The sequence below is a fragment of the Colwellia sp. MB3u-45 genome, assembly GCF_014077005.1.
Lineage (GTDB): Bacteria > Pseudomonadota > Gammaproteobacteria > Enterobacterales > Alteromonadaceae > Cognaticolwellia.
Genome location: NZ_JACGVC010000044.1, coordinates 1 through 57,671, shown reverse-complemented (window position 1 = coordinate 57,671; position 57,671 = coordinate 1). Strand labels below are relative to the sequence as shown.

General features: G+C 39.3%; 54 protein-coding genes (1 of these 54 running past the window's edge). 26 read left to right on the top strand and 28 right to left on the bottom strand.

Going from position 1 to position 57,671, the window contains the following annotated elements; genetic code table 11:
- The 5 genes from H4J41_RS05565 to H4J41_RS05545 form a co-directional block, all read right to left on the bottom strand.
- Nucleotides 1-405 carry the 5' portion of a PRC-barrel domain containing protein gene (locus H4J41_RS05565; protein WP_182135914.1) on the bottom strand. 345 nt of this gene lie to the left of the window's left edge, so the window shows 405 of its 750 coding nt (coding positions 1-405); the start codon lies at nt 403-405; its stop codon lies beyond the left edge, outside the window.
- Between the two features lie 609 nt (nt 406-1,014).
- The gene (gene mscL, locus H4J41_RS05560; protein ID WP_182135915.1) at nt 1,015-1,470 is read right to left on the bottom strand and encodes a large conductance mechanosensitive channel protein MscL; all 456 of its coding nucleotides are present in this window, start codon (nt 1,468-1,470) and stop codon (nt 1,015-1,017) included.
- 68 nt (nt 1,471-1,538) lie between these two features.
- Complete coding sequence (locus tag H4J41_RS05555; RefSeq protein ID WP_182135916.1) at nt 1,539-1,805, bottom strand: hypothetical protein; 267 nt, start codon at nt 1,803-1,805, stop codon at nt 1,539-1,541.
- 705 nt (nt 1,806-2,510) lie between these two features.
- Nucleotides 2,511-2,984 carry a Dps family protein gene (locus H4J41_RS05550; RefSeq protein WP_182135917.1) on the bottom strand — a complete coding sequence of 158 codons (474 nt, stop codon included), beginning with the start codon at nt 2,982-2,984 and terminating at the stop codon, nt 2,511-2,513.
- 135 nt (nt 2,985-3,119) lie between these two features.
- Nucleotides 3,120-3,638 (bottom strand): flavodoxin family protein, encoded by a 519-nt coding sequence (locus H4J41_RS05545; RefSeq protein ID WP_182135918.1) that lies wholly within the window; start codon nt 3,636-3,638, stop codon nt 3,120-3,122.
- A gap of 533 nt (nt 3,639-4,171) precedes the next feature.
- Between H4J41_RS05545 and H4J41_RS05540 the strand changes: the two genes are divergently transcribed.
- Complete coding sequence (locus H4J41_RS05540) at nt 4,172-4,843, top strand: tRNA (adenine(22)-N(1))-methyltransferase TrmK (RefSeq protein WP_182135919.1); 672 nt, start codon at nt 4,172-4,174, stop codon at nt 4,841-4,843.
- A gap of 397 nt (nt 4,844-5,240) precedes the next feature.
- Entirely contained in the window at nt 5,241-7,241 is a 2,001-nt protein-coding gene (locus tag H4J41_RS05535) for a CHASE domain-containing protein (RefSeq protein ID WP_182135920.1), read from the top strand.
- Between the two features lie 4 nt (nt 7,242-7,245).
- On the opposite strand, the gene H4J41_RS05530 is transcribed toward H4J41_RS05535, so the two are convergent.
- Nucleotides 7,246-7,530: a hypothetical protein gene (locus H4J41_RS05530; protein WP_182135921.1), complete on the bottom strand. Its 285-nt coding sequence runs from the start codon at nt 7,528-7,530 to the stop codon at nt 7,246-7,248.
- 517 nt (nt 7,531-8,047) lie between these two features.
- Here H4J41_RS05530 and H4J41_RS05525 point away from each other — a divergent pair.
- On the top strand, nt 8,048-8,248 hold the full coding sequence (locus H4J41_RS05525) for a hypothetical protein (RefSeq protein ID WP_182135922.1): 201 nt from the start codon (nt 8,048-8,050) through the stop codon (nt 8,246-8,248).
- Nucleotides 8,249-8,999: 751 nt separating this feature from the next.
- Here the strand turns inward: H4J41_RS05525 and H4J41_RS05520 are convergent.
- The 5 genes from H4J41_RS05520 to tyrS form a co-directional block, all read right to left on the bottom strand.
- Nucleotides 9,000-9,281 (bottom strand): hypothetical protein, encoded by a 282-nt coding sequence (locus H4J41_RS05520; protein ID WP_182135923.1) that lies wholly within the window; start codon nt 9,279-9,281, stop codon nt 9,000-9,002.
- 316 nt (nt 9,282-9,597) lie between these two features.
- A complete protein-coding gene (locus H4J41_RS05515; RefSeq protein WP_182135924.1) occupies nt 9,598-9,921 on the bottom strand; it encodes a ribonuclease E inhibitor RraB in 324 nt (107 codons plus the stop codon).
- Between the two features lie 194 nt (nt 9,922-10,115).
- On the bottom strand, nt 10,116-10,568 hold the full coding sequence (locus H4J41_RS05510; RefSeq protein ID WP_182135925.1) for a hypothetical protein: 453 nt from the start codon (nt 10,566-10,568) through the stop codon (nt 10,116-10,118).
- Entirely contained in the window at nt 10,565-11,158 is a 594-nt protein-coding gene (locus H4J41_RS05505; RefSeq protein ID WP_182135926.1) for a DUF4136 domain-containing protein, read from the bottom strand. The genes H4J41_RS05510 and H4J41_RS05505 overlap by 4 nt, the downstream gene beginning before the upstream one ends.
- Before the next feature lie 320 nt (nt 11,159-11,478).
- Nucleotides 11,479-12,678, bottom strand: coding sequence for a tyrosine--tRNA ligase (tyrS, locus tag H4J41_RS05500; RefSeq protein WP_182135927.1), 1,200 nt, complete (start codon nt 12,676-12,678; stop codon nt 11,479-11,481).
- Nucleotides 12,679-12,871: 193 nt separating this feature from the next.
- On the opposite strand from tyrS, the gene H4J41_RS05495 reads away from it, so the two are divergent.
- From H4J41_RS05495 to H4J41_RS05480, 4 genes are all read left to right on the top strand, one after another.
- Nucleotides 12,872-14,269: an OapA family protein gene (locus H4J41_RS05495; protein WP_220460906.1), complete on the top strand. Its 1,398-nt coding sequence runs from the start codon at nt 12,872-12,874 to the stop codon at nt 14,267-14,269.
- Nucleotide 14,270: 1 nt separating this feature from the next.
- Nucleotides 14,271-15,410: an anhydro-N-acetylmuramic acid kinase gene (locus tag H4J41_RS05490; RefSeq protein WP_182135928.1), complete on the top strand. Its 1,140-nt coding sequence runs from the start codon at nt 14,271-14,273 to the stop codon at nt 15,408-15,410.
- Nucleotides 15,411-15,591: 181 nt separating this feature from the next.
- A complete protein-coding gene (locus H4J41_RS05485; RefSeq protein WP_182135929.1) occupies nt 15,592-15,783 on the top strand; it encodes a hypothetical protein in 192 nt (63 codons plus the stop codon).
- A 187-nt stretch (nt 15,784-15,970) separates the two neighbouring features.
- Nucleotides 15,971-16,912, top strand: a complete 942-nt coding sequence (locus H4J41_RS05480) for a TIGR01777 family oxidoreductase (RefSeq protein WP_310649789.1) — start codon at nt 15,971-15,973, stop codon at nt 16,910-16,912.
- Here H4J41_RS05480 and H4J41_RS05475 read toward each other — a convergent pair.
- A complete protein-coding gene (locus tag H4J41_RS05475; protein ID WP_182135930.1) occupies nt 16,902-17,051 on the bottom strand; it encodes a hypothetical protein in 150 nt (49 codons plus the stop codon). The two genes, H4J41_RS05480 and H4J41_RS05475, sit on opposite strands and share 11 nt — an antisense overlap.
- A gap of 286 nt (nt 17,052-17,337) precedes the next feature.
- On the opposite strand from H4J41_RS05475, the gene H4J41_RS05470 reads away from it, so the two are divergent.
- The gene (locus H4J41_RS05470; protein ID WP_182135931.1) at nt 17,338-17,775 is read left to right on the top strand and encodes a universal stress protein; all 438 of its coding nucleotides are present in this window, start codon (nt 17,338-17,340) and stop codon (nt 17,773-17,775) included.
- A 220-nt stretch (nt 17,776-17,995) separates the two neighbouring features.
- Here H4J41_RS05470 and ssb read toward each other — a convergent pair whose 3' ends face one another.
- Both ssb and H4J41_RS05460 read right to left on the bottom strand, forming a co-directional pair.
- Complete coding sequence (gene ssb / locus H4J41_RS05465; protein ID WP_310649790.1) at nt 17,996-18,673, bottom strand: single-stranded DNA-binding protein; 678 nt, start codon at nt 18,671-18,673, stop codon at nt 17,996-17,998.
- 387 nt (nt 18,674-19,060) lie between these two features.
- Nucleotides 19,061-19,453 (bottom strand): thioesterase family protein, encoded by a 393-nt coding sequence (locus H4J41_RS05460; RefSeq protein ID WP_182135933.1) that lies wholly within the window; start codon nt 19,451-19,453, stop codon nt 19,061-19,063.
- Nucleotides 19,454-19,720: 267 nt separating this feature from the next.
- Here H4J41_RS05460 and H4J41_RS05455 point away from each other — a divergent pair, with 267 nt between their 5' ends.
- On the top strand, nt 19,721-20,419 hold the full coding sequence (locus tag H4J41_RS05455; RefSeq protein ID WP_182135934.1) for a 2OG-Fe(II) oxygenase: 699 nt from the start codon (nt 19,721-19,723) through the stop codon (nt 20,417-20,419).
- 272 nt (nt 20,420-20,691) lie between these two features.
- Here H4J41_RS05455 and pssA read toward each other — a convergent pair whose 3' ends face one another.
- Nucleotides 20,692-22,023 carry a CDP-diacylglycerol--serine O-phosphatidyltransferase gene (gene pssA / locus H4J41_RS05450; protein ID WP_182135935.1) on the bottom strand — a complete coding sequence of 444 codons (1,332 nt, stop codon included), beginning with the start codon at nt 22,021-22,023 and terminating at the stop codon, nt 20,692-20,694.
- A gap of 334 nt (nt 22,024-22,357) precedes the next feature.
- A complete protein-coding gene (locus tag H4J41_RS05445; RefSeq protein ID WP_182135936.1) occupies nt 22,358-24,388 on the bottom strand; it encodes an NADPH-dependent 2,4-dienoyl-CoA reductase in 2,031 nt (676 codons plus the stop codon).
- A 486-nt stretch (nt 24,389-24,874) separates the two neighbouring features.
- Here H4J41_RS05445 and H4J41_RS05440 point away from each other — a divergent pair, with 486 nt between their 5' ends.
- A complete protein-coding gene (locus tag H4J41_RS05440) occupies nt 24,875-25,303 on the top strand; it encodes a hypothetical protein (protein ID WP_310649791.1) in 429 nt (142 codons plus the stop codon).
- A gap of 56 nt (nt 25,304-25,359) precedes the next feature.
- On the opposite strand, the gene H4J41_RS05435 is transcribed toward H4J41_RS05440, so the two are convergent.
- Entirely contained in the window at nt 25,360-26,724 is a 1,365-nt protein-coding gene (locus tag H4J41_RS05435) for an MFS transporter (protein WP_182135937.1), read from the bottom strand.
- Between the two features lie 372 nt (nt 26,725-27,096).
- Here H4J41_RS05435 and uvrA point away from each other — a divergent pair, with 372 nt between their 5' ends.
- The 3 genes from uvrA (at nt 27,097) to H4J41_RS05420 (ending at nt 31,715) form a co-directional block, all read left to right on the top strand.
- Nucleotides 27,097-29,970 (top strand): excinuclease ABC subunit UvrA, encoded by a 2,874-nt coding sequence (gene uvrA, locus H4J41_RS05430; protein ID WP_182135938.1) that lies wholly within the window; start codon nt 27,097-27,099, stop codon nt 29,968-29,970.
- 154 nt (nt 29,971-30,124) lie between these two features.
- Complete coding sequence (locus tag H4J41_RS05425; RefSeq protein ID WP_259364492.1) at nt 30,125-30,802, top strand: fused MFS/spermidine synthase; 678 nt, start codon at nt 30,125-30,127, stop codon at nt 30,800-30,802.
- A complete protein-coding gene (locus tag H4J41_RS05420; RefSeq protein WP_182135939.1) occupies nt 30,795-31,715 on the top strand; it encodes a fused MFS/spermidine synthase in 921 nt (306 codons plus the stop codon). The genes H4J41_RS05425 and H4J41_RS05420 overlap by 8 nt, the downstream gene beginning before the upstream one ends.
- A gap of 154 nt (nt 31,716-31,869) precedes the next feature.
- Here the strand turns inward: H4J41_RS05420 and rluF are convergent, their stop codons facing one another.
- Nucleotides 31,870-32,856, bottom strand: a complete 987-nt coding sequence (gene rluF / locus H4J41_RS05415; RefSeq protein WP_182135940.1) for a 23S rRNA pseudouridine(2604) synthase RluF — start codon at nt 32,854-32,856, stop codon at nt 31,870-31,872.
- Between the two features lie 134 nt (nt 32,857-32,990).
- Between rluF and H4J41_RS05410 the strand changes: the two genes are divergently transcribed.
- Nucleotides 32,991-33,530, top strand: a complete 540-nt coding sequence (locus tag H4J41_RS05410; protein ID WP_182135941.1) for an NADPH-dependent FMN reductase — start codon at nt 32,991-32,993, stop codon at nt 33,528-33,530.
- Nucleotides 33,531-33,565: 35 nt separating this feature from the next.
- Here the strand turns inward: H4J41_RS05410 and H4J41_RS05405 are convergent, their stop codons facing one another.
- The 8 genes from H4J41_RS05405 to H4J41_RS05370 all read right to left on the bottom strand — a co-directional run bounded on the left by H4J41_RS05405 (nt 33,566) and on the right by H4J41_RS05370 (nt 41,681).
- Nucleotides 33,566-33,733 carry a hypothetical protein gene (locus tag H4J41_RS05405; protein ID WP_182135942.1) on the bottom strand — a complete coding sequence of 56 codons (168 nt, stop codon included), beginning with the start codon at nt 33,731-33,733 and terminating at the stop codon, nt 33,566-33,568.
- Nucleotides 33,734-33,743: 10 nt separating this feature from the next.
- Nucleotides 33,744-34,352, bottom strand: a complete 609-nt coding sequence (locus H4J41_RS05400; protein ID WP_182135967.1) for a DUF2238 domain-containing protein — start codon at nt 34,350-34,352, stop codon at nt 33,744-33,746.
- 68 nt (nt 34,353-34,420) lie between these two features.
- Nucleotides 34,421-35,131 carry a DUF6445 family protein gene (locus tag H4J41_RS05395; RefSeq protein WP_182135968.1) on the bottom strand — a complete coding sequence of 237 codons (711 nt, stop codon included), beginning with the start codon at nt 35,129-35,131 and terminating at the stop codon, nt 34,421-34,423.
- A gap of 58 nt (nt 35,132-35,189) precedes the next feature.
- The gene (locus H4J41_RS05390; protein ID WP_182135943.1) at nt 35,190-35,471 is read right to left on the bottom strand and encodes a putative quinol monooxygenase; all 282 of its coding nucleotides are present in this window, start codon (nt 35,469-35,471) and stop codon (nt 35,190-35,192) included.
- A gap of 116 nt (nt 35,472-35,587) precedes the next feature.
- On the bottom strand, nt 35,588-36,388 hold the full coding sequence (locus H4J41_RS05385; protein WP_182135944.1) for a formyl transferase: 801 nt from the start codon (nt 36,386-36,388) through the stop codon (nt 35,588-35,590).
- Nucleotides 36,389-36,502: 114 nt separating this feature from the next.
- Nucleotides 36,503-36,922: a GNAT family N-acetyltransferase gene (locus tag H4J41_RS05380; RefSeq protein ID WP_182135945.1), complete on the bottom strand. Its 420-nt coding sequence runs from the start codon at nt 36,920-36,922 to the stop codon at nt 36,503-36,505.
- Between the two features lie 64 nt (nt 36,923-36,986).
- Nucleotides 36,987-37,931, bottom strand: coding sequence for a DUF523 and DUF1722 domain-containing protein (locus tag H4J41_RS05375; RefSeq protein ID WP_182135946.1), 945 nt, complete (start codon nt 37,929-37,931; stop codon nt 36,987-36,989).
- 459 nt (nt 37,932-38,390) lie between these two features.
- Nucleotides 38,391-41,681: an amidohydrolase family protein gene (locus tag H4J41_RS05370; protein ID WP_182135947.1), complete on the bottom strand. Its 3,291-nt coding sequence runs from the start codon at nt 41,679-41,681 to the stop codon at nt 38,391-38,393.
- Nucleotides 41,682-41,933: 252 nt separating this feature from the next.
- Between H4J41_RS05370 and H4J41_RS05365 the strand changes: the two genes are divergently transcribed.
- The gene (locus H4J41_RS05365) at nt 41,934-42,227 is read left to right on the top strand and encodes a hypothetical protein (protein ID WP_182135948.1); all 294 of its coding nucleotides are present in this window, start codon (nt 41,934-41,936) and stop codon (nt 42,225-42,227) included.
- 403 nt (nt 42,228-42,630) lie between these two features.
- On the opposite strand, the gene mpl is transcribed toward H4J41_RS05365, so the two are convergent.
- Entirely contained in the window at nt 42,631-43,998 is a 1,368-nt protein-coding gene (mpl, locus tag H4J41_RS05360; RefSeq protein ID WP_182135949.1) for a UDP-N-acetylmuramate:L-alanyl-gamma-D-glutamyl-meso-diaminopimelate ligase, read from the bottom strand.
- 216 nt (nt 43,999-44,214) lie between these two features.
- On the opposite strand from mpl, the gene H4J41_RS05355 reads away from it, so the two are divergent.
- The 11 genes from H4J41_RS05355 (at nt 44,215) to H4J41_RS17720 (ending at nt 57,069) form a co-directional block, all read left to right on the top strand.
- A complete protein-coding gene (locus H4J41_RS05355; RefSeq protein ID WP_182135950.1) occupies nt 44,215-45,444 on the top strand; it encodes a YcbX family protein in 1,230 nt (409 codons plus the stop codon).
- A 14-nt stretch (nt 45,445-45,458) separates the two neighbouring features.
- Entirely contained in the window at nt 45,459-46,202 is a 744-nt protein-coding gene (locus H4J41_RS05350) for a 5-oxoprolinase subunit PxpA (RefSeq protein WP_182135951.1), read from the top strand.
- 1 nt (nt 46,203) lies between these two features.
- The gene (gene pxpB, locus H4J41_RS05345; RefSeq protein WP_182135952.1) at nt 46,204-47,007 is read left to right on the top strand and encodes a 5-oxoprolinase subunit PxpB; all 804 of its coding nucleotides are present in this window, start codon (nt 46,204-46,206) and stop codon (nt 47,005-47,007) included.
- Nucleotides 47,004-48,074 (top strand): biotin-dependent carboxyltransferase family protein, encoded by a 1,071-nt coding sequence (locus tag H4J41_RS05340; protein ID WP_182135953.1) that lies wholly within the window; start codon nt 47,004-47,006, stop codon nt 48,072-48,074. Before pxpB ends, H4J41_RS05340 begins: the two co-directional genes overlap by 4 nt.
- 104 nt (nt 48,075-48,178) lie before the next feature.
- Nucleotides 48,179-48,787, top strand: coding sequence for an aminodeoxychorismate/anthranilate synthase component II (locus H4J41_RS05335; protein ID WP_182135954.1), 609 nt, complete (start codon nt 48,179-48,181; stop codon nt 48,785-48,787).
- Between the two features lie 125 nt (nt 48,788-48,912).
- Entirely contained in the window at nt 48,913-50,058 is a 1,146-nt protein-coding gene (locus H4J41_RS05330) for an HDOD domain-containing protein (protein ID WP_182135955.1), read from the top strand.
- 493 nt (nt 50,059-50,551) lie between these two features.
- Complete coding sequence (locus tag H4J41_RS05325) at nt 50,552-51,766, top strand: aspartate aminotransferase family protein (RefSeq protein WP_182135956.1); 1,215 nt, start codon at nt 50,552-50,554, stop codon at nt 51,764-51,766.
- 71 nt (nt 51,767-51,837) lie between these two features.
- Nucleotides 51,838-52,854 (top strand): arginine N-succinyltransferase, encoded by a 1,017-nt coding sequence (gene astA / locus H4J41_RS05320; RefSeq protein WP_182135957.1) that lies wholly within the window; start codon nt 51,838-51,840, stop codon nt 52,852-52,854.
- Nucleotides 52,855-52,903: 49 nt separating this feature from the next.
- Nucleotides 52,904-54,376, top strand: a complete 1,473-nt coding sequence (gene astD / locus H4J41_RS05315; RefSeq protein ID WP_182135958.1) for a succinylglutamate-semialdehyde dehydrogenase — start codon at nt 52,904-52,906, stop codon at nt 54,374-54,376.
- 291 nt (nt 54,377-54,667) lie between these two features.
- Nucleotides 54,668-55,462 (top strand): DUF1338 domain-containing protein, encoded by a 795-nt coding sequence (locus H4J41_RS05310; RefSeq protein WP_182135959.1) that lies wholly within the window; start codon nt 54,668-54,670, stop codon nt 55,460-55,462.
- A 44-nt stretch (nt 55,463-55,506) separates the two neighbouring features.
- Nucleotides 55,507-57,069 carry a sulfotransferase gene (locus H4J41_RS17720; protein ID WP_182135960.1) on the top strand — a complete coding sequence of 521 codons (1,563 nt, stop codon included), beginning with the start codon at nt 55,507-55,509 and terminating at the stop codon, nt 57,067-57,069.
- 46 nt (nt 57,070-57,115) lie between these two features.
- On the opposite strand, the gene H4J41_RS05300 is transcribed toward H4J41_RS17720, so the two are convergent.
- Nucleotides 57,116-57,466: a DUF3718 domain-containing protein gene (locus H4J41_RS05300; protein ID WP_182135961.1), complete on the bottom strand. Its 351-nt coding sequence runs from the start codon at nt 57,464-57,466 to the stop codon at nt 57,116-57,118.
- Nucleotides 57,467-57,671 lie beyond the last annotated feature (205 nt).

The following is a 57,671-nucleotide window of genomic DNA, read 5'->3' as shown; positions in this document are numbered from 1 at the left end:
TTCGCTGCTATCTTTTGACAATGTATTGGGATTAACCAAAGCCATTGGGTATGCGTATTCACCCCATGCTCCAGGCCCCACCCAATAGTAACCATAAGCATAATAATCAAAATAGCTCTTTTCAAACTCACGGGAAACTGTTTCGTGTTCATCGATTTGTGGACTGTTCTTAACCTTATCTTTTGTTATAGACACGTTAAGTTGCTGCGCTTCAATGTCGTATTCAAGCAATGATATAGGGCTTATTAAGGTTTTTTCACTTAAGGGTACCCAAGGTTGAATATCAACGACCATAAATCTTATGGTCCAGTGTCTATCATCAAAATACACATCGGTTATCTGCCCAACTTCACCATCTACTGCATGAATAGTACTGCCATTTAGCGCTTCCAAATTGACTAACATCACTTTCTCCATCTTTGTTCGTTATATTTAACAATTAATTTTCATCAAAACGTCAGAATTTTCGCTCTCATACGCCAATAATAATTTACGATGATTTGCGTACAAGTTCCTTACTTTATATGGAACGAAATTACTTGTTACTATAATTAGAGTACATACTATAATTATAGTTCAAATTTTATTTATTTGAATATAAAAACAAAATAACTTATAAAAACCTAGAGATAAATTTAAACACACCAAAATAAATAGTTAGTACACTAACTAAAAGTCAATGGTCAACACAAACATTTAACAGCTTCGGATTGAGTTTTATCTGACAAAGCTATGGGTTAAAAGTCATAGCGGCAGTGACTAATATGTTCAGTCGCAGTGTCATTTTATTAAACTTAACACGCCAGTGTGTTAGTGATGAATAATCAGGCTATAACGGGAATAGCTGTATTTACCTTGTTCAGTGACTCGCCTGATTATTGTTGATATATGGTGTGGCGTTTAGCCACTAGGCATTGACGCGAAACCGTATTCGATTTTCACATAATTCAACCAGAGCAAAACAATCATGGGCAAAAAATCGAGGGGATAGTAAGCTAGCTTTAAATTGTAAATTTACCCTAAGTTTGCTGTGCATTGTGGGCACTTAGACGCTTTAATATTGATAACTGAATAACAAAATTGGCAATTTTTAGTTGCCTTGTCTACTTGCTTTGACTCTGCGTCCTTTATACGATTAATGCCCTTAACTAAGATGAAGGCAAACCAAGACACGATAATAAAACTGAAGACACTATTAATAAACAAACCATAACTGAGCGTTACCGCACCGTCTTTATTGGCAAGTACTAAGGTGGGATATGGGCCACCCTGTACACCATTTTTTAGCACCAAGAACAAATCGGCCAGATCCACGCCGCTGGTAAATAAACCTATGGTTGGCGCAATAACATTAGCCACTAAACTACTGGTAATGGTAGCAAAAGCGCCGCCTACGACAATACCAATAGCTATATCTAGCACATTGCCTTTCAAAGCAAAGGCTTTATATTCCGCAAATATTTTCTTCATATTGTCTCAGTTTTAATGCTTAACTGTGGTTATATCAATAGTTATATCAATAGATAACCGTTAAACATTCACTTTGTCTGCTTTTTCTTCGGCATAGCAAAGTTCGCGTAAATTGTGGTTGCTGTGCCCGCAATAAGAGACAACATAGCGACACCAAACATGGCATTATTTTTAGCTTCAAAAGCCAAAAGATATAAGCCTAATGCAACAAAGCACAAACCTACGGAAATAAAAGCTTTTGGGTGTAGCGTTATCAACCGAGATGATAGTGCATATTTTGCTGCTTTAGGTTTAGCATGAGCAGCTGTTTTTCGTTTATGTTTATTTGTCGGCATTACCAACTCCTTAGGTTAACACCCGTAAATGCGAGGCTTTAATAGTATAAATCAATTAAGTTCACACGAAAGAATCATGAGCAGTGACCTTATTGATATCACCACACAATACTCATCTGATGCTTGCTAGCAAAATACTGCTATTAACGAGTGAAATATAGTGGCTTAAATATAAACCAAGCATGAGAGAAACTCGACTTTTTTTATCCTTTTAAAGCACTTATAGGCGTAAATTACACCCGTCGGCAATCGCTGGTAAATTGTTGGCTATAGGGTTAGTGATTTGAGGTTAGTGAAATGAGGTATTTATTGTACTCCTAACATTCATCAGGATTTAAGAGAGTCACTGACTATTTGAATCTAAGAGCGGACCTAAACAATGAATACACTAATACCATTAATTTCATTAATTAGGTGGTCTACTTTATACGCAGGAAAAATGGCCAAATATAAGGTATTTATTTTAATCACTAGTTGTTCTAATTATTAAATAAATAACGCAGTAGTGGGTTATTTTAACCAGTAAAAAGGATCAGATAATTAATGAGATTGGTATAATAGTGTTTAATTTGATGACTCATGCTAATGCTTTTAGCCTAGGGCTAACATGACATTATTAACATACAAAGAAGAGTATTGGGTTGGTAAGCCGTCGAATAGGTGTCGACTGTGCGACACCTATTATTATGGCTTATGTATTATGGGTTATGCTTTTGTAGTCGCTCTTAGCATCCAAGCTGTTTTTTCATGTATACGCATACGGTCAGAAACTAACGATGCCGTTGATTCATCATCAGCACTTTGGGCAATTTTTAAGACTTTACGACAAGTTTTAATCACTTGTTCGTGACCTTTAGTGAGCAATTCAACCATCTCAGCTGAGCTTGGCACTCCGTCTACTTCTTTAACCGAGCTAAGTTTTGCAAACTCTTTATAAGTACCAGGTGCTGGCACATCAAGTGTTCTAATACGTTCAGCAATATCGTCGACAGCAATTGCCAATTCTGTGTAATGCTCTTCAAACATTAAATGTAATTCACGAAATTGTAAGCCAGTTACATTCCAATGAAAGTTATGTGTTTGTAAATACAGCGTATAAGAGTCTGCTAAAAGCTGCTTTAAACCATCTGAAATTTCTGTTCTATTTTCTTTATTTATACCAATATTTATATCTGTCATTTTATTTCCTCATGTTGAACATAGTGAAAATCATACCTACGCCGACTAAACGGCGAAAGATAGCTGGCTATAATTGCGAAAAACGGCCACTAGCCAACTGTTTAGCGCCCGCTTGAGTAAATTACATTGTGCCATTCATACGGTTTGGTTTAGCTTATTAACAAAATGTTTAACAGCCTTTTCAGCCACTAATACATCAAAGCCATTTTTACAGTCCAAGTGGACAAAACCACCATAGTGTATACCTAAATATTCAAATGTATCTGTAAAAGAATTCATAAAAGAATGGTCTATCACTTCACTGCCTGAAGTCGACACGATATAACCTACTTTACTTTTTAATGCACACCTTTGATCTTTTAACGCTTGTACAGACAACAAATCAGACATTCTATCAATGAATATTTTCATTTGAGCGCTCATAGCAAACCAATATACCGGTGAGGCAAAAACTATATTTTCATATTTCAATAACCTATCCATAAGGGGTAAAAAATCATCCCCACAATTTTTATGATTATAATCAAAAGGTGAAATATTCTTTAATGCTAAATCTAAAACCTCAATACGTAATTGACCCGCAATTAGATCAATTAATTTCCCTGTATTGCCATCCCGTCTCGAACTACCTATTAGCGCAATAGTTTTATTCATGCTCAAACCTGCTGACAATATTGACAGAAAAACCCCTCATAAAGCTAACTTACAAGCTTGTGGGTTAGTTAATAACTAGCGCGGTAATTAGTCGATTAAACACCTAAAGAACTATGTTAGCGACAATAACGATAACATAGTTTTTATTGCTTTAGATACCGCATCAATCCTTTGTATTAAACGCAGACATCAATAAAGACAGGTTATTTCAAGGCTTAGCACTTATTTTTATTCCCATAATAACGCTGTTGAAAATTGTGCTACTGAGTTTATTTTCACTACAAATAAAGGTCTGGCAAGCACAGAATCAATACCGTAATAGTCAGCGCTAAAGATTAATCTACTACCTGTTTACTGGCGGTAGTTATCAAAAAAACGCCTAATTATACTGATTGATTCAAGCCAGTAGAGGGTTGGATATTGCTCAATTAATTATCGATGCCTGAGTTAAGTTTAGTTGTTTTTTCAACTTCGCAAAAAGCAATAAAACCATTACAATGCGATCATTTACAATCGTAATACAGGCTATTTAATTGAAACTCAGTAAAAGATTACAGCATATTGAGCAAATGGTAACCGCGGATTATAACCACATTTGGGATTGCTGCTGTGATCACGGCTTTTTAGGGGCAAGTTTATTGTCTCGACAAGCGGGCCAAAATATACATTTTGTTGATATAGTGCCTGAGCTAATAACAGCAATAGAAAGTAAGCTACAAGAGTTTTTCCCATATTCGATTTCAGCGTGGAAAACACATTGTCTTGATGTCGCCAAGTTACCCTTGCAACAATACCAAGGCAAACACTTAGTCATCATTGCGGGTATTGGCGGTGACTTAATGATCCAATTCATTGATGCTATTCAGCAAAAACATCCCGACATGAAGATTGATTTTTTGCTCTGTCCGGTCAACCAACAATTTGCACTACGTGAAAAATTAATCGCGCTAAAGTTCAGTTTGAAAAATGAAGTGTTAGTTAAAGATAATCGCCGCTACTATGAAGTGATATTGGTTTCATCAACAAGCGATACTCATAAAGAAATTAGCCCTGTAGGTCATGACATTTGGCAATCAGTTAGCGTTGAACAAGCAAGTGTCGTTAAACAGTATTTAGATAAAACACTCAAGCATTACAAGCGAGTTCAACAAGGAAGCACAGTAGATATTGCTCATATCATTAGTGCTTATAATAGCAAAACCTAACCCCCTATTTTAGTGCTTTAACAGCTTGAGCCCAGTAGAAAAAGTGAATGGTCATTTCTCCTGTGCATCATCGCTGGCATGGTCGTTGAAATAAGCTTGTTTATATAAAAACCATTCACTTTTACCCTAAAGCTAGACCCTATAGATATAGCGTCTATAAATACAGAATAAAACCCATACCTAACATTTTCAAAACCACCCTTTCTTGGTCAAAGACCTGTTCCAACAGTCAGGTATATAAGGTTAAATCCCGCAAAATCAAAGCTCTCGAATAGTTCAGATATGTGCTTTGGTCTTTTAATACTGTCGATTTCAATTTATAATGCACTGATTGTTCAGAGTGAATCGTACACATTTTTGAAAAAATTAGTGGGGGACTTTTTAGTGGGAGACTTTAATGGCAAGTAAATTTACCGACACAGAAAATAATGCCGACAGGGCGCCAAATAGAAAAAATTTTCTGGCCTTTTTTCGAGGTACTTACTCCCCTTGGCTGATATTTTTATTAAGTTTGTCTGTAACCTATATTGCTTGGTCGCTCACTAACAAATCTCATCAACGTCATACTCAAGATTTATTCACCTTTGAGGTCGCCCAAACCCTTCAAGCGATCGAACAACGTATGCGAGGATATGAGCAAGTCCTGCGCGGCGGTATAGGATTATTTAAAGCCAGTACTCATGTCAGTCGTCAAGAATTTCATGATTATGTCAGCAAGTTGGAAGTTGATAAACGTTGGCCTGGCATTCAAGGTATTGGTTATGCTGTTATGTTGAAGCCAAAAGAAAAAGACATATTTGTCAATGCACTGAGGCTAGAGGGCTTTAATGAATTTAATGTTTTTCCAGCAGGTCTGCGTGAACAATACAGTAGCATTCTCTATCTTGAGCCATTCACAGCTAGAAATCAGCGCGCCTTTGGATACGATATGTACTCAGAAAAGTCTCGTCATATCGCCATGGACATTGCTCGCGACAATGGTAATGTCGCACTTTCCGCTAAGGTTAAGCTGGTTCAGGAAAGTGACCATGATTTGCAGAATGGATTTCTCATGTATCTCCCTTTATATCAAAATGGAGCAGCCATTGAAAACATAGCCCAGCGCCAAAAAGAACTCATCGGCTATGTATACAGCCCATTTCGCATGGATGATCTGATTGAAGGCATTCTCTTAAGTGCTAAAAATTACCAAATAAATTTTTCAATATATGATGGAGATTCACAAGCGATAGAAGATCTCCTTTACAGCCCCAAAATTAAGCCAGACTCTGTCTCTAATCCTGATATAAAAGCATTTACACCGCGTTTTTCTGTTGTTAAAACCATTGAGTTTCCAGGCCGAAATTGGACTCTACACTTTCGCAGCACCTACGTTTTTGAAAGTATTCTTAAAAACAACTTAGCTACATTAATCGGTTTTACTGGCACAACTTTATCGGTACTTTTACTGTTTGTACTGCTAAATATTGCCCGTAGCAGTACAAAAGCCCGCGAGGCAAGCGCGGAATCAAAAGTATTGATCGACCGATTAAAAGCAGGCGCATCAGCTGGAATTGTCGGAATTTATGATTGGGATGTTAAAAATAACATTTTGAATTGGGACTCTGTTATGTACAGATTATATGATATAGACAAGTCAAACGTTGAAAATTTACAACAGGCATGGTTTTCCAGAATACATATAGACGACCAAGCGTATGTTGACGGTGAAATACAGGCGGCGCTTAGAAATGAGCGAGAATATAGCCTCGAATTTCGTGTTTTGTGGCCAGATAACTCAGTGCATTATATTAAAGCGGTCTCAAAAACCTCTTTTGACCATGCCGGAAGAGCGATTCGAATTGTTGGCGTAAATTATGACATTACTGAGCAAAAAAATCTGCAAATACGTCTTAATAAGCAAGCCTCGTATGATCAGTTAACCCAGCTTCCTAATCGTCGTTTGATCAATGACAGATTAAAACAAGCGATAGCTTTTACTGATCGCAATGAAAAAAATATGGCTATTCTTTTTATTGATTTAGACGACTTTAAACAAATAAATGATAGCTATGGCCATCATGTTGGTGATTGGTTATTAATCGAAGTATCTAACCGTATTCAAGCTTGTTTGCGCACTACCGACACCGTTGGACGTTTAGGTGGGGATGAGTTTGTAGTGATTCTCCCTACTATTTATCAGCACGCCGAGGACGTAGCCAATAAAATACGAATAACTTTGGAAAATGATTTTGTCATGGATAATGATGAACTGCTGAATATTTCCTCAAGTATTGGTGTGGCAATTTATCCTCAGCACGCAACAGAGCAAGCTCTGTTGATGGAGTGCGCCGATAAGGCAATGTATGAGGCAAAGAAAAGAGGACGGAATAAAGTAATGATTTTTGGAAATTTTTAAAGCTTTAAAAACCAAAAAATTGAAAACCAAACAACAAATTTTTCTTTGCTGCGCGACAAAATAATGAACACACCCCAGTATGCCTGCGTTCAAAGATTTTATCACTGAGTTCATCTTCACTGTATAAAAAGGTGCGGCGAACGCCGCCTGAAATACAGTATTTATTAAGCGTATCTATTAAACGGATGAGTTGTTTTCTGGCTATAAGCATCAAGAAATTATTTGCTGTCACCAGTACAATAATGCTAATAGAGCGGCTAATAACTTTCAATAAACTTGTGATATTCAAGTTTATTTTTTAGTCGTAAATAACTCAATATCCTCACCTGCTTACTCTATTATTACTGTTGATCTTTACCTTGGTTATTAACAACAAGGCCGATATCTAAGTCACTGTTTATACCGAGATGGACTCACAGTTCAGCAATATGGATGATACTCATCTGAACATCTACATGGATGAAGTAGGCGTCAAACACATCTAGTACTTTCGACTCGTTGCGCCGGCTTTTCAGGCGCTGTTTTCAGGAGTTGTGGGGAATAATTAGGGCATCTATCTGCTAGTTATTTTCTCTCATAAATTTTGGCAGGAAATGTTCGACAAACTGGCAGTATTCAATGCTCTGTTCTAAAGTATAAGTGAGAAAGGAGAATGATATTTTTACTCAGGTCGTGTGAGTCGGTGTTTATATCAAGGCAGTTCCTTTTGTAGGGTCTTGCATAAAACGTATCTCAAAACAGTTTTAACGTCTCACAAGATCGACTTTAGCTTATAGAAGATATTGGCCAAACAGGAGAAAACTGTCATGTACAAAACTATTACAGCAAAATATAAAGATAAAGATGCCCTTACAAATGTCGCTGATGAACTGGTGAATAAAGATATCCCCAGGGAGAATTTTTTTATCGATGAAAAAATTTCACAGATCAAGGTAATGATGCCAGAGAGTGCAAAACAGGAAATAATGGATATTCTAAATCGTCATGGACCTACTGAAGTTCACTAGGCGATTAACAGGTTAAAGCTGTCACGCAGTATAGCGATTACAGCAGATACAGAGCAAAGGAACTGGCATAATAATCTGCGATGGGATAACTGAATGAGAAATTTTAAAACAGGTGAATAGCCTGTTTTTTTGACTTAGGTAGAAAAAACTGATTAATAAGTAAGCTAGATGATAATAATTAGGAACTGTATAAAACAGCTAACTATTGAGCGACCTAGCTAATTTTCTTGTTAGCGCTTTTTAATACCCCTGATAAAACTAATATGGAAATAACTACAGTAATATCAATCGCTATATGAAAACCAAAATTGAGATCTTGCGTATCTTGTCTAGGAACCAATGATTGAATAAAGAGACTATCTGGATTACATTTGATCAGCTGCTACTATGAGCAAATTACGCCATATTCCAAGAATACTTTCTCTCTGTTGTGTTCATAGTTCAATTACTGATCATTCATCCATGACATTTCCAACATTAATTAAATGACTAACAACTGAATAAGAGGAGATGTCCCTTTTATTCTAAAAAAGAGCCCTCTTATTTATTCTATATATTTACACCCAACCTTTGCAGCGATGACCATTGCTAACTTACAGCTAAACTGCAGCTTTCGTTTTAAAAAAATAATGAAAACTCCCTCTTCCAAACTTAAAAAAACACTACAACATTTTGTAATAACAGCAATAGCTTGGTTGATTTTACGCCACCCAGTTAACACAGCACACACTTATCAGGCCTATTAATTTACTTATATACAGGTACGGCTAATGAGTGCATTTTGTTGCTTAATTTCACTAGCGTTGTTGTCGGTTACTGCGATCGCCAAATCTATTTTAGCTGTAGTGCATTGCTCAGATAGTGCTTTATTCATTAGATAAGTTTGATCTTTTTGTTGCTGGGTTAGCCCTTCAGCGCCGCTGTATTGATCTCTGTCTTCAGGGTTTCTATCTTTTTGGTACGGGGGTGGTTGAGTTGTGCCGCATGCTGTTAAGAAAACGAGCAGCGATAATGGTATTAATTTATTGAACATTGTTGAAACTCCCTGCGCAAATAGCGCTGTATCCTTGTGCCTATGGCACTATATTTCTTTGTGCTTAAAGCACTCTATTATGGATAAATTTTAGTAAACTCAGCACAATATTTCTTATTTAGCTAATGTTAATATCTCATAGTATCAGTTATTTAGAAAACGTTAATAGACACATTTTTAGCAACAATGATATATCAACGAAATCTTTGGGCGAACCGTTATTTTCAACTCAGACTAAGTTAACTCGAGCTAAGCTATATTCACTCAAGTAAGTTAACTCAAGCTAGATTAACTCAAGTCAAATCAAATCAAGTTATTAAGCCTCAATACCCCAGCCATCGTTGAAGCCTTCAAATTTTGTTGCTAGCAGCTCAAACTCAGCTTCTTGCGCGACAATAGCGTCATAACTTGGTGTCATGGTTACTGTGCAGTTTAAATCCCACACATTGGGTAACTCGTCGGGTTCTAGCGTTACCACCATGTCTGGCGCTTTTTCAGCTAAATGCTCGATCATAGCTTGCGCTTGTATTTCTTTTTCAAATAAATGGAAAAATACTACTGGATGCATTTCATTTAAGTTAATGCCCGCAGCTTGCATTTCAGTTAATACTTGGCCTGTTTCATCGTCGGGGAAGGTCATATCAGATACAATTTATTAAAAACAATGCCTTATTATATACCCAAAGCCATTCAAGATGCTCGTTTGGCTGATAATTAAAAGCTATTTAGGCAAGACAATTATTTTTAGCGCTGGTTGTATAAACGTTGCGCTAGCAAAAATAATTAACGCCGCTTAAACAGCCTTTTAAGCGACGGGTGAGATGATCATTAACACTAATTGAGCGTATTCACTAGCGTGCAAATATTTTGCTGACAAGCGAGTTGGCTTTGCGGATTTACCGTTGGGCAAGTGTTCATAGTAATACGCTGCGTGGCTATTTTTTTAAGCTGTGATGCTCCTATAAGATTACTGGCTAACTTACAGTCGATATTTTTGAATTTAACGGTAACGACTTGGCACTGTGCTAACGTGATGCAAGTTAAGTTGTTGATCAATGTGTTTTCAAAGTTATTCATAATGTTAGCGTCAGTTTCTGGTTTGGCCACATCGGTCATACTTTGACGTAAAAGCGGCTTTTTTTGCTGTAGCTGAGTCTGTTGCGCCAATGGGTACTTAGGTGGCATGGTGGCTTTTTCATTTTCCGACAGAAAATAGCCCAAACCGAGTAGAATGACCATAAAACAGGTCAAGGTAAATAATGTAATAACTAGCCACTTAATCGTCATGTAAGCTGCTCCTTTAAGTTAACAATTTGGCTTATATTTTTGCCACGAGGATAATCGCGCAACATGCTATCAACCGCTTTACTAATTTTTTCCTGCATTTCGCGGCTATTATCTTGAGGTTTAAAACCTAACGGATAGATACTGCGCCAGACTGAACGTTGATTTTCTGGGTCGATAATATCGATAATCAAACTACCGGGGTCTAGCTTTTTTTCTAACTCTAGGCGCGTGTTTTTGCCTGCTCTTAAACAATAACCACAATATTTTACCTGCTGATCATATTTTTTAAGTTCGGCAAAATTGTTATCAAGCACGTGATAAGCAATAAGTATATCGGCCTTGATAAAAGTTTTATAACGAAAGCCATTTTCGTTAAAGCTTTGCTCAATAGCCAGTTCAATGGTGTTTCGGATAGTGTCGTTGAGGTTTTGTAAATCACCAAAGGCGGAGTTACGACCATAAGTGCTATAGCTTTCAACGGCCGAAAAATCAAAGCCATCACGAAATGACGTGGTAGCGCTGTTCATAGATGAACAAGCAACAAGGTTGATTATTAACGCCAAGCAGCTAAGTAATCTAATATTTGTCATGTTAACTTCAAACAATAAATAATCCCCTAGATTACCAAGCTAGTTGTAAATTACAACTTTTCCTATGATATCGCTCACCTTTAACATCGACATATATCAAGGTGTTAATCTCGCAAGGCCTTGTTCTTAAAAAGATTAAAGTCATCAGGGCAATGCAAGAGCAATGATCGATATGGCTAGAAACAACCATGTGAACTTAACATTGCCTACATAGATGTCGGTACTTATTTTTTCTGGAAATAAAACTGACGGTACTTACTGTCGATAAAAAAACCAGTAACAACTACTGGCTTCTTAACAACAGGTTAATTTGATAGGGTTTACTTAACCGTAACCTTAGCAAATTTACGTTTACCGACTTGGTATATGGCCGTTGAGCCAACACTGATCATCAGCTTATTGTCGACAACTTTCTCGCCTTCAATTTTCGCCGCACCTTGCTTTATCATGCGCATAGCTTCAGAAGTACTGGCGACTAAACCGGCTTCTTTTAACAAGTTAGTAATGGCAATTTCACCATTTTGGGCAATCACGTCTATGTCTGATATGTCGTCAGGCACAGCACCTTTTTGAAAGCGATTAATAAATTCTTGATGAGCCGCTTCAGCTGCTGCCTTGTCATGAAAACGCTCAATTAGCTCTTTAGCTAAGTCAATTTTCACATCACGAGGATTAGAGCCTGCGGCAATATTTTCTTTATAACCATTAATCACATCAATCGGTTTAAAGCTAAGTAGCTCATAGTAGCGCCACATTAAATCATCAGAAATCGACATGATTTTACCAAACATATCATTCGGTGCGTCAGTAATACCAATATAATTATTTAACGACTTAGACATTTTTTGCACGCCGTCTAAGCCTTCAAGTAATGGCATCATAAGCACAGTTTGTGGACGTTGCCCTTCTGCCTTTTGCAGTTCACGGCCCATTAATAAATTAAATTTCTGGTCGGTACCACCTAATTCAACATCAGCCTCTAAAGCCACTGAGTCCCAACCTTGCACTAACGGATACATAAACTCATGAATGGCAATGGCTTGGCCGCCATTATAACGTTTTTTAAAATCGTCGCGTTCCATCATACGCGCAACGGTTTGGCGTGAAGCTAGCTTTAACATACCTGCGGCGCCAAGTTTTTCCATCCACGTTGAATTAAAGGCAACCGTGGTTTTCGCTGGGTCTAGAATTTTAAATACTTGTTCTTTATACGTTTCAGCGTTTGCTAAAACATCTTCTTTCGTTAAGGCCTTGCGCGTAACATTTTTACCGGTGGGATCACCAATCATGCCAGTAAAGTCACCAATTAAGAAAATAACCTCATGACCTAACTGTTGAAACTGCCGTAACTTATTTATCAATACGGTATGACCCAAATGTAAATCTGGTGCTGTTGGATCAAAACCAGCCTTAATTTTTAACGGTTTTCCTAGTTTTAACTTGGCCAACAATTCATCTTCTAGCAGAATTTCTTCTGCACCGCGTTTTATTTCTGCAAACGCTTGGCTTACATCTGACATGACTAGGCTCCACAGGGGTGTATATACACTTTCCACTTCAAGGTGCGGGTATATAACAAATAAATTAATTAATTGTCGAATTCTACTGTAATTTTAACTGTGGTGAAAACCCTATCATTGTTTAGCACGATATTATTTTGTTATAATAAAAAACAGTTGTCGCATTAAAACTCAATTTATAGGCCTTATCTTTTTGAAAAATATAAAAAATTTATATTTTGCCCTGCCAAAACAGCATCAAATAATTATTACTGCATGTGCTGTTGTAGTGTTATTTTTATTAATCATGCCGTTAAAGAGCAGTGATCAAGCAACGTTGAGTAACGATGTCGAATTTAAAGTGGGCCAGCGCTATCAAGTCGCTATACCCGAGCAGACAGGTTATGTTGATCCGCCCGTTAGTATTCAATTACCCGTTCAACCCATCGACGCGTTACAAATTACACAAGAGCCTATCAGGGATCTGCCGAGTAATATTGAAGAAGACGCGGCACAATTGCAGTGGCAATCGGTTAAGGTAAAAAATGGCGACTCGCTAGCAAAAATATTTAAACGCAATAGCTTAGATGCTACCACTACTTACAAAGTGATCACCGCCGAAGGTGAAGGTAGTAAATTGCTGAAAAAACTCAGTGTTGACGACATCATGCGCATAGGTAAAGACGGTGAAGGTAACTTAGTCTCACTTGAGTATCCGTTATCAAAAAATGAGACCTTATTCGTTAATTTACAAAATCAGCAATATCACGCTTATAAAGAGAGCAAAAGTGTTGAGATCCGTGAAGCTATTGCCCATGGCGTAATTAAAGCAAATTTTTGGCTTGCTGCTGCCTCTGCGGGTCTAAATGATGGGCAGATTATCAACTTAGCAAATGTTTTCGGCTGGGATATTGATTTTGCTTTGGATATTCGTGCAGGCGATAGCTTTAATGTGGTTTATGAAAACCAATATGTTGAAGGTGAGTTTATTGGCACTGGCAACATAGTCGCAGCAGAATTTATTAATCAAGGTGAGACTTTTCAAGCCATTCGCTACACTAACGGCGAGTATTACTCTGCAGAAGGCAGAAGTATGCGCCAAGCCTTTTTGCGGGCGCCGGTCAGCTTTAAATATATTAGCTCTAATTTTAAACTCAAACGTTTCCATCCAGTACAAAAACGTTGGAAAGCTCACCGTGGAACTGACTATGCGGCTAAAACAGGCACACCCGTTGTTGCCGCAGGTGATGGTAAAGTCGTACAAGCGGGTTACGACAAGTATAATGGCCACCACGTATTTCTACAGCATGGCAACGGCATTGAAACCAAATATATTCACTTTTCAAAACGGGCCGTTAAAAAAGGCGAACGCGTCAAACAAGGACAGGTCATTGGTTATGTCGGCTCTACCGGCTTAGCAGCAGGGCCACATTTACATTATGAATTTTTACTGAATGGTGTACATCGCAATCCTAGAACGGTGAAACTGCCAGACGCTGAACCTATTAGCAGTAAATATCGACAAGCATTTGACGTGATAGCAAAACAGCGACTAGCAGAGCTGATGGGTTCACGACGTATAATGCTCAGTATGCAGTCAAGCGCGGAATAATATGAGCAACAAAATGCGATATATTGGCCTAATGTCAGGCACTAGCGCCGATGGCATTGATCTCGCGCTAGTCGAATTTGATGGTGATCAACCAGAACAAGCCAATGGCGCAAGTTTAGTTGCAAGCTATTATCAGGCTTACGATAACAACACTCAACAAAAAATAATGAGTTTATATAACGCTAGCGCTAATGAAATTGATCGCGCTGGTAGCCTTAATATCGAGTTAGCTCAGCAATTTTCTCAAGCCATTATAAAATTTTTACAGCAAGAAAAACTCTCTTCAGCAGATATCACCGCCATCGGTTGTCATGGGCAAACCATTCGACACCGTCCGGTGAAAAACCCACAGATAACAACGCCTTTTACCCTGCAAATAGGCTGTTTACAAACCTTAGCATTATTGACCGGCATTCGTGTGGTTGGTGATTTTAGAACCAAAGATATTGCTCTAGGTGGTCAGGGAGCGCCATTAGTACCTGCTTTTCACCAAGCTATTTTTGGCTCAACTGAAAAAGACGTTTTTGTGGTCAATATTGGGGGTATTGCTAATATTACCTTTCTACCAAAAAATGCCCCCCATAAAACCACGGGTTTTGATACCGGTCCAGGCAATGCCCTAATGGATTATTGGTTTGAACTGCACCAGTCAGGGCGCTATGACGCTAAAGGCCAGTGGGCCAATTCAGGTCAAGTCTGCGATAAATTACTGCAAGCGATGTTAAGTGAACCCTACTTCTCACAAGCTGCCCCTAAAAGTACTGGACGAGAGTATTTTAACGCCCAATGGTTAGCAAAATTTACCGACCAAAGCCAATTAAAACCTGCCGATATTCAAGCAACATTAACCGCCTTAACCGCCGAAACAATCGCGCAAGAAATCAACCAACTAAGTACCAAGTCTGACGTATACCTTTGTGGTGGCGGCATTGAAAATAATTACTTAGTTTCATTATTAAATCAAAAGCTTAACAACCATTCAGTCGTAAATACTCAAACCAAAAATATTAACAGTGATTCATTAGAGGCCATGGCATTTGCTTGGCTAGCCTTAGCATTTGATAAAAATATTTTTGGTAACATTCCCGCGGTAACAGGGGCTAACAAGCCGGCTGTTTTAGGTATCAGTGTTAAGCCTTAAAAATTAACTAGATATGCATATTTTTCCCTTTATAATAACTCCCTACTGTCGAAAAAAAAGCACGTTAATCGCGTAATATTTGAACTATTCTAGCGGTGTATGCTCTAATTAAATTGTAGCGTTTGCTTAATCGAATGCACAGTTCGATTCGATGTTCGACAACAAACGAGGAGAAAAGACAGTGGAATTTACAGACATACATATTGGTATGAAATGCGGTAGTAAAAAAGGTAGTGGCACGGTGACTTGGATTGATGGTTCAACCCGTACTATTTATATGGCAAATACCGATCACAACGACAGTTTTGCCGTTGGCTTTGAAGAGATTATTGAAGATCCTCAAGCGCACAACAAAGAAGACCTCTACTACTAAATTTTTCTTTACTTGCCTGATGAAAAATTAGCTCCTGTGGGAGCTTTTTTTATTACCTGTGTTACATTGCTAACACACTGTGCTGCTATAGTTTATTGCTACCTTATATCCTTATACAGTGATCCATAAACTAAATTTTGCGGTATAACTATTATATAAAACTAATATATAAAACTAATATGTCTAAATGGAAAATAACTTATTTAGACAAGCGTTAACTCAAGGAACAATGATGAATATTCTTATTACCGGAGGTAGCGGCCTAATAGGTCGAGCACTGATCCAGCACCTGAATGCCGAACGCATTATTGTTTTAACCCGTAATCCTGCAAAAACCGCTAACATACTGCCTGATAATATTGAATTTATCAGTACACTTGGCGATATTGACTTTAATGAACTTGATGTGGTTATTAATTTAGCCGGTGAAGCCATTGTTGACAAAAGATGGTCAAAGGCACAAAAAAATACTATTTGCCAAAGTCGCTGGAAAATAACCCAAAAGCTAGTTGAAAAAATACAAGCAGCGACTAATCCGCCACATAGTTTAATTTCCGGCAGTGCTATCGGCTTTTATGGCCGCCAAGGCGCATTAGCGATAGATGAGAGCTACCAAGAGATACACGATGAGTTTAGTCACAAGGTTTGCCAAAAGTGGGAAGCAATAGCGCAAACTGCCGCGTCAGATAAAACCCGCGTTTGCATTATAAGAACCGGTATTGTCTTGGCTGAAAACGGTGGTGCGTTGCAAAAAATGTTACTGCCATTCAAATTTGGCCTTGGTGGACCTATTGCTAGCGGTGAGCAATTTATGTCATGGATACATATTGATGACATGGTTGCTGTTTTGTTAGCGGCAGTCTACCAAACTTCACTCACGGGTATTATCAATGCTACAGCGCCTATGCCAGTCAGTAATCAAGAATTTTCAGAAACCTTAAGTGCCGTACTCAAACGCCCGTGTCTGTTCAGAGTTCCAGCTTTTGTATTACGTGCATTAATGGGCGAGTCAGCAGATTTAGTCCTATATGGCCAAAACGTTTTACCGAGCAAGCTACTCAATAATAACTTTAAGTTTCAATACCCTTCATTAGAGGTAGCACTAAAACAACTCTTAGTTAAGCCATAAAGCGACCTAAACTGGGTTGTAGCTCAAAAGAAAATTTTTCCACACAGTAAGTGCCTTGATATTGTCGCCAGTGAAATTTTGCCGAAAGCACTTTCACTGGTGAGGTTTTTAATCGCGAAAGTGCTGACGGTAATGCCATGGCTGCAAGTACTTAGTCACTCTGAGTGTGGCGTTATTTATGCTGATGCCCACCACTTTGCCAACCTGATTTTAAACAACACTCACTAACACCAAACAGATTAATTAATTGATCAATATATTGATTTGTATCAAAAAGCTTGCGAGTTCAACTTGAACGAACAGCACATTTTTACTATCGTGATAACCAATAACTTAATGGAACCGGGCTTAACCCATAGCCTTTGGTATAAAACTGAAATATCAAAAGTGGTGGCATACGCGGGGATTACTTTCAGGAGAATAAAATGAAAAAACCTTTATACCTTGTTGCCGTCGATGGCAGTCAGTGGAGTTTACGAGCCGTTGAGCGAGCCATTGATTTAGCCAGTAAAACTGGTGCCAAGGTAATGTTATTAATGGTAAAAGATTGGTCATATTTACAACCTGTGCTACTTGAAGGTACCTCGCCAATCATAGTAGATCAAACAGCTGAAGAAAACGATACCAGAGCTAAAGTGTTAGCGCCATTAGTTGAAAAATACCACAATGTAAACGTAGAGATCACCACAGATCTTATTTGGGGTGATCCTGCCACCGTGATAAAAGAGCAAATTAAAGCATTACACGCGAATATGATCTTTGTCGGCCGCCAAGGACGATCTCAGATTGTTGACATATTACTTGGCAGTGTGGCTAATAAATTAGCTCATCATGTCGGCATTCCCATTGTGCTAGTGCCATAGTCAATGAGTGAGTTATACCAAGTTGATTAATTATCTGCTCATTTTTAATGCTTAAAATAAAAAAGCAGCACACTTAATTAGTCAAATGGGTGTTAAACAGTAATTTTTATATAACACTTTGGTTTTAAAACGGAAAAAGGTGAGCAGATGCTCACCTTTTTTATATTATTTACCCTATAACAACTGTTTTCTCAGAAGCTAGTTATTAATTAACTATGTGCTAGAACGGGATGTCATCATCAAAATCAATAGTTGGTTCTTGTGGATTCACTTTAGGTGCATTCTGTTGAGAGCCACCTTGTTGCTGCTGAAAACCACCAGAATGTTGCGGTGCAGACTGTTGTTGGAAGCCACCGGACTGTTGTGAAGATGATTGCTGAGCTGGTTGCTGTTGAAAGCCACCACTTTGCTGTGCAGGTTTATTATAAGCTTGCTGAGGTGCAGCTTGCTGGTTAAAACCACCACTTTGTTGTTGTGGTTGTTGCTGTTGAAAGCCACCTGATTGTTGAGGAGCTTGCTGGTTAAAACCGCCTGCACTGGCTCCGCTACCGCCACGAGAATCTAACATTTGCAGCGTACCGTTAAAGCCTTGAACAACAATTTCAGTCGTGTATTGGTCTTGGCCTTGTTGGTTTTGCCACTTACGTGTTTGCAAAGCGCCTTCAATATAAACTTTAGAACCTTTCTTTAAATATTCACCAGCAATTTCAGCTAGTTTGCCAAACATCACCACACGGTGCCATTCAGTTTTTTCTTTTTGTTCACCCGTTTGCTTGTCTTTCCAAGTTTCAGAAGTTGCAATAGTAAGGTTAGCAACCCCTCCACCATTAGGCATATGACGCACTTCAGGGTCTTTCCCTAAGTTACCTAAAATTATTACTTTATTGACACCAGCCATGAACAAAATCCTATATTTGCAGTAAAGTATTACTTTACTAATTTAGTACTTTCCAAACGTCAACTCGCTCAGAATATTTATTTTTAATAACAATACCTAGATTCTAACACTACGAGTAAAAAATTACGCTAGGTTTGCACTATTTTTGTGAAATACTTTATTGCTAATACCCTAATAACGACCCACCAGAATATAACGGTTTTTCGCTAGTAAACTGGTCTCAGATAAAGTTTTTCAAGCACTTTGATTTTCATCGTAAAAATTCACGTAACCGCACTAACTGAGCGCAATTTTACTTTGCTTGCTCTTAACTCAGGGTGTTTTTATGAAAATCTAACTGAGGTTAATTAAAATAAAGACCGATATAAAAGTAATTGATAACGCTAATTATTCAATGAAATGCTCATTCATAATACTAATTGTTGGTGCTAATATCTTTTGGGATTTTTTAGTTTTATGGTCAAAATGCACCATTACAGCAGTACCTGATGCACATTTTTTATCTTGCTGCCAAGCTTCTTGATAGACGTCAAACGAGCTATTGCCAATGCGGCTAATATAGGTTTTTAATTCGACATCAGTGCCATATTGCAGCTCAGCATGAAATTCAACCGTCGTTTTAGCTAAAATTAATTTCCAATCTGTTAGGTTTAAATCAGGTGAGAACCATTTAAAAACTGGATCGCGTGCGCCCTCAAACCATTGTGCAACCACGGTATTATTAATGTGACCTAGCCCATCCGTTTCACAAAATCTTGGTCTTATACATTCTTTAATCATAATGACTCTCTACATCGCTTTATTATATAAATAATTAACTATTTTAATTGCTGCTATCAACACTTGAGTAGATCGATAGCTCGGTATTGGGTGATTGTCATTTCATTAAGCCTAATACCAATTGAAAAACCAATTGAAAAACCAATTGAAAAACAAGGCTTAGTAAATGAACATTGCGACACATACTACAGAGATTTTTCAGCAAGGTAATTAAATTAGCGCTAGTTTGTTGTATGCTAAAGCCAGATGAGTAATAAGAAAATAGCCATGACAGACTTTATTGAAGTATACCCTAACGCACTCAGTCCCGAGTTTTGTAAAAAATTCATCCTCGATTTTGACAATAGCCCACACCAAGTGCCCGGCAGAACGGGTAACGGCGTTGATACCACTAAAAAGCTCAGCCACGATATTTATCTCGGTCAACATGCAGAGTTTCAACCGGCATTGCAAACAATTTTACAGGCCTGTAGCGAACAAATTACCGATTATATTGGCAAATATTTTTTTAGTTTAATTGGCGGTATATCGCTAACAGTACAGCATCCTAAAACCAAGCAGGCCGTAGTATTGACTGTTGATAACTTTGAAGAAGTGGGCAAACCTAACTTATTTAACTTGATAAAGTATTTGTTTCACTTAGCCCCGGTTAACGCCCAACGTTATGAACAAGGTAAGGGTAATTATGGCTATTGGCACTCAGAAATATTTCCACAACCCGGTGAGAACAAAGCGCTGCATAGGGTATTACTGTTTTTAATTTATTTAAATGATGTTGAGGAAGGTGGTGAAACTGACTTTTATTACCAAAATAAAAGCATTAAGCCTAAAGCCGGTAGTATGGTTATTGCGCCATGCGGTTTTACTCATACTCATCGAGGCAACATTCCTATTTCATCGAATAAATACGTCTTAACCTCTTGGGTGAGTTTTAATCCAGCCAAACAGATTTATACCCCAAGTTAGCAAAAAAACACCCGCCATTAGGCTTGTATCTTAACGGCTTTGTCAGAAAAAAGTCATTGCGGGACTTAGTGTAAGTCAGCAATTAAAGCTCTACGCCCTTAACGATAAATGATATCAGCTTGCTCAATTTCAGCCTTTATTAGCCTCTTAGTCACTTGCGCTAAAGTCAGCATTATCAATGCCACTTAGCTTCAAATAATAAAAAAGCATAATGTGGTCATTATGCTTTTTAGTTACTGAGTGAAATTGTTAACAAAACTCAACATTCACCACTAAAGAAAGCGTTTGAGTAAGCGATCTATTTGTGTCATACGTAATTTTTTCAGCAGCTTACGAGGTTTATCTGGATAACTTTGTACACTCTCGATGTCGCTTGGTTTATCTATTTTTTTTGTGTGTTGGCTAATACGTTGAAATTCTGCAGTAAATTTATCTAATAATTGACCTTTTTCATCATCAAGCAAAATAGCATTTTCTAAATCTAACGCCCAGGCTCTTGGGTTTAGGTTACTGCCGGTTAACAAGTGATAGCGTTCATCAACCACTAAGCCCTTCAAATGAAAACTGTTATTGTCATGCTGCCATAACCTTAGCGATAACGTGCCATTATCCAAATATTTTTGACGTCGTGACAAGAAAGTCGCTAATAAACGTTCATAAATATAAGGCACAACCTCAACCGTGGAGAAGGTGGCTTCATCGGCATTATAAAAATCATTGGCTTTTTTATCACCCACAATAAAGCTGATTTTAACACCACGCTTTAGTGCGGCATCTAAATCTCTTAATAAAGGTTTAGGTAAATTAAAATAAGGGGTGAAAATAACTAAAGTATCGCGACTGCTGCGTACTAAGTCTCTAATAACACGATTAAGTTGATTGCCTCTGCGACCGCAACCAACAAACATAGACGTTTGAATATCATCAGCTTTATAGTCGCGTTGATCGGCACTAAATGGACGATATGTTGATGACTTTAATAATCGAGTTAAACGAAGAATATTGCGTTTTACTATTTTGCTGTCTGGCAACTCGCCGTGGTTTAATCGTGGTGCCAAACTTGAGTCAATAAAGTAATCTTGCAGGTACTGGCAAAAATTATCCGCTAGCGCTTGGCTGTCTAAGCGATAATAGCGGTCGAGACGATAACGCCCCGCTTGTTGTAAGTACACATCATTAATACTCGCTCCGGTGTACAGCAGCACGTTATCGATCACCATGCCTTTTAAATGTAAAACGCCAAGTAATTCCTTACGTTTAACCGGCACACCGTAAATATTAATCGATACTTGATGTTGCTGTTCAAGTGCTAAATAGAGGTCACGATTACCACCAGACTCTTTTTCACCGATCAAACCACGTTGTGCGCGATGAAAATCAACAAACAAACAAATATCTAATGTTGGGGTCTGCTGTTTTGCTTGATATAAAGCGGCCAGCACTTCTCTGCCTGCTGCATCGTCTTGAATATAAAGCGCAGAAATATAAATACGTGACTTTGCTTGAACAATTTCAGCCAAGAGCATTTGCTTAAAATCAGCAGCGCAATGGGCAATATCTATATCGGTATTAGCGATCCCAACGTTAGAATTAACGATAACCATATTAGCGGTTGCCCGCTTGAGTAGTAGCTAAATTAAGTGTTTTATTATGATTCATTCAATCTAAGTATTATTTTCAAAGTAAACTAGCCTGATTGTACCGCAAGATCCTCTACGAGTTGAAACATATTAATGCCTGTATGTGCAACACGTTGACTTGATGGTGATAAATTGTCGATATTTACAGCAATATCGAGCAGGTTTAATGTTCACAACCACACTAACAAGAAGTAGGTTGTGAACATAGAGCCAGGCTATATTTTATTTTATAAACTGAGCGATAGCCTGTGTAGCAGAGTCATCAGCCGTTTTAAAAACCGTTTTAAAAACCGTTTGATTAGATTTTAGCGGCCAATTCTGCTGCTTGTCTAATGGCCTGTTTTGCATCAAGTTCAGCCGCAATCTTAGCACCACCAATTAAATGTGCCGTGACGCCTTGTGCTTGCAACTCTTGGTAAAGACCACGTTCAGATTCTTGCCCTGCACAAATAATGATATGGTCTACTGTTAGCGTTTGCTGTTCACCATCAACAGAAATAACTAAACCTTCATCATTGATCTCTTGATAAGTAACGCCCGCTAACATTTTCACGCCATTTTTTTTCAAAGTAGAGCGATGGATCCAACCGGAAGTTTTACCTAAACCGCCGCCCACTTTACTGGTTTTACGTTGAAGTAAATAAACTTCACGAGCAGGGGTTTCTTGAACAGGTTTGCCGGATAAGCCACCATTTTCTTGATACTCTTTATCGATACCCCAGCTTTTTAACCATTTGTCAGGGTTTGTCGTTAACGACTCTTCTTCGACTAAAAATTCAGCGACATCAAACCCAATACCCCCGGCGCCAATAATGGCAACACGCTTACCTATCGGTTCTTTATCGCGTAATACTTGAATATAAGATTTAACTTTCTCATGTTCAATGCCTTTAATGTCAAGCGCTCTGGGCACAATGCCTGTTGCTAGCACTATTTCGTCAAAGCCGGCCGCGATTAACTGTTCTGCACTTTGTTCTTGATTTAAATGTAAGCCAATGCCTAACAGCTCAATTTGCTTGTTAAAATAACGTAAGGTTTCAAAAAACTCTTCTTTACCTGGTATTTGCTTAGCGTAGTTAAACTGGCCACCAATTTCACTGCCCCGATCAAATATCTCTACACTGTGACCACGTTGAGCGGCATAAACACTAAATGCTAAACCTGCAGGCCCTGAGCCAACCACGGCAATCTTTTTCTTGGCGGTAGTTTTTTCAAAGGTCAATTCAGTTTCATAACAGGCTGTTGGGTTGACCAGACATGACGCACGTTGCTGATTAAACACGTGGTCTAAACACGCTTGGTTACAACCAATGCAGGTATTAATTTCATCACTTTTATTGGCCGCGGCTTTAGCAACAAAATTTTCGTCGGCTAAAAATGGTCGCGCCATTGACACCATATCGGCTTGGCCTGTCGACAATATTTTTTCTGCCACTTCAGGAGTATTAATACGATTTGTGGTAATTAAAGGCACCTTGATCTCTTTTTTCATTCGCTCGGTGATCCAAGTAAATGCGGCGCGTGGCACTGAGGTTGTAATAGTAGGAACACGTGCTTCGTGCCAACCAATACCCGTATTAATTAAAGTCGCGCCTGCTGCCTCAACCGCTTTAGCCATAGTAACAACATCTTGCCAACTATTGCCGCCATCAACTAAGTCGAGCATAGATAAACGAAATATAATAATGAAATCATCGCCAGCGCTTGCTCGCACCGCACGAATAGTTTCAATCGCTAAACGCATTCTGTTTTCAATGCTGCCACCCCATTCATCGGTGCGTTTATTGACTTTTACACAGCTAAATTGATTAATCAGGTAGCCTTCAGAACCCATAATTTCAACACCGTCATAGCCCGCTCTTTTTGCGAGTTTTGCCGAATAAGCGAAGTCTTTAATCGTGCCTTTGATTTGGCGTACTGACATAGCTTTTGGGGTGAAGGGGTTAATCGGCGACTTTACTTTACTGGCTGAAACACTAAACGGGTGATATGAATATCTGCCGGCATGTAATAACTGCAAACAAATTTTTGTTGGGTATTTATGCACAGCTGTGGTAATTTTTTTGTGTTTACCCACGTGCCAAAATCTACTTAACTCACAACCAAAAGGGGTTAAGCGACCTCGAGTGTTAGGACTAATGCCACCGGTAACAATCAAGCCAACACCGCCTTTTGCGCGTGCTTGATAAAATGCTGCGAGTTTATCAAAACCGCCCTTTTCTTCTTCAAGGCCAGTATGCATTGAGCCCATTAATGTTCGGTTAGCTAAGGAGGTAAAGCCTAAATCTAATGGCGCTAATAAGTGTGGAAAGGCAGCATTATTATTCATAGTAAGTCACTTTTGTGGTTGTCATGTTAATTTATAGCCATTGAAATAAAGTATCGATCATTCTGAGGTGGCCTGAATAATCCATACCTGCTTTGTCTACATGGATGCAGGTACTTATGTTTAGTCTGCAACAATAAACATCTGCTTTTAATCACACACGTTAGCTATTGTCACTGACTTATTTCGATGGGTATTATATTTAAAGCTAGTTCATGTTTTTTACTCGAACCAGCCAGTGTCTAAAATATCTGCTACTAAGGCAAAACTCAAGCTTTATTTTGACACCTGTCAGATAGGGATGGTTACTGGCTGAATTCACGGTCGTAAAAAGTGCCCGTTTACTTTCGATATAAACTGAGTATGCTGTGCCGTAAAAATTGCTATGCTGGGCTGTAGCTCATAAGGAGGGGTATTATTAACATCGACAAAAATAGCATCATTGGTCAAATCACTGAGCAACTGCAACAGGAATTAGTCTTGGCATTAGTGGCAGCAAATAATGCCCATAAGGCGGCGACCGACGATCAGTCAGTCGCAGAAACACAATATGACACCTTGGCAATAGAGCAAAGTTACCTAGCCGAAGGCCAGTCAAGACGTGTGGACGAGATTCGCTATGCCATTAAACGCTTGCAAAGTATTCCTCTGGTCGCATTACAGAAAAAACCAGAAATAAACATTGGCTCAGTGGTGCAGTTGGAAAAAGATATTGATAAACAACAGTGGTTTTTTCTTGCGCCCGCGGCTGGTGGTTATCGCTGCAAGTTAGCTGTGCAGAGTAATACCATTAATATCGTGGTTATTACGCCACAGTCGCCTATAGGCGCTGCCATGATGGGAAAAGTGCTTGATGATGAAATCAGTATACAAATAGCCGGAAAAAATATCGCTGATTTCATCACCATGGTAAATTAAAAGCCCTTGAGCTTGGCTTAATAACCTCGGAGATTAATAATAAAAGTACACACTCACTATGGATTGAGCAGTGCTTTGATACCAGCAAGATCAGCAGTTTTATCATCCACTTTCAAATAAGCCACCGCCTCGTCATGCATGATAGTAATTTCAATTACGCCAGGCATTTCACTGAGTTGTTGTGCTATGTCACGCGCTTTTTCATCACTAATAATATTGGTTGCAAAACTATAAGCCTTAGATTTTTTCAACGGCTTCATGCCCAAACTTAATAGCAACCAAACCAGCGCAAATAAACCTGTGACTAAAAATATCGTTTGCTCACCAAATTCGCCAGCAATAAAGCCGCCAAGAATACCGCCAGCAAAAGCGCCTAAAAACTGGCTACTAGAATAAATGCCCATCACACTGCCTTTTACGCCGGCAGGTGCAATGCGCGACAATATTGATGGCATGGTCGCTTCTAAGTAATTAAAGGCGGTAAAAAACATCATGACCAAGACAATTAATGTCGTCAAACTAGTGGGCAAATACCAGAGTAATAATAAGGCTATCGCTAGCAAGGCCACTGCGGCGCTAAACATTTGCGTCTCTTTTTGTTTTTTCAATCCGATGATCATAAAGGGCACCATCAGAAAAAACGAGCCAATTAAGGTCGGTAAATAAAGCTGCCAATGTTGTTCAAGCGCTAAACCATTCTCAACAAATTGCTTTGGTAGAGTGACAAAACACGCGGTTAAAGCCATATGTAAAATAAATACCCCCCAATTTAAACGTGACAATTGCCCGTCACGAATCAAGCGACCAAGTTTTGAGGGCAGTGCAACATTGTCACCTTTAGGGGCGGTATTAATTGAATTAGGGACAATAAATTGAATCGTTAGCATGGCAAATAGGGTTAATATCGCAATAAACCAGAACAAGCCACTCAAACCAAACGCTTGCGCGACTATTGGGCCAATAATCATAGCAATAGTAAATGAAAGTCCAATAAACATACCTATGGTCGCCATGACTTTTGGTCGTTGTTCTTCACGACTTAAGTCTGCCGCTAAGGCCAATATCGCACTGGCTATCGCACCCATACCTTGCAATGCACGACCTAGTACCACACCATAAATAGTTTCTGACATCGCCGCGACAATACTACCGAGAAGAAATATCAACAATCCTACTAAAATAACGGGTTTTCGACCAAATTTATCCGATAAAATCCCCATAGGAATTTGTAACAATGCCTGCGTTAATCCATAGGCACCAATCGCTAAGCCAAGCCAAATAGGGCTATAGCCAATAAGTTCTTCACCATAAATGGCAAACACAGGCAAGATCATAAACAAGCCAAGCATTCGTAAGCCGAATACCGATGCTAACGATATGGCGGCCTTCTTCTCAATACTATTTAAACCAGATGCACTCATGAAGGTGTTAACTCTTAATTTATAGGGGCTATAGCTATACCCTTTCTCGACTTGCTCAAATCTGCATCTTGAAGTGGAACGGGTATATATAAACGCACACATCTTAACACGGGTTTTGAATGAACAAAAACAGAGATTTTAGCTGAATTTGGATTAAAAAACTGTGCAATAATATGCGATTCTAACTTTATGTTCAGGTAAAACAAGCTTTAGGATAATTTACTGTAAAAACAGCCTTACTCGGGTCGTATTTTGTTGTTAATCATTATTTAAATCTTGCTAGAACCTAAGGTAATTTACAATCAGTCTGATCTTTGCATACAGGTATTTCGTACAACAAGCCTCGGGCGTTAAACTGGTCACCATATCATTATGAAAAAAATTGAAGTCAGGGGTGCTCGCACTCATAACTTGAAAAATATTAATGTAGATATTCCTCGCGACAAATTAATTGTTATCACCGGTCTTTCCGGCTCAGGCAAGTCTTCCTTAGCCTTTGATACCTTGTACGCTGAAGGACAAAGACGTTATGTAGAATCACTTTCTGCTTATGCGCGCCAATTTTTATCCTTAATGGAAAAGCCTGATGTCGATCACATTGAAGGTTTATCTCCGGCCATTTCAATTGAGCAAAAGTCGACTTCGCACAATCCGCGTTCAACAGTCGGCACTATCACCGAAATATATGATTATTTACGCCTGCTTTATGCTCGTGTTGGTGAACCTCGTTGCCCAACACATCACCAACCACTAGCGGCACAAACCATTTCACAAATGGTTGATCGGGTATTAGCGCTTGAAGAAGGCACTAAGGTCATGGTGTTAGCACCTGTGCTACAAGACCGTAAAGGTGAGCATGTTAAGTTACTCGATAATCTGGCCGCACAAGGCTATATTCGTGCTCGAATAGATGGCGAAATTTGTGATTTATCCGATCCACCGACCTTAGAGCTACAGAAAAAACATACTATTGAGGTGGTCGTTGACCGTCTTAAAGTGCGTGAAGATATTCAATTACGCCTTGCTGAATCTTTTGAAACCGCGCTTTCACTGACCTCAGGTACGGTGAAAATTGGCTTTATGGATGACCCCAAAAGAGAGGAGTTAGTGTTTTCAGCTAATTTTGCCTGCGCAAAATGTGGCTATAGCATGCAAGAATTAGAACCACGTTTGTTCTCTTTCAACAACCCCGCAGGCGCATGTCAAACCTGTGATGGCTTAGGTAATCAGCAATTTTTTGACCAAAGTCGTGTTATTGCCAATCCCGCGTTAAGCTTAGCCGGTGGCGCTATTCGTGGTTGGGATAAGCGTAATTTCTATTATTATCAAATGTTGCAAGCATTAGCTGATCATTATCAATTTCCTTTAGACTTAGCGTTTAATGAGTTGGATGAAAAAACTCAACAAGTGATTTTAACCGGCAGCGGCAAACAAAAAATTGAATTTAAATACATGAATGACCGTGGTGACATTGTGATTCGCAAACATCCGTTTGAAGGTATTTTAAATAATATGGATCGCCGCTACCGTGAAACAGAATCTAACGCGGTACGTGAAGAGTTAGCTAAATATCTTAATAGCCAAAGTTGCCCAGACTGTAACGGTAGTCGACTACGCTTAGAAGCGCGTAATGTTTTTGTGGGTAATACCCCATTAACTGAGGTGGCTGAATATGCCATTGCCGATGCCTTGGCGTTTTTCCAGAATCTGGAGTTAACGGGGCAAAAAGGACAAATTGCTGAAAAAATTCTGAAAGAAGTCTGTGACCGCTTAGGCTTTTTGGTCAATGTCGGTTTAAATTACCTTAACTTGTCACGCGCCGCAGGCACTTTATCTGGTGGTGAGGCGCAACGCATTCGTTTAGCGAGCCAAATAGGTGCCGGTTTAGTCGGGGTGATGTACGTTTTAGATGAGCCATCGATTGGTTTGCATCAACGTGATAATGAACGTTTATTAGAAACCCTGATCCATTTACGTGATTTAGGCAATACCGTTATCGTGGTAGAGCATGATGAAGATGCGATTCGCGCCGCTGACTACGTTATTGATATTGGTCCTGGCGCTGGTGTTCATGGCGGTCATATTATTGCTGAAGGCAATGTGGATGATATTCTAGCATGTGAAGACTCACTTACCGGTAGATACTTATCAGGTAAGGAGCGCATTGAAACACCTAAGATTAGAGTGCCTTTTGACAAAAATAATGTTGTTGAGCTTAAAGGCGCCACAGGTAATAACTTAAAAAATGTTGATTTAGTTATTCCTAATGGCTTAATGACTTGCGTTACTGGCGTTTCAGGCTCAGGAAAATCAACGCTGATTAACGATACCTTGTACAAACTTGCTCATATTGAATTAAATGGTGCAACCACACAAGAACCCGCACCCCATAAAGAAATTATGGGTTTACATTTACTCGATAAAGTCATCGATATTGACCAAAGCCCAATTGGCAGAACCCCACGTTCTAATGCCGCCACTTACACCGGTATGTTTACCGCTATTCGTGATATTTTTGCTGCCACGCAAGAGTCGCGATCACGGGGTTATAAAGCTGGTCGCTTTAGCTTTAATGTTAAAGGTGGACGCTGTGAAGCTTGTCAGGGTGACGGCTTAATTAAAGTTGAAATGCATTTTTTACCTGATGTTTATGTACCCTGTGACGTGTGTAAATGTAAACGTTATAACCGTGAAACCTTAGAAGTAAAATACAAAGGCAAAAGCATTCATGAAGTGCTTGATATGACCGTTGAAGATGCTTGTGAGTTTTTCTCACCCATTCCCGCCATAAAACGTAAGTTACAAACCTTGATGGATGTTGGCCTCACTTATATAAAACTGGGTCAGTCAGCCACCACACTTTCGGGCGGTGAAGCACAACGGGTAAAATTGTCGAAAGAGTTATCAAAACGCGATACCGGTAAAACGCTTTACATTTTAGATGAGCCCACCACTGGCTTGCATTTTCACGATATTAAACAGTTATTGCAGGTCATTCATCGTTTACGTGACCATGGCAATACCATTGTAGTGATTGAGCATAATTTAGATGTCATAAAAACCGCAGATTGGGTGATAGATTTAGGCCCAGAAGGAGGCTCAGGTGGTGGTGAAATATTAGTCACAGGCACACCAGAGCAAGTGGCTGAACATAAAGGCTCTCATACTGCGAGATTCTTAAAACCCTTACTCGCTAAAGAAAGAAAAGCTAAAGAAAGAGCAGCTAAAAAAGCACGCGCTAAATAAAACATCACATCAACATCAATCCATAGTGATGTTTTTCTTAAAGGCTTGTTTTTTATCACAAGCCTTTTTTGTGCCTAGTATCTCAACGCCGTTATGTTTAAGATAAATGAGTAAGCTGACAAAAACAGCGCTAATAACTGAAGTAGTAAGCTAAATGACAAATGAAAATAACCATACTATAGCCTGGCAAAACCCGATGATTTATTTACTGGCCTTCTCTAGTGGCTTTTGTATTATGGGTATTGAACTATTAGGTGGCAGAATTTTAGCGCCATTTTTCGGCAGTAGTGTTCATATTTGGGGCAGCATAATCACAGTATTTATGCTGAGTTTATCTTTTGGCTATTTAGCCGGTGGGAAGTTATCGACCAAAGCGGCTTCTTTACACCGTTACGGATTAATTTTCATCTGTGCGGGGATCGCTATTTTACCGGTAGCCTTTTCTTCACAAGGGATCATGGAAGCTATATTTCTTGCCATTGAAGATACCCGTTATGGTTCATTATTAGCATCAATGGCCTTGTTCTTTGTGCCCACCGTGATATTGGGTATGATTTCACCTTACTCGGTGCGCTTGTTAGTGACTGATAAAAACAAAAGCGGCCAAGTCGCTGGCTTTCTCTACTTTGTTTCAACACTCGGCAGTGCTTTGGGCACCATTATCACCTCGTTTTACTTGGTGTTACTGTTTGAGGTTAACGATATTATTATGGTGTTTAGCAGCGCACTTATTGTGCTGGGTATTACCGCCATGAGCTTTCATCGTGTCAGTCAGTCTAAAAATAGCCTTAATAACCCTACTAGCAATCAGCAAGGATCTGCAGATGAATAAATTAGTCACTAGCCTCCTAATCGCCATCATCAGCAACGCTCTGATTAGTTCAGCTTTAAGTACACAAGCAATGGGCAAAACTATTCACAGTGAGCGTTCGTTATATCGCAACATATTAGTCGAAGAAGATAGCGGTTTACGCTGCTTAAAATTCAATGTTAAAAGTGCTAAAACTCAACAAAGTTGTATGTTAGTTGACGATCCGCAACGCTTAGTTTTTAACTATACAAAAATGTTATTTTCGAGTTTATTAATTAACCCTAACCCTGAAGCTATTTTAATTATTGGTTTAGGCGGCGGCACAATGTCAAATGTCTTACACCAAATTTATCCGAAGGCGAACATTACTAACGTGGAAATAGATCCGGCAGTCATTAAAGTGGCACGAAACTATTTTGACTTTTTTGAAAATAAAAATATTACCGCGGTGGCACAAGACGGGCGTATTTTTGTTAAACGTGCGGCGATAAAAAAACAGCAATACGATTGGATAATTCTCGACGCCTTTAACGGTGACTACATACCCGAACATTTAATGACCCAAGAATTCTTACAAGAAGTTAAAAGCTTACTGAGCGATAACGGTGTGGTAGCGGCCAATACCTTCTCGGTGAGTAAGTTATACAATTATGAATCAGCGACTTATAAAGCCGTTTTTGGCGACTTTTTCAATGTTAAAAATAACAACAACAGTAATCGCATTATATTAGCCAGTGCTAAGGCTTTACCTAAAGCTGATATTATCGCCCAGCGCGCTAAAGCGTTAAAAGAAAAGTTATCGCCATTTAATGTCGATATCACCAAAATTAGCCGTAAAATGATCTCAACAGCAACGACGCAAGATTGGCCGCCAGCATCGCCACTATTGACCGATCAGTATTCGCCGGCAAACTTATTAAATTTAAAAAACTAAATCTAAAACGCTAGGATGATCATCAGCATATTAAAATAATACGGCAGTAGCGTCAGCAAAATCAAACGTGAGTAAATTCGCTTCAGATCCAGCGTCAGCCTAAGCCAATTTTAGGCACTGAAATTAATAACTCAGCTTAATTTTTCTGCCTGAATTAACTTTTATTTTTTAAACTTAAACGCTTTTTACCTGAAGATGTTGCTGTGGGTTTTTTCACATCGATGCGGGTTAAGGTCCGTGAAGCAGCCGGTGATTTCGACGCTATGGTTTTACTGGCATGTTTGATATCTGTTATAGCCACTTTTTCAACTTCAGCATTAACCTCTACTGCAGCATGGTCATCGTCAATATTTGCTGCTTCAGTACTTGCTGCTTCAGTGACTTCTACTGCAGTAAAGTCATCACCCAGTGCGGTTTTACGAGAGCCTGCCACTGCGGTGTTTATCTCCGCCATTTCACTTGTGGTTAAGTCGCGCCACTCTCCCGAACGTAAATTGCCCAGTTCAACATTCATAATGCGCGAGCGTTGTAACTCAATAACTTCATAATCCAGATATTCACACATACGGCGAATTTGTCGATTTAAACCTTGGGTAAGAATAATACGAAAAACATATTTACTCTCATGTTTGACAATACAGGGTTTAGTAATAGTGCCTAAAATAGGGACACCTTTTGACATACGCTCAACGAAGCGCTCACTGATCGGCTTATCAACTTTGACGATATATTCTTTGTCGTGAGCATTTTCTGCCCGTAATATTTTATTAACAATATCACCGTCACTGGTCAAAAATATCAGCCCTTCTGAGGGTTTATCTAATCTACCGATAGGAAATATGCGCTTAGTATGACCAATAGCATCAATAATATTACCTTTGACTTGCCGCTCAGTGGTACAGGTAATACCAATGGGTTTATTATAAGCAATGTAAACTCGGTCGGTATGATTACTCGCGCTGGCTTTAATCTCATTACCGTCAATACAAACCCTATCACCGGACACAACTTTAGTGCCAAGCTCTGGTACTTTGCCATTAATGGTCACACGATTGTTTTCGATCAATTTATCGGCAAATCGACGCGAACAATAGCCCGAGTCACTAATATATTTGTTTAAACGTTTTTCGTAACTTGACACTGGCTATCCTAAATAAGATCAGTAAATTCTAAATTTGATTGGTGGTATTTTACCTAAATTTTGTCACACTGTAGAGCAATGTTACAAAAAGCTGTAAAAAACTCGATAAACAAGGTTATAAACAAGGAATAAATATGAAAATAATCGCATTTGGTGCAAGTTCAAGCAGTAAATCAATCAACAAAAAACTTGCCACGTATGCCGCTAACCTAGCCGCTGAAGTTCAGGCAAATGTTGACATTGAAATACTCGATTTAAACGACTTTGAACTACCGCTTTTCAGCCAAGATAAGGAAATAGCATTAGGTCAACCTGAAGCCGCGAAAGCCTTCTTCAATAAACTGGGTGAAAGTGACGCCATTATTATTTCATTTGCTGAGCATAACGGCAATTACAGTGCCGCCTATAAAAACTTATTTGATTGGGCCTCGCGCATTGATAAAAAAGTTTATCAAAATAAAGCCATGCTATTATTGGCCACATCTCCTGGACCAGGTGGTGCCGGCAGTGTGTTAGCGGTAGCGACAGGTTCAGCGCCTTACTTCGACGGCCAAGTAAAAGCATCGTTATCTGTACCAAACTTTTTTGATAACTTTGACGTAGAAAATACTAAGCTCACTAATGATGAATTACATCAGCAATTACTCAACGCCGTGAAACTTTTAATGGCATAATTTTCAGTAAAGACCTAAAAATTACGCCGTGATTTTTAGGTTTTACCGCTGTCTTTAAATTGAGTATTAACAATAACACTCGGTTGTTTGGCCTTAGTCTCCACTTTGATTGTTCCTCCTCTATTGCCAACAGAAAAAGAACTACAGCCAGAGACAGTGAATATAATGATTGATAGCCATAATAGCGCCTGATTTACTGTCATATGTTACTCATTAATTGGCTGCTCTTACGCTAATTTTAGCCAGTTGACGGTCATGATATTTAGCTAAGACAATAATGGAAATAATCGCCCCTAATAACGCTAAGGCCATATCTGACTGGGTATCCCAAATATAACCTTGCGTACCCAAAAATGCTTCAGCATTTTCACCTGAGGCGATAGCAACCCACCATTCTATCAATTCATAAAAGGCGCTAAAGGCCAAGCAAATAGCAACAATAATGACATTTAACCAAGCTTTTCCATTAACAATGCTTTTGCGAATAAGGATCTCACGGGCAAGTAAAGCGGGCACAAAGCCTTGGAAAAAATGGCCCACTTTATCGTAGTTATTTCGCTCAGACCCCATCCAATGTGCGATCGTATCAAATAAGGGGACTTCGGCGTAGGTATAATGACCACCAACCATTAACACTATGCAATGCAGTAATATCAAATTATAAAGCAAACGCGTTAACTCAAAACGCTGAAAACTTATCACTATCAATACTAAACCTATTAGCGCCGGCAATACTTCTAAAAACCAAGTGAATTGATCTTTCGGCCCAATACCAGACCAAATCAAGACAACAAAAAAACACACTAACCAGAGAACCTTCAACATTTTACTTACTCTTTAATGAATGGCATATTTAATAGACCAAATAAACTTAGTAGCCATATTTCAGCTTACTCTTCTGCTAACCAAAAAAACGTTATCGCCAAGCGCTTAGTTCTTTTTTCATTGCCAAAATAACCACTGGCGCTATGAGCAATATTACCTTTAAATAAAATTAGCCGATTAAATTTATTCTCTATGGCGACATCTTCATACCAAGCATCTTTTGGTAAACTATCGGCTTTAAGGGCATCAACTAAATTTAAGTAAGGTGCTTGCACCAAGTTGCCACCGGCAGCACCATTGCCATATTTTAATCGATAAAAGCTAGTGCCTGAATGCGCTGGCGGATTTTGGCTCAAATACAATACCGCGCCATAACGACATAACTTTCGATTATCAACATGTGGTCTTGCTTCACCCTCTTCAGCTCCCACCAAAATGGCCGTATTACTGTCAACCACCACACTGTCTGATTCAGCAACCCAAAAATTAGCTTTATTAACTTGTGATTTCGCCCAATCTTCAACAAATTGTAAATCACTTTTACTTAAAGCGTTTTTTGAACGCATTCCTGGCCAAAGTTCTTTAGTGTAGGGTGAGCCTAACTTCCACTTCTTTTTGTTATAGCACTTATTCGCTAACTCAACGGCCTTCTTTACTGGGAAAAGATCATCTTGAATCCAATAATTTACCCCCAATTCTGGTTTTTCATAAGGCAGTGTTGGCGAGTTATATGGAATTGAAGGTAACACCATATTTTCATCATATTTTTCATACATACTAATTACTTTCTATATCCTTAACTAAATTCAATAATATCAAAATATTAACCTAAACTCATAGCCTGTAATAATTACCTTTGGGCGCAACACCAAATAGACTCATTGCCGCTTGCATGTCTTCTTGTGGATAATGGGTAATGGCAAGCTGATGACTTTCGATACAATCCCAGCGCTCAATCATCATAAATTGCTCTCCATGCTCATGATGCTTTAAAAGCTCACAGGAAATACACCCTTTAGCTGCTGTAATATAGGGCACAAGTGCCTGTAAAAAAGTATAAAGTTCAGCTGACTTTTTTGCTGCAGCAGTGAATTCATTAACCCGTACTATACTCATAATAACCTCTAAACCTGATTGTTCATTATAATGAAGGGTTTATGGTTAGTTTATTATAAGTCTGACTTTTCGCTAGGATACTGTCATTAAAGTGCCGTAGTCACTTTTTAAACACCCTATTTTTCAGTAATCACACTGAGTAAATCTACTATTTCATTTGGCTCATACAAGGCGCCAAAACATCGGGTAAAGGCCATAATTTGTTCAGTGCTTGGAAAAGTAAAATAATGACCTTGCCCCGCTTGAACAAGCGTTGTGAGTTCATCCCCCTGTTCAAGCGTCTTAATCGCTTGCTCGATCAATTGACACCCCCCGACATACAAAGACAACACATGCCACAGATAAGACTTATCCTGTTGCACTGACAATGTTGAATTAGCAATAATACCACCCGTATCTATCGTGCTGTCATCAATAAAGTGCAAACTTGTCGTCAACTGCTTGTCGCCATTTAACAGCGCCCAAAACGTTGCCATAACGCCACGATAATTTGGCAATAACCCAGAATGTAAATTAATAACACCGTATTTTGACAGCGCAATAACGGGTGGTTTTAGAATCACCCCATAACGAATAGAAATAATTAAATCAGCTGAAAATGCTTGAATTTTTGCCAAACCAGCAACTGAATTTATTTGATTTAAGGTTTCTATCTCAATAGCGTATTGCTGAGTAATGTCAGCATAAGTTTTAAAATTCACCGATAGTTCGGTACTTACCTGTACTTGCTCAAGCGTGCGATAAACCTCGTGTTGCTCAAATTGCGCTAACTCCTGCAAGGCTCGTGGGCGTGTACTATTACCACCGACTTTACTGGATAAAAACACCTTAATATTATGCAGCTGTAATGAGGGCAATAATAAATTTAACGCCAAATTACTGGCAATGTCATTATTGAGCAATAAAACAATGTTCATGATAATCATTCCTCTAGCTATTATTTAAAGTGGCTCAACTAAAAAATTAGATAACACCATAAACTTGCATTAAAACTTCCATAAAAGCCAAAATAACCAAAATAATCTATTATTTTATGTGCTTAACTGTTTCATCATATAGTACCGACAACCGGTTTTAGGATAGCCTTGCTGCGTCCATTGCACTTGATAACCGTGTTTTTCATAAAATGGCATAGCTTGAAAATTCAACGTATCCAGTAAGGCTTTATTACAACCTCTAGCTAGGGCTGCCTGCTCTATTTGATGTAATATTTTGCTACCGACTTGTTGGCCTCGCAGTGTATCTGATACCCATAAGGTGTTGATCATTAACCAATCACCAAAAGTTCGTCCCGCGGCGCCGGCAACAACATCACCTTTGTCATCGTTTAACTTCACTGCAATAGCTTTGCGTTCACTGACTTCCCAATGCGCCCAGTTAAATTCAGCAATTTTTTCATCTAAAAAAGCGATTAACCCTGCTTCAGGGTTTTCAATAACTTCAATCTTCACGCTTGACTCCCATTAATGATCTTAATCGCTTTTTCACTGACTTTTCTAAAAGTCAGTGAAATGTTTATAAACTATTTAATAACATCAACTCTTTTGGGTGCGGCTTCATATAATATGACTCGGTAATGTAGTCATGTGGGAAGCGTCGAAAATGATGGCGTAATAAGGTTATCGGCACAATCAATGGCAGTAAGCCATTACGGTATTGGTCAATAATATCAACTAGTTCAGCTTTGTCATCAACGCTGATAGAGGTTTTTAAATAACCTTGCAGATGTTGCAAGGTGTTCACGTGACCTTTTCGAGTGGCTTTTATTTTTAGTATCACCATCATTTTTTTCAAGTATTGCGACATGACCTCACTAGGTACCTCAGCATGGGCCTGCGCCAAGAAATGGCCTAGCTCTTTTGCCAACGCCTGGCTATGACTCATAAAAATGTATTTATGTTGAGCATGAAAACAATTCAGGCTGTGCAATGAAAACACTTCTGCCGATAGTTTTTGCCAACGAGCATAAATAAATACCCGTTGAATAAAGTTTTCGCGCAAGATGGCATCACCTAACCTACCTTCTTCTTCAACGGGTAAATCTGGAAAATTCTCCATCAATTTTTGTGCATAAATACCCACGCCAATACGATCTGGCATATCACCTTTATAAAGTCTCACACGCTCCATACCACAACTGGGTGAGTCTTTTTTCAATATATAACCGCTAAGCTTTTGTTGCCAAGATTGCTGCTGTTGAGCACAATCTTTAAGTCGTTCAGTGACATCTAAATCTGGCGTTTTTGAACCAACGCAATGCACTTTTTCATCGATCAGTACTAACCTAATGGTTTCACGCGGAATACCTAAACCAATATCCACTTCTGGACAGAAGGGGATAAAATCAAAGTACTCGCTTAAGGTGTTATTAATATATGCGTTGTTTTTATGACCTGAATCAAACCGCACTTTATGACCTAATAAACAGCTACTAATGCCGATTGATAGTTTATTATCCATGCTTGTTTCCTATGACTGAAAGTTTTTAGCTTTTGCTGAATTTCAGTATAACTAAAAGCCTAATTAAGATAATCATTTAAATAGTATTTTAGCTATATAGTCGGCTCTGTTCGACAACACTATTATTAGGTGATGAAGCCTGATGCCTAAAAAGTTAACAAACATCTGTAGCCAGGTATCTTTTTCGCTAGGTATTTTTATCTACAGCAGTTAAATTTCATTTAACTTGATGGACTGAAGTCCAACCTAGATAGAACTTACGGATGATCATCTAGTATTGGGCGATTGCTTTACCATTTTTCTCTTGGTTGTACTTTAGTCCGTCAACCGCTAAAAAGGCAATGACCGAGATGGCTAAGCACGGCCATATGATCGTGACATACCCTTTATCCTGAACATAAAAAAACCCGGATATTTCCGGGCTTTATCAACAGCTACTAATAAAATAAAACTAAAACGCTATTTTTCAAAATAGAATTTATCGCGTTTATTATCGTAATTACCCACTTCATTCATGGTATCGGCATTATACAAACGGCCATTAATCATGGTGTAAATCACTTTGTCAGATAAACGAATATCTTTACTGACATCGCCATCAATGACTAAAATATCCGCAAGTTTGCCAATTTTAAGTGAACCTAATTGGCTGTCTAAACCTAAGGTATGTGCCGGTGCGATGGTTGCAGTACGAATAGCATTTAATGGCGACATGCCACCTTGTGCCATCATCCACATTTCCCAGTGCATGGCTAAACCTTCACGCTGACCATGACCACCGGCATTAACCACAACGCCTAAGTCTTGCAGCTCTTTTGCTACTTTGGCAACATTAATATGGTTGTAATGATGCAGCGGCGCTTTGGTACGACGCATTGAACGCGGATCTAAAAACTCGCTCGGTACATACTGGCTCAAACGTGGATGCTGCCATACGTCTGTCGTGTCATACCAATAATGCTCACCTGAAATACCACCGTAAGCCACACCCATAGTGGGTGTGTAAGCCATTTCAGATTGTGACCATAACTGCTTGATGTCGTCATAAATTTTCGCCGTCGAAATTGAATGCTCTAACGTCGTATGGCCATCAATAATCATAGATAAGTTATGTTGTAGCAGTGATCCCCCTTCTGGTACCACTAATATTTCGGCTTCACGCGCGGCTTGGATCATTTGTTGACGTTGATTACGACGCGGTTGGTTGTAGCTTTTAACACTAAACACACCGGCTTTTTTTAAACGTTCAATATGAAATTTAGCATCGGCTAAGCTATCAACATGCGAGGTATAACCTGCAACCGTGGCTCCGTATAAAATACTACCGGTAGAAAATAAACGTGGGCCAACAATATCACCAGCCTTTTGCATTTCACTCGCCGCAAAAAACTCAGTGGTGTCGTTTGACGGATCGTGAATTGTAGTTACACCTAACGCTAACCCTGCGTAGTTTTTCCAGTTTTGCTGTGGAATAATTTCATTACTGCCTTGTGGTCCATGCGCATGAGCATCAATCAAGCCCGGCATAATCGACTTACCCCTAATATCAATCACCTTAGCATTTGACGGAATATCGACTTGGCCATTTTTACCTACCGCAATAATTTTATTGCCTTCAACAAGCACTACACCGTTTTCTATCACTTGCTCACCTTCCATAGTGATCACTTTACCGCCAACGAAAGCGACACGACCAGAAGGTTTATCCGCTTTTTCTTTAAAGCCTAAATAGGTTTTCAGCGGCGCGGGAGTAGATGACTCTGTAGCCTGTTCTTCGTGGCTATTAGCCTCGTCTTTATCAACTATTTTTTTATCGCTTATATCAAATAAGCCAGCAACACTTGCTTGGTATAAATCTGGACCTAAGCTCCAATAAAGCTCATTAGATTCGCCATTCCAGTTGATACCTTCACCAGCACGTAACGACAACTTTTTCACTGGTAAGTTTTTCGCTTTTGGACCAATATCTATCACTTGTCCACGTTCAACAAATGGCGTTACAAAAACTTTAAAGCGTTCAGCAAAAGCTAAAAATTTACCATCAGGTGACACCTTATATTCGGTAGCAAACTTACCCTGATAAAGCGCTTGTTCTTTGTTAGAACTTGATGAATTATCTAAATTAATTTTCACCAGTTGCGGTGTTTCACCCTTGCGTAAAACATAAATACGATCATTTTTAGCACCAAAATGTGGCAGTAAACCTGATTCTGTTACCAGCTTTGGCGCACCACCCTTGGCACTTACCGTATAAACGCCTGGGTTTAGGCCCCAAGTTGGATCGGTAATATAACCACCAGCGACTTTACGAAATACCACGGTTTTACCATTAGGAGAAAAGCTTGGCTCTATGTACTTGCCCGGCTCTTGGGTTAGTACACGGCTTCTACCGCCACGTGATGATACTGAGCGAATTTCACCTAGCTTTTTATCATCCCAAGTACTATAAACCACTGTTCTGCCATCACGCGAAAAACTAGGGTTCAATTCAAAGTGTGATGTTTGTTTAGTTAAACGCTTGGCTTGACCTTTGACTTGGCCATCGGCAATAGAGCGAACATAAATATGGCCCATTGACTCGTAAACGACTTTTCGGCCATCAGGCGATATTTCAACATCACGCAACATTTTTACGTCAAAGTTGTCTTGATCAATATCTTGTTGAAAACGTAACGCTGTTTGGATTTTTTTCTCGGTTTTTACATGAAAAGGAATAATCGTAGTGGTGTTACTTTCAAGATCGAGTTTATTAATTACACCACCTGACCAAAACACCATGCCAGTGCTATTAGGTAGCCACGCCATATTAGGGTAAACACCGTGAATCGCCCACGTTTCTTGCATATCGCGATCTAAATTTTCAAAAATCAGCTTTTCTTCGCCACTTTTTAAGTCATACAAGTATAAATTAGATTGAAAATCGTCTCGGCTAATATAAGCTAAATATTGACCATCAGGTGACGGCACTGGCCGTATCGCTCCGCCTTTACCTGAAATAACCACTTTAATTTCACCGCTTTCCAGTGTTAAGCGCTTAATCTTATAAATGCCCTTCTCAGAGTCTTTACTGTAATGAAAAGTTTTACCCGGTGTCGCGTCTTGCGAGAAGTAAACGTATTTACCGTCAGCTGAAAATGCCGGTTCACCTAAATCTTTTTGTTCATTAGGTCGCTTGGTTAACATCACACCGTTGCCACCCGTTTTGTGATACATCCATACTTCGCCAGCACCCAGAGAACGAGAGCCAGTAAAGTGTTTACGGCCAACAATATAGTTACCATCAGGCGACCATGCAGGGCTATTTAATAAACGAAAAGTTTCACTACTGATCGCTTTGCCCGCACTGCCATCGGCTTTCATGATCCATAAATTATCGCCACCGTCTTCATCAGAGGTAAAAGCAATGTGCTTTCCATCCGGACTAAAGCGTGGCTGCATTTGCCAAGCAATATCTGTCATCAAAGCGCTTGCTTCACCACCTTCAATCGGTAAAGTATAAATATCACCCAATAGATCAAAGACTAAGGTTTTACCATCTGGGCTAATATCAACATTCATCCAAGTACCTTGGCGCACGTCAATTTTGGCGCTGGTAAATTCACCTTGGGGGCTGTTGACCGACCACTTTTCAGCGGCGGATTTTTCGGGCGTTTTAGCCACATCATTGTCAGCAAACGCCTGTTGGCCAGCGCCTAATACCAAGGTAACACTGAGTGCTAGTGAAGAAATTCGAGTAGTAAATTTAGACATTAAATTCCACCTAATTATTGTTATTTACCTACTAGAACACATCAGCATTGAAAATTTAAGTCGAATGCGATAAATAGTCGCTATTTACCGTTCAACACCCATTATTAGCGCGGGGTAAATATAAATATTTATGATGATTATCATGAATAAAAAATAGACAACTTTTTTATTTTTAAGTATGATATTCAAACAAATTGCAACACTACGATAACAATTGAACAATAAAAAAAATAAAAACAAGGACGAATTTTTATGGAAAGATTAAAACAAGCACAGGCGAGCTTAGTGACCACCTATTCACTTTACAATGTCGCCAGTGAACAAAAGTTACCCGCAATTAATGCTGATGATACTCATACCCTAAAAGCGCTATTAGACGTTATTCAAAAACGTGAAGCGATTGCTTACGTACAAAAAATAAAAAAGAGCATTCCTACTGAAGTCACTGAATTAAAAAGATTACTTGCTGATGTTATGCTGCTACTTGATGGTGTTGATATTAAAGCCCTGAAAGCAAAAAGCAAAATTGCAGCGAATGCTGATTAGTTTATTGTCTGAAATTAATACCGTTAAATAAGTACCTTTAGATAAGTAACTTTAAATTGAAGACCTTGATTAAAAATCATCAGTGTAGCGCTATGTTATGCAGATTTATTAATCCCTACTTAGGTTAATAAATCTGCATGATTAATATTAATTAGTTAGTGTCTTTAGCTACTAACTAACTTAATTGAATTGAAGTGAAGTGCATCGAGCAACCAATAGCATGCTTTCTGTTAGTAAGTCTCACTGTGCAAGCACTCATGGCGCTTGCTAAAGTAAAATACTGATGCAGAATTTGTTCTGGTATTACTATCGGTGTTGCTATCGGCGCTAGTATCGGCGTAGCTATCAGCATTGCTTGATAAGCCTAGTGTGGCATAATTTTTTTGCCATATGTAAATAACAATTATAACTCAGCAAGTGCTAACAATAGTTTTTCATGAATACCACCAAATCCACCATTGCTCATAACGACCAGCGTATCACCTGCTTGGGCATTCGCCACAATATTGGCCACCAACTGCCTAATATCTTGACTGACAAAGCATGGCTGAACGCAGTCAGCAATTAATGCCTCTACAGACCATTTAACTTGCTCGCCTTGATAGACAAACACCATATCCGCGTCGGATAACGATTTTGCCAAGGTGTCTTTATGCACACCTGATTTCATGGTATTTGAGCGTGGCTCTAATATCGCAATCACCCGCCTGCTGCCAACATTTGCCCGAACACCGGCTAATGTTTTGGCAATAGCGGTTGGGTGATGGGCAAAGTCATCAAACACCCTCACCTGATTCACCTCACCTTTAAGCTCGAGTCGGCGTTTAGTATTAATAAAACTTGTTAACGCTTCGATAGCGACCTTACTGGGCACCCCTGCATGACGCGCCGCGGCAATCGCCATTAAACCGTTATCGATATTAAAGTCGCCTATTAGCGCCCAATTCACTCGCCCTTGTATTACCCCTTTAAAGCTGACGATAAATTCACTGCCATCCGCCATACATTTTTCTGCATGCCAACCCAAGAGTTTATCTGCTTCAACAACGCTATATTCAGTGGGTGTCCAACAGCCCATCGCCAGTGTTTCTGTAATGGCAGCTTCATTTTTTGGTGATAAAATAAGACCATTGCTCGGCACCATACGAATAAGGTGGTGAAATTGACGTTGTATATCACTGATATCATGAAAAATATCAGCATGATCAAATTCCATATTATTGATGACGAGTGTATTCGGACGATAATGGACAAATTTAGAACGCTTATCAAAAAATGCCGTATCGTATTCATCTGCTTCGATAACAAAAAATGGCGCATTACCTAAGCGTGCAGAACAATCAAAATTTTGTGGCACACCACCAATCAAAAAGCCCGGCTCCATTCCCGCGTATTGCAATATCCAGGTTAACATAGAGCTGGTAGTGGTTTTACCGTGGGTACCGGAAACCGCTAACACCCAACGATCTTTTAAAACATGCTCTAATAACCACTGTGGGCCTGAGGTATAAGCAATTTTTCTATCCAGTATGTACTCCACCATCACGTTACCACGCGCCATGGCATTGCCAACAATCACTAAATCAGGCTCATCGTCTAAATGCTCAATTAAGTAACCTGATTTTAATTCGATACCCAGTTGTGTTAGCTGGGTACTCATGGGTGGGTAAACATTGGCGTCGCAACCAGAAACTCGAAAGCCCATTTGCTTAGCAATAGCGGCAATACCGCCCATAAACGTGCCGCAAATGCCTAATATATGAATATGCATAAAAACCTATTTAGATAACTCTGACGCGCGTAGGCTAGTTCGAGCTAAAATTTAAATCACAATGGGGCAATATACCTTAATCCACCGAAAATACATATTGCAAAGTCGATGCATTTTCCCCACTATCAAAACGATTAACCCTAACGGAAATAATTAATTAGCCACTGTAAATAATTAAACCGTTAGCATCATCATTAGTTACATTTGAGAGCGTTCATGAGTCAGGCTATGCTACAAAATATCTATGTTTATCCGATAAAGTCTAGCGCCAGCATTGAGCTATCAAATAGCTGGGTTGAAGAACTTGGCTTAGCCTTTGATCGTCGTTTTGTTGTTGCCAGCCCTGATGGGCAGTTTATCACCGCGCGTACGCAGCCCACTTTATGCTTAATTCAAGCGAATTTAACTGCAACAGGCCTAGTCATTATCGCGCCTAACATGCCAGCTTTAGTGATTGAATATCATCACCTTTGCCAAGGGTATATTGCTGTTAACCTGTGGAATGACACTATTAATGCCCAACAATGTCGAGAAAACATTAATCAATGGTTTAGTCACTATCTTGAAAAACCTTGCCAGTTACTCTTTTTTGGCGCAGATTCTCAACGTTTTGTTAAAAACAAAAATAGCCAAGTGGGCTTTGCTGACGCCTACCCTTTACTCCTTATTTCACAAGCATCACTTGATCACTTAAATAAGCAATATAAAGCTGACACCACCACCATTTCCATGACACAATTTCGGCCAAATATCGTCGTGAATAACTGCGATGCTTTTGCAGAAGATAATTGGCAGCACATTCGCATTGGTGAAGTAGAGTTTGAAATAACCACACCTTGCACGCGCTGTATTTTCACCACTATTGATCCCAAGACTAGTGAAAAACATCACCAGCAAGAGCCTTTAAATGCTTTGAAAAACTATCGCCAATTAGCTAATGGTGACATTTTATTTGGCCAAAACTTAGTAGCACTTAATCAAGGCCAAATTAAACGTGGCGATAGCCTTGAAGTATTAAAGCGCCAAGCAGCTCCGGTATTTACTGTTAGCAGTAAGTCCGTTAGCAGTAAGTCCGTTAAAAGTAAGTCCGTTATTCGTGCGACAAACACCACCCAAGTAAAAAAGGATTCAACATTGACCGTTAAAACAAACAAACCCGTACTCACCTTTAGCAGCTTTAATAAAACCATTACCGGTAATAACAAGCAAACCCTACTTGAACAAGGCGAAGATGCCGGTTTAATATTGCCTTATTCATGCCGCGGTGGCATGTGTGGTAGCTGCAAAGTAAAATTAGAACAAGGTGAAGTAGAGCAACTTTGTCAAGATGGTTTATCCGACCAAGAGCAGCAACAAGGCTATATATTAAGTTGTAGTTGTACGCCGCTTACCGATGTGGTTATTAGTCATCCGGTACGTAAACGACGTAACATCAGTGATGAGTAAATAGAGTATAAAACATGAAGTTGAACTGTGATTTAGGTGAGTTTAAACATAATAACGATGCCGATATTATGCCATTGATTGATATGGCGAATATTGCCTGTGGCTTTCATGGTTCAGATCCCCTCACCATTAAAAAAACCATTAAACTTGCCCAGCAACATCAAGTGATTATCGGGGCGCATCCAAGCTACCCCGATAGAGAAAATTTTGGTCGTCGGTCTCTCCAGCTATCGCAAGATGAATTAATCGCGAATGTACAATATCAAATTGGCGCCTTGCAGGCATTGTGCACGGTTGAAAATGCTCAGCTTGTCTACGTAAAACCGCATGGCGCGTTATACAACGATATGATGACCAACTTAAGCCTATTTGATGATGTCTGTTTGGCTATTTCACAACTGAACTCTGGTCATAACAAGCCACTATCTTTGATGATACAAGCCATTGCCAACAACGATAAATTTCAGCAAATAGCGAAAAAACATCATCTTTCGCTTTATTTTGAGGCTTTTGCTGACCGAGCTTATTTGGATAACGGTTTTTTAGTGCCACGAACTTCAGCCGGTGCGGTGTTAACCAACAATATTGATGTTGTCAGTCGTTGCCAAGATATACTTAATCAACAACCCTTACTCAGCATCAATCAACAAGCCTTGCAATTTCACATTGATACCTTATGCGTTCATGGTGACACGCCAAACGCCTTGGCAATGATTAAAGCGTTGCGCCAAACCATTAATCAACAAAGGTCGCGTTAATATGGTCAGTAATAATCGAGAGCGTATTAACGCCAAGGTTAGCAATAGCACTGAACATGGTGTTAATTTTACCATTGACCTAGTCGCAGAAAACGCTTTATTACTAAGCTGGCAAGCCAAAATATCGCTCACACAACATAATGAAATTATTGCCTTACAAGCTATGATTACCCAGCAGTTGGGTGAGTTAATTATAGAAACAGTGGCAAGCTATCATTGTTTAATGGTTTATTATTGCCCGCAACTTAGCTCCAGCCTGCAAGTGATCGACAAAATTAACCGCGTTGCCAAAAACGCTAGCCATAAAAACAGCAATGGCGATGAGCAAGATAATAATCCAAACAATAAATTAGCCCATCAAGCTGCCCATGAGCATTGCATTAAAATACCGGTTTACTACGACCGTGAGCAAGAGTGGGATTTAGCCGACGTTGCCAAGCGCTGTAATATGTCAATGGATGAGGTGATCAAACAACACAGTGCTCACACTTACCACGGCTATGCTTTAGGTTTTACGCCAGGATTTTGTTACTTGGCCAGTTTACCTGAAAGTTTACAGCTGCCTCGCAAGTCTTCGCCGCGCATAAAAGTACCTAAGGGCGCTGTGGCTATTGCTGAGCAGCAAAGTGCTATTTATCCAATTGAAAGTCCCGGTGGTTGGCATATTATCGGCCAAACTCCCTTACCTATGTATGAAAGTCACCATGGTCAGTTCAATGCCAGTATTCAGGTTGGGCAAAATGTGCAGTTTTATGCTATTTCAAAAGCTGAATTTCTTGCATTAGAACAAGGTTTAGCAGAATGAAGCAAAATTTTCTTGAAATTATCACCATGAATGGTCAAGCAAGTATTCAAGATCTTGGCCGCCTTAATGCTCAGCATCTTGGTTTTAGTGCCAGTGGCGCCGCCGACGAATTTGCTTTCCTTAGTGCCAATCAACTTATCGCTAATAAACTCAGCATTAAGCCTGTGCATAGTATTGCCAAAACAAATAATAAACTAGCTAATGATGCGGCAATAGAAATAACCTTAGGGCAAATCAGTTTCAAAGCCAATGCCGCTTGCACCATAGCGATAACGGGCGCTGACTGCCAAGCTAAAATCAATAATGTGACTATCAATAACTGGCAATGCCATCAACTACTCGCCGGCGATATTATTGACTTTGCTATGCCAAAAACCCAGTTACATAGTTATCTGACCATACTGGGTGGTTTTACTTGCCAAACAGCACAACAACCCTGGTTAGGCAGCTTAGCTCAAACCGTGAATGAAATGGCCTTAGGCTTCACTGGCGAAGCGTTAAGGGTCGGCAGTAAACTTTATTTTTCAACAAAAAATCAGCCTTTAGCTGAAGCCACGCTAACACAACAAACTCAGCTAGCGTCACTAAAAGCAAATAGACCGACAACGGCGCCAGCCTTATTTTACCCGCAGCAAAAACTGACCTTACGTGTTATGCCCAGTCGCTTATTTTTACAAATGAGTAGCGCACAACAGCAACAATTTTTAACCACTGAATATGTTATTTCACCTGATAGCAATCGCATGGGTTATCGTCTACAGGTTAAGCCCCCACAAACCTCATCGCCATCGCCAGACAAAAAAATACTGACTCAGCCGTTACGCAGCCAGTGTTTATTATCAATGCCAGTAACTTACGGCATGGTACAATTTCCTGAAAACGAACAACCAATTATATTAATGAAAGAGCGACAAACCATGGGCGGTTATCCCGTGCTTGGCACCGTAATGCAAACCGACTTATTTCGTTTAAGCCAAATGCGTCCTGGGGCGGAAGTGGCATTCACCTTAATTACTTACCCACAAGCCCAGCAGCAATTACGCGCATTTTACCAAAAACTATACTGATACATTTTTTAGCAAGCGCTAAAGATAACCTAAAGGTAGAATGGCGATCGATAAAAGCTTAGAATAGCGCCCGCTTTACGATTTGGTTTTACGCAGGTACTGCTTTGTTATTAATGATCGACAATTATGACTCTTTTACTTTTAACCTAGTGCATTATTTTCAAGCACTGGGACAGGAAGTTAAAGTCTGTAGAAACGATGAAATCAGCTTAGCGGAAATTGCCGCATTAGCACCGCAATATATTGTTATTTCCCCTGGACCTTGTGACCCTGACGCGGCGGGTTTATCGCTAGCGATAATTGAGAGGTTTAAAGGCCAAATTGCCATATTAGGCGTATGCTTAGGACATCAATGCATTGCCCAGCACTTTGGCGCTAAAGTCGTTAAAGCGAGCAAAGTTATGCACGGTAAAACTAGTGTTATTAGCCATAATGAGCAAGGCTTATTTAGCACATTAAAACAGCCATTAACCGTTACACGCTATCACTCCTTAATTGTTGATAAACAATCTTTACCTGATGAACTAGAAATAACTGCTTGGATCACTGAAAATGGACAGCAAGACATCATGGCCTTGCAACATAAATATTTGGCCATTGCCAGTGTACAATTTCATCCTGAATCTGTGTTAACTGAACAGGGTCACCAATTACTGCAAAATTTTATTGATCAATATGCAAATAAAATAGATGATAATGCTGAGCCCAGTTAAGCTTTTAAGATAAAAATATAAACCTCGAAAAATCAATAGATCCTAATGAAACAGCTTAATAGGCCGATAACCTAGTGAGCACAAAATATTATAAATTGATAACGAATACTGATAATGAAGTCCTGATGCAAATATTTGAAAATAATAAATTAGTTTACGCTATCTATAGTCGAGCACTGAGTCTGACGATTAGTAAAGACTTTGCCAACCTAAAAAGTGGCAAAATAAATATGACTAAGCAACAAGACAGTGAGCAGTTTCACCGTCGACGTGAGTTACTGGCGGTAGAAGAAGAAGCTAACAAAAAAAAAATCATTCAAGCACATGGCCAAGAACACTTTAAAACACAAGTAAAGACTCAGTTTTTTAAGCGGGTTAATGCCCAAGTTGATAAAGAGTTTGATAATAAAGAAAACCTCTACATGAATGTGTTAAAAATAGAAGATGCAGCACCTTCTATTATGGAAATATTGGCAGTAAAAGCCGCCAGTATTAATCGCATCACACCACTAGCGAAAACATTACCTTGGTTATGTAGTGAATTAATCAATTTGGTCAACAAGCCTCAGTACCGTAAACGCTCAGAAATACAAGTAACAGAGCCCCATTTGGCGTTAAGTTATGTTGGTTTAGACAACCTTAAATTGGTCATGCCCATGTTTATGCTCAAACATTGGTTACCCACCCAGACAACACCTTACCCTTTAATGAAAAGAAAACTATGGAACGATAGTTTATCGGTCGCGCTAGCGGCACAACTATTAGCCAAGGAGCAAGGCTTAGATGAATTTACCGCCTTCACCGCCGGCATGTTAAGTAACTTAGGCTTATTTGCGGTTACCCGTGGGGTTTTAAATACCTATAGTGAGCTTTATAATGCAGAGCTGCGCAGCGCTTATGAAAGTAAAGATAAAAAACTCCATGATGCTTTAATGACACTCGACGTGGCACCCGAATTATTGCTTGAGCAGTTACTTCAACGCAGCAGTAAAGTGGCGGCAGATATGGTTGAACTCATGCGTTTTGATCGTTTACAAATTACTGAACCCTTATTCGATTTAGCCTACGCGGTTAATATCGATCACATGTGCCCAATTGCTAAGCTAGTCATCAAGGCCAAAGCTTATGTCACTTTTAGAAGCTTGGCAAAAGAAGATCTGATCAACACAGATGAAGCAAAAATACTGCTCACAGCGGGTAAACTAACAAAAAATGACATTGCCTTGCTCAAGAAAAGCGATATCAAGCATATAAAATTGACCTTCAATTAGCGCCTATTGACCTTTCAATGCAGTGTTTGTGTAAATTTACCCTGCCCTTCCAGTCACTAGCAACAGCTGAGCTCCTTACGCTTATTACGCTTACGTTCAAATAAATGGCGATAAAGTCAGCTAAAAGCTAAATTACGCTAATTTATTTTTGATTAATTATGAAACCTTGCCAGTAATTGCAGTTCACCCTAAGTGACATAAGGCGTTAGCCACAGCCATTGAATTAATGAATTCGACCATTTTCGTGAAAAAAAACAGCAAACATAGTTATGCAGTAATAATGAATAAAAACGGCTAAGCCTTTATTTTAAAAGGGCTTCAGCGCATTTTGACAAGACACTGTGTGTTTTTTCTGTCATAATTCGTGCCTATTTTAATTAGTCCTGCCGTTAATAATGCATACTAGTTAATTCATTTAGTTTTGCTAGCGTTGACGCCCAAAGCTAATAAACAACTATTGATTATACTATCCTAAATATAAGAGGAATTTACAATGTCTAACCACTTCCCAGTAAATCGTGAGTTATTTGATGATGTTATGGTACCTAACTATGCACCGTCTGCTGTTATCCCTGTTCGCGGTCTAGGTTCACGTGTTTGGGATCAACAAGATCGTGAGTTTATCGATTTTGCTGGTGGCATTGCCGTTAACTGTTTAGGACATTGTCATCCTGCATTAGTTGCCGCGTTAACCGAACAAGCTAATAAAATTTGGCATTTATCTAATGTGATGACTAACGAGCCGGCATTACGTTTAGCGAAAAAATTAACTGATAGCACCTTTGCAGATAAAGTTTACTTTGCTAACTCTGGCGCAGAAGCTAACGAAGCGGCTTTAAAATTAGCCCGTCGTTTTGCCCTTGAAAACTTTGGTGCAGAAAAATCACAAATTATTGCGTTTAAACAAGGCTTTCATGGTCGCACCTTCTTTACCGTTACGGTTGGTGGTCAAGCAGCTTACTCTGATGGTTTTGGCCCTAAACCTGGTGACATTGACCATGCTGAATATAACAACTTAGACAGTTTAAAAGCCCTTATGTCTGACAAAACTTGTGCCGTAGTCATGGAACCATTACAAGGTGAAGGCGGTGTTGTTTCACCAACAGATGAGTTTGCTAAAGGTGTTCGCGAACTTTGTAACCAACATAACGCTTTATTAATTTTTGATGAAGTTCAAACCGGTGTTGGCCGTTTAGGCGAGCTATATGCCTATATGGGCTTAGGTGTTACACCTGACATTTTAACCTCAGCTAAAGCACTAGGTGGTGGTTTCCCTATTGGCGCTATGCTCACAACAAATGACATTGCTCAACACCTTAAAGTAGGTACGCACGGCAGTACATACGGTGGTAATCCATTAGCCTGCGCTGTCGCCGAAGCAGCACTTGATACCGTTAATACGGTTGAAGTGCTAGACGGAGTTAAAGCCAAAGCAAAACTTTATGTCGCCGGTTTAAATGCGATTAATGCTAAATACCATATGTTTAGCGAAATTCGTGGTAAAGGCTTATTAATTGGTGCGGTATTAACTGAAGCATATAAAGGTCGAGCAAAAGAATTGTTAAATGCGGCACTGGAAGAAGGTCTAATGACCCTTATTGCCGGCGCTAACATTATGCGTTTCGCCCCTTCATTAGTTATACCTGATGAAGATATTGTAGAAGGTTTAGCGCGTTTTGAAAAAGCCGTGGCTAAATTAGCTAAATAAGTCATTCATTATTATAGCGTTCAAATACCTTAAGATACTTAGGTGTTTGAACGTCTCATTGAGAGTTTTCTATGATTATTATACGCCCTATTCAAAACAGTGATTATGATGCACTTCATCGCATTGCTGTGGAGTCAGGACACGGTTTTACATCACTACCGGTCAACGAAACACTGCTAAAAAATCGCATTTCTCACGCTGAAGTTTCTTTCAAAAGCTCGGTTACTGAGCCAGGTAAAGAAGGTTACCTCTTTGTTATGGAGGATACCGAAACAGGCGCTGTTGTTGGCACCAGTGGCATTGAAGCGGCGGTGGGTTTGGATGATGCATTTTATCATTACCATTTAGGTAAGGTTGTACACAGCTCTCGTGAGCTTAATATATATAATACCGTTGAAACATTGTCATTATGCAATGACTATACGGGTGCCTCTGAAATTTGTACTTTATTCTTGAGCGAAAGTCATCGCAAGAATAGTAACGGACGCTTCTTATCACGTGTTCGTTTTCTCTTTATGGCAGAGCACACAGAACGTTTCGCTGAAACCGTTATCGCAGAAATGCGCGGTGTTTCAGACGAAGACGGTTCATCACCTTTTTGGAAGTGGCTAGAAGAGCACTTCTTCTCGCTAGATTTCCCGACGGCAGATTACCTTACCGGTATAGGTAAAAAAGTATTTATTGCTGAGCTGATGCCAAAATACCCGATTTATGTCAACTTGTTGAGCCCAGAAGCACAACGGGTGATTAACAAGGTACATCCAAAAACAGTGCCAGCGTTAAGACTACTTGAAGCTGAAGGCTTCTCCCGTCGTGGTTATGTCGATATTTTTGATGGCGGCCCAACGGTTGAAACACAAACAGCCTTAGTTAAAACTGTCTGTCAAAGTCAACAATGCCAAGTATTGATTGGCGAAGTAGCAACCGACAATAATTATATTATTTGTAATCGCAAAGTAGCAGATTTTAGAGCAACACAAGCCGCCGTGTTATTACGTGAAACAGCGAATCAAGTCGTGGTATCGCAAGCGGTTGCTGATGCGCTAATGGTTAATGAAGGAGATTGGGTGCGCCTAATTTCAAATTAATCATCTAATTAATACACTCATGAGCGATAAACGCACAGAGGAATCAACTATGTCACACAATATACAACTTATTAATGGTCACTGGACAGCAGGTTTAGGCCATGAAATTTTTTCAAAAAATCCGGCTAAAAATCAAATCATTTGGCAAGGAAATACCGCTTCTGTAGCACAAGTTGACGAAGCTGTTATGTCTGCGCGTGCAGCGTTCGACACTTGGTCTAATATGACCATTGACGCACGTATTGCTATTGCCGTGAAGTTTGCTGAATTACTGACTGAAAACAAAGAAGCGTTCGCCACCACTATTGCGCTTGAAACCGGCAAACCACTTTGGGAAACCCGCACAGAAGTGGGCGCTATGGTAGGTAAAATAGCGATTTCAGTACGCGCCAATGAAGAACGTACTGGCACGGTTGAAAACCCAATGCCAGGTGCAAAAGCCTTTATTCGTCATAAGCCTCATGGTGTTGTCGCCGTTTACGGTCCTTATAACTTCCCTGGTCACTTGCCCAACGGTCATATCGTTCCTGCACTTATTGCCGGTAATACCATCGTATTCAAACCAAGCGAATTAACGCCTATGGTTGCTGAAGAAACCTTAAAACTATGGTTACAAGCAGGTCTTCCGGCTGGCGTAATCAATATGGTTCAAGGTGAAGTTGAAACGGGTAAAGCACTCGCCAATCACCCACAAATTGATGGCTTATTTTTTACCGGCAGTTCGACTACAGGTCACTTTCTACATGAACAATTTGGTGGCCAACCTGGTAAAATTTTAGCGCTAGAAATGGGCGGTAATAACCCATTAGTTGTTAAAGATGTCAGTGATATCGATGCCGTAGTACACGACATTTTGCAATCAGCCTTCATTACTACAGGTCAACGTTGTACCTGTGCTCGTCGTTTATTTATTGAAGCGGGTGAACAAGGCGATGCTATTTTAGCTAAATTAGTGGCGAGTACAGCAGCCATTAAAATTGGTTATTTTGACGATGAAGAACAACCTTTTATCGGTTCGATGATTTCTGAAAAAGCTGCGCTAAGTTTAGTTGCCGCACAACAACAGCTGCTTGACCTTGGCGCAACATCGCTTGTGATGATGAAGCACCTTGAAGTAGGTACGGGTTTTATCTCACCTGGTATTGTTGATGTAACCAACATCTCAGGTATGCCAGATGATGAGCATTTTGGCCCATTATTAAAAGTGTATCGCTATACTGACTTTGATGCCGCGATCAATGAAGCTAACAATACGGCATTTGGTTTATCTGCTGGCTTATTGAGCGACAGCGAAGCATTATATACTCACTTCTTCCGCCGTATTCGTGCTGGTATCGTTAACTGGAACAAGCCAATCACTGGCGCCAGTAGTGCCGCACCTTTTGGTGGTATTGGCGCCAGCGGTAACCACAGAGCCAGCGCATTTTATGCTGCTGATTACTGTGCCTACCCAGTGGCTTCAGTTGAAGCTGAAAAAGTATCATTACCAGCGACATTAAGCCCTGGTTTATCAATTAAGTAATCTGCAAAATTTTAATTGAAATGAAACTGCACTGTCCATTAAAAAAAGCTGGGATCCGTCCCAGCTTTTTCAAAAGTATCGATCAAATATAGCCACCTGTTCTGAGTGGTTACCTAGTGTGCTGTCCTAAAAATTATTTACCTACCGAGTTAAATGCTTAGTGAAAGACCAAGTTAAAAACTGAGTTAACTAGTTGTTTAACTACTGGTTTAAATAATAAATAGCCTTACATACCATTCAGCCAACTTACGCTACTGACACTAATTTACTTTATGCATTTAGGATTTTCACATGACACACGTTAAAAATTTATTTAATAACATTTGGCAAAACTACTTAGAGGTCACACCTTCAGCTCATAAATTACACCAGCTGTTAAGTACCGGTGACGATTTAATCAACGACCATGTTGCTTACCGCACTTTTAATATTGCGAAAGTAAATATCACAAAAATTTCTACGCATTTGATTAACTTAGGTTACAAAGAATGTGGTGAATACCACTTTGTGGCAAAAAAGCTATACGCAAAACACTTTGAGCACTCAGACACTAATTTACCAAAAGTATTTATCAGTGAGCTATTAGTAGAAGAGTTTTCGTTACCCGTACAAGCTATTATTGAGAAAATGGTTGCTGGCATTAATGAAGCGGATATTAACCTTGATAGCTTTTTATACTCAGGCACTCATTGGCAAGTTAGCCACCAAGAATATCTAGACTTGTTGGCCGAAAGTGAATACGCCGCATGGGTTGCTGCCTGGGGCTACCGCGCCAACCATTTTACGGTCAGCATTAACCACTTAGAAAACTATGACTCAATTGAAGCCGTGAATGCCGAAGTTAAAGCCAACGGTTTTACGCTCAATAGTGCCGGTGGAGAAATCAAAGGTGATGAAGCCGTTAAACTAGAGCAATCTTCCACCATGGCTGATCATGCCTTAGTTGAGTTCTCAGATAAAACCCTTGCCATTCCAAGCTGTTTTTATGAATTTGCCAAACGCTACCCGATGGAAAACGGTGAACTTTACACAGGTTTTGTTGCTGCATCTGCCGATAAAATTTTTGAAAGCACTAATGCTGCTTAAATAGCACAATTAACACAGTTCACCAAAATCCATCATGGTTTTTGGTGAACCGTAACTTTTTATCTTACCTTCTACCTTTCTTTAACTCCAACTCAACGCCAAATTGTAGTAACCTTTATATTCCATTTTTTGATGTAGATAACAAATTGACTGACTTAGAACTGGCCAACAGTGTCTTAAAAGATGTAAAAAATCAACAGCGTACTAACGCAGCTAAAACAATCAAAGCATTATTAGCTAAGAATGCCGTTCTTAAAGATAATTGGGGTGCCATCACAAGGTTAGCCATATCGATAGGTGAGTATGAAAACGCCGTTAATTGCAGCAAGAAATATTTAGCAATTTCGCCCAACGAACCCAAGCGCATTATTCAATGTGCAGCAATTTTAGCAGAGTGCAGAGAAATAACTGCGGCAATTGAGCTTGTAACCCCACTGTTGAAAGAAAAAAACACACCCGACGTATTACACTTTTTAGGCACTACTCATAGTCAAATAGGTAACATCGTACTTGCTAAGAAATACTTAGTAGAATTAGTTAAAGTTGCCCCAAAATCAGCCATATCTTGGCTAACACTCGCGGCTATTCACCCGTTTTCAGAAAATGATGAGCTTTATGCTCAAATCACTTCAATGCAAAAGCAGTTTGCCAATGATCAAAGTACACACAATGCACCATTTTGGTTTGCCTTAGGTAAAGCATCACTAGACGTAAAAGATGACCAGCAGGCATTCGCATATTTCTCACGCGGCTGTAGTTTAATGCATAATGAAAAGTCTTACCTTCCCAAGCAACACAGTGATTTTATTGATGACATTATTACTCATCAAAATGCCGAATATTTAGCGAAGTTACCAAGCTTAGATGAACCTAAAATCTGTCCGCCAGTATTTATTATTGGTCTGCCGCGCAGTGGTACAACATTACTGCAACAAATGCTCAGTGCCCATAGCGCTATTGACCAAGGTGGTGAATTAAAGTATTTAAGTTATTCAACAGCAGAAATTGGCCAGGCTAAACTCAATAAATTGGCAGATTACCAGTCAGCAGATAACTTAGCTGTCTTTCAAAAAATACACTCAGACTATCAACACTTACGCGCCCAACAATTTAGCTTAGATAAACCTATTGTCGATAAAACATTAAGTCTTAATCACCATTTAGGCTTAATGTCTAAAGTGTTCCCAAGCGCTGCTATTATTCGCATTACCAGAAACCCAGCAGATAATGCTTGGTCTTGTTTTCGTAATTTTTTCAATCAAGGAATTGGTTGGAGCTATAACTTAGAGAATATTGCTGAGTTCTTCCATCATGAAAACCGTCTTGCCAAGCATTGGCAGTCGTTGCTGGGTGAAAAAATATTAGAAATCAACTATGAAGATCTCATTAACAAGCCTGAAGCAACATTAAAAAAATGCCTTCATCACATGGGCTTAGCCTATGAAGCACAAATGTTATCCTTCTACAAAAACAATGCGTTAGTGCAAACAGCCAGTGTTGGACAAGTTAGAAAGCCGATTAATAAAGCTTCAATTAATACTAACCTTTCAGTGCAAGGAAACTTAACTCCGTTTAGCACACGCCTGCAAAAACTAGAAAGTGCTTAAATAAGGGTGAGAGTTATGATGATTTAACTATAACTCTCACTTTTAATTACTTTACTACAACTATGTTAGACGCACGATTATTTTTTTTTATGTCTTTGATGCATGCTCTATGCTCGCTTCGGTCTAATATTCTTAACATAGCAGCTGAGTTTTTGCCATGCTGCTGAACAAAGGCCAAAATACTCACACCATTACACTGCACATTGTTAACGATAAATAGCTTGCTATAACCCGACGATTTAATATTGTTATGCATTGCTGCGCGATTGCCTACTAACGCGGTCATACATAATTGAGTGAAATTAGAATCATCAGCCGCAACCATTTCATTTGCTTGGCTCATAGTAGATATAGCCCCAACCATAAATATCGTTAAAACTAGTTTTTTTACAGTCATTTGATACTCTCCTAAGAATAATTAATTAAGCACCAGTAAAACCTTGTTTATATATAGTGACGTAAACTTGAAAAATAGTTGTAATACCATTTTGATTAAATTTGTGATCTAATTGGTTTCATTTTTCATACATTGATATCAGTCGTTATGATCACACTTGAATCCATTGATTTTAAATCTCTTATAGCAAAAGAAACTAATGGGC

Excerpts from the sequence above, each read along its gene's own strand:
- H4J41_RS05420 (WP_182135939.1), top strand. The coding sequence starts at position 30,795 with ATGAATAAATTAGTCACTAGCCTCCTAATCGCCATCATCAGCAACGCT.
- H4J41_RS05385 (WP_182135944.1), bottom strand. The coding sequence starts at position 36,388 with ATGAACATTGTTTTATTGCTCAATAATGACATTGCCAGTAATTTGGCG.
- tyrS (WP_182135927.1), bottom strand. The coding sequence starts at position 12,678 with ATGTCAGATGTAAGCCAAGCGTTTGCAGAAATAAAACGCGGTGCAGAA.
- H4J41_RS05550 (WP_182135917.1), bottom strand. The coding sequence starts at position 2,984 with ATGACAGATATAAATATTGGTATAAATAAAGAAAATAGAACAGAAATT.
- H4J41_RS05310 (WP_182135959.1), top strand. The coding sequence starts at position 54,668 with ATGACACACGTTAAAAATTTATTTAATAACATTTGGCAAAACTACTTA.
- astA (WP_182135957.1), top strand. The coding sequence starts at position 51,838 with ATGATTATTATACGCCCTATTCAAAACAGTGATTATGATGCACTTCAT.
- H4J41_RS05525 (WP_182135922.1), top strand. The coding sequence starts at position 8,048 with ATGTACAAAACTATTACAGCAAAATATAAAGATAAAGATGCCCTTACA.
- astD (WP_182135958.1), top strand. The coding sequence starts at position 52,904 with ATGTCACACAATATACAACTTATTAATGGTCACTGGACAGCAGGTTTA.
- ssb (WP_310649790.1), bottom strand. The coding sequence starts at position 18,673 with ATGGCTGGTGTCAATAAAGTAATAATTTTAGGTAACTTAGGGAAAGAC.
- H4J41_RS05480 (WP_310649789.1), top strand. The coding sequence starts at position 15,971 with ATGGAAAATAACTTATTTAGACAAGCGTTAACTCAAGGAACAATGATG.
- H4J41_RS05340 (WP_182135953.1), top strand. The coding sequence starts at position 47,004 with ATGAAGCAAAATTTTCTTGAAATTATCACCATGAATGGTCAAGCAAGT.
- H4J41_RS05460 (WP_182135933.1), bottom strand. The coding sequence starts at position 19,453 with ATGATTAAAGAATGTATAAGACCAAGATTTTGTGAAACGGATGGGCTA.
- H4J41_RS05325 (WP_182135956.1), top strand. The coding sequence starts at position 50,552 with ATGTCTAACCACTTCCCAGTAAATCGTGAGTTATTTGATGATGTTATG.
- H4J41_RS05395 (WP_182135968.1), bottom strand. The coding sequence starts at position 35,131 with ATGTATGAAAAATATGATGAAAATATGGTGTTACCTTCAATTCCATAT.
- H4J41_RS05425 (WP_259364492.1), top strand. The coding sequence starts at position 30,125 with ATGACAAATGAAAATAACCATACTATAGCCTGGCAAAACCCGATGATT.
- H4J41_RS05435 (WP_182135937.1), bottom strand. The coding sequence starts at position 26,724 with ATGAGTGCATCTGGTTTAAATAGTATTGAGAAGAAGGCCGCCATATCG.
- H4J41_RS05455 (WP_182135934.1), top strand. The coding sequence starts at position 19,721 with ATGACAGACTTTATTGAAGTATACCCTAACGCACTCAGTCCCGAGTTT.
- H4J41_RS05365 (WP_182135948.1), top strand. The coding sequence starts at position 41,934 with ATGGAAAGATTAAAACAAGCACAGGCGAGCTTAGTGACCACCTATTCA.
- uvrA (WP_182135938.1), top strand. The coding sequence starts at position 27,097 with ATGAAAAAAATTGAAGTCAGGGGTGCTCGCACTCATAACTTGAAAAAT.
- H4J41_RS05350 (WP_182135951.1), top strand. The coding sequence starts at position 45,459 with ATGAAGTTGAACTGTGATTTAGGTGAGTTTAAACATAATAACGATGCC.
- H4J41_RS05545 (WP_182135918.1), bottom strand. The coding sequence starts at position 3,638 with ATGAATAAAACTATTGCGCTAATAGGTAGTTCGAGACGGGATGGCAAT.
- H4J41_RS05475 (WP_182135930.1), bottom strand. The coding sequence starts at position 17,051 with ATGGCATTACCGTCAGCACTTTCGCGATTAAAAACCTCACCAGTGAAA.
- mpl (WP_182135949.1), bottom strand. The coding sequence starts at position 43,998 with ATGCATATTCATATATTAGGCATTTGCGGCACGTTTATGGGCGGTATT.
- H4J41_RS05445 (WP_182135936.1), bottom strand. The coding sequence starts at position 24,388 with ATGAATAATAATGCTGCCTTTCCACACTTATTAGCGCCATTAGATTTA.
- H4J41_RS05490 (WP_182135928.1), top strand. The coding sequence starts at position 14,271 with ATGAGCAACAAAATGCGATATATTGGCCTAATGTCAGGCACTAGCGCC.
- H4J41_RS05330 (WP_182135955.1), top strand. The coding sequence starts at position 48,913 with ATGCAAATATTTGAAAATAATAAATTAGTTTACGCTATCTATAGTCGA.
- H4J41_RS05375 (WP_182135946.1), bottom strand. The coding sequence starts at position 37,931 with ATGGATAATAAACTATCAATCGGCATTAGTAGCTGTTTATTAGGTCAT.
- H4J41_RS05370 (WP_182135947.1), bottom strand. The coding sequence starts at position 41,681 with ATGTCTAAATTTACTACTCGAATTTCTTCACTAGCACTCAGTGTTACC.
- H4J41_RS05535 (WP_182135920.1), top strand. The coding sequence starts at position 5,241 with ATGGCAAGTAAATTTACCGACACAGAAAATAATGCCGACAGGGCGCCA.
- H4J41_RS05555 (WP_182135916.1), bottom strand. The coding sequence starts at position 1,805 with ATGCCGACAAATAAACATAAACGAAAAACAGCTGCTCATGCTAAACCT.
- H4J41_RS05515 (WP_182135924.1), bottom strand. The coding sequence starts at position 9,921 with ATGACCTTCCCCGACGATGAAACAGGCCAAGTATTAACTGAAATGCAA.
- mscL (WP_182135915.1), bottom strand. The coding sequence starts at position 1,470 with ATGAAGAAAATATTTGCGGAATATAAAGCCTTTGCTTTGAAAGGCAAT.
- H4J41_RS05505 (WP_182135926.1), bottom strand. The coding sequence starts at position 11,158 with ATGACAAATATTAGATTACTTAGCTGCTTGGCGTTAATAATCAACCTT.
- H4J41_RS05405 (WP_182135942.1), bottom strand. The coding sequence starts at position 33,733 with ATGACAGTAAATCAGGCGCTATTATGGCTATCAATCATTATATTCACT.
- H4J41_RS05410 (WP_182135941.1), top strand. The coding sequence starts at position 32,991 with ATGAAAATAATCGCATTTGGTGCAAGTTCAAGCAGTAAATCAATCAAC.
- H4J41_RS05510 (WP_182135925.1), bottom strand. The coding sequence starts at position 10,568 with ATGACGATTAAGTGGCTAGTTATTACATTATTTACCTTGACCTGTTTT.
- H4J41_RS05520 (WP_182135923.1), bottom strand. The coding sequence starts at position 9,281 with ATGTTCAATAAATTAATACCATTATCGCTGCTCGTTTTCTTAACAGCA.
- pxpB (WP_182135952.1), top strand. The coding sequence starts at position 46,204 with ATGGTCAGTAATAATCGAGAGCGTATTAACGCCAAGGTTAGCAATAGC.
- H4J41_RS05390 (WP_182135943.1), bottom strand. The coding sequence starts at position 35,471 with ATGAGTATAGTACGGGTTAATGAATTCACTGCTGCAGCAAAAAAGTCA.
- pssA (WP_182135935.1), bottom strand. The coding sequence starts at position 22,023 with ATGGTTATCGTTAATTCTAACGTTGGGATCGCTAATACCGATATAGAT.
- H4J41_RS05470 (WP_182135931.1), top strand. The coding sequence starts at position 17,338 with ATGAAAAAACCTTTATACCTTGTTGCCGTCGATGGCAGTCAGTGGAGT.
- H4J41_RS05300 (WP_182135961.1), bottom strand. The coding sequence starts at position 57,466 with ATGACTGTAAAAAAACTAGTTTTAACGATATTTATGGTTGGGGCTATA.
- H4J41_RS05355 (WP_182135950.1), top strand. The coding sequence starts at position 44,215 with ATGAGTCAGGCTATGCTACAAAATATCTATGTTTATCCGATAAAGTCT.